The sequence below is a fragment of the Agrobacterium pusense genome (assembly GCF_900102105.1).
GTDB lineage: Bacteria > Pseudomonadota > Alphaproteobacteria > Rhizobiales > Rhizobiaceae > Agrobacterium > Agrobacterium pusense.
Genome location: NZ_FNBB01000015.1, coordinates 55,105 through 110,160, shown reverse-complemented (window position 1 = coordinate 110,160; position 55,056 = coordinate 55,105). Strand labels below are relative to the sequence as shown.

Genomic DNA, 55,056 nt, shown 5'->3' with positions numbered 1-55,056 from the left:
CGCCTGATCCAGGCCGATGGCCGGATTTTCTTCGGAAAACAGGAAATCACCGGGCTTGATCGAAAGGCCATGCGGCCGCTACGGCGGCATCTCCAACTGGTGTTCCAGGACCCCTATGGTTCGCTTTCGCCGCGACAGACGGTAGGCGAGATCATCACCGAGGGGCTCTTCGTTCACGACCAGAACCTCAACCGTGCGGAACGGGACAGGCGCGCAATCGAGGCGCTGAAGGAAGTGGGCCTCGATCCCGCCGCCCGCAACCGCTACCCCCACGAATTTTCCGGGGGGCAACGCCAACGTATCGCCATTGCCCGCGCCATTATTCTCAAACCAGAGGTCATCATTCTTGACGAACCCACGTCGGCGCTGGACCGGTCCGTTCAGGGCCAGGTTATCGACCTCCTGCGTGATCTACAGAAGGCCCACGGCCTTTCCTACATCTTCATCAGCCACGACCTGTCCGTCATCAAGGCCATTTCAGATTATGTCATCGTCATGAGAAACGGAAAGATTGTCGAGGAGGGAGAGACAAACGCCATCTTCAACCGGCCTTCGGCTGAGTACACCAGAACACTTATCAAATCAGCTTTTTCGGCGGCGGTGGTGGGATGACTAAAAATTCGGCCACTAGTAACTCGCAGTGCGGTTAACTCGACTATGCAAAGCCAGGAGACAATAAACAGGCCCCTCCTCAGTCGGTGTCGCATCCGTTCCGAACTTCGGGCAGTCGAACTGCGACGAGGTCGCCATGTCAACCGCGCAGCAGTCCACCCTGACTGACAGCAGAATGGAAAAACCTCGGCGGAACCGATTTATTTCCTGGTGAAAGTTTCGTGTGGTCGATTTCGCTTTCGCAGAAACCTTTGCCGCGAAGATTTGAGGCTGGACGACTGACGCGCATATTGAAGGAGTGGATGCCGCTCCTGACGCCTTGGCAATATATTATTCCGGGAGGACCAGCCCACCGGCCGCCGTCACTGCGTTCATCCAGACGACCCGCGAATTTGCGGAAGGGTACTCGCGCTGATATTTGGCTGGTCAGGCTCCGCATCGTTACTCACGGAGCACCAGAAAGGGGGCGCCCTCTGGGCGCCCCCTTCCATCAAAAGTCCATTCCCGCTCCGACGGGTGCAGGCGCGGCATCCTTCTTCGGCTTTTCGGCTATCATCGCTTCGGTCGTCACCAGAAGGCCTGCTACAGAGGCGGCATCCTGAAGCGCAGTACGAACGACCTTGGCCGGGTCAATAACGCCCTGCGCGTAGAGATCACCGTATTCGCCCGTCTGTGCGTTCCAGCCAAAGGAGAAGTCCGTCTTCTCGCGCAGCTTGCCGACGATAACGGAGCCTTCCGCGCCGGCGTTTTCGGCGATCTGACGGACGGGTGCCTCGATTGCACGGCGGACGATATCAACGCCGACCCTCTGATCCTGGTTGGCCGTACTTAGATTGTCGAGCGCCTTGACAGCGCGCAGCAGCGCGACGCCACCGCCAGGCAGGATGCCTTCCTCTACCGCCGCACGAGTGGCGTGCAGCGCATCGTCGACGCGGTCCTTCTTTTCCTTTACTTCGACTTCCGTCGAGCCGCCAACCCGGATGACGGCAACGCCGCCGACGAGCTTGGCGAGACGCTCCTGCAGCTTTTCGCGGTCATAGTCGGAAGTGGTATCCTCGATTTGAGCGCGGATCTGCGCAACACGGCCGTCGATCTCGGACTTGGAACCTACGCCGTCGATGATGGTGGTGTTCTCCTTCTCGATAGCCACCTTTTTGGCGCGTCCGAGCATGTTGAGCGTGACGTTTTCAAGCTTGATGCCAAGGTCTTCGGAGATGACGGTACCACCGGTCAGGATGGCGATGTCTTCCAGCATGGCCTTGCGGCGGTCGCCGAAGCCAGGCGCCTTGACGGCAGCGATCTTGAGGCCGCCACGCAGCTTGTTGACGACGAGCGTTGCAAGGGCTTCGCCTTCGACGTCTTCAGCGATGATGAGGAGAGGCTTGCCCGACTGGACCACCGCTTCGAGGACCGGCAGCATGGCCTGCAGGTTCGAGAGCTTCTTTTCGTGGATAAGGATATAGGGATCCTCAAGTTCGACCCTCATCTTGTCCTGATTGGTGACAAAGTAGGGCGACAGGTAGCCGCGATCGAACTGCATGCCTTCGACGACTTCAAGTTCGGTTTCAGCGGTCTTTGCTTCCTCGACGGTGATGACGCCTTCGTTGCCGACCTTCTCCATCGCCTCGGCAAGATAGCGGCCGATCTCCGTATCCCCGTTCGCAGAGATTGTTCCAACCTGGGCGATTTCGGAATTGCTGGTTATCTTACGAGCGTTGGTCTTCAGCTCCTTGACGACAGCATCGACCGCAAGATCGATGCCGCGCTTCAGGTCCATCGGGTTCATTCCGGAGGCTACCGCCTTGGCACCTTCCTTGACAATTGCCTGGGCGAGGACAGTTGCGGTCGTGGTGCCGTCGCCGGCCAGATCGTTTGTCTTCGAAGCGACTTCGCGCAGCATCTGCGCGCCCATATTCTCGAACTTGTCTTCAAGCTCGACTTCCTTCGCGACCGACACGCCGTCCTTGGTGATGCGCGGTGCGCCGAAGGACTTGTCGATAACAACGTTACGACCCTTGGGGCCAAGCGTGACCTTCACGGCATTAGCGAGCACATCGACCCCTCGCAGCATGCGTTCACGGGCATCGGTGTGGAACTTGACTTCTTTGGCAGCCATTTTTTTAACTCCTCAATAGGCAGCTATCTGACTGATGGGTGTAGGGTAGGACGCTCAGGCGGCTTTCTTCTGCTCAGCCTGGGCGCCGATGATGCCCATGACATCGCTTTCCTTCATGATCAGCAGGTCTTCGCCATTGATCTTGATCTCGGTGCCTGACCATTTGCCGAACAGGATGCGGTCGCCCACCTTGACGTCGAGCACCTGGATCTGTCCGGCATCGTTGCGCGCACCGGGCCCAACGGCGATGACCTCGCCCTCCTGCGGTTTTTCCTTGGCAGTGTCGGGGATGATAATACCGCCTTTGGTCTTTTCTTCGGATTCGACCCGGCGGACGAGAATGCGGTCATGAAGCGGTCGGAACGACATATTTTCCTCCGTGAGACAAAAAAGATGACGTCTGTTCTTACCGGGCCGGCGGTGGCCGGCCCGGAAGTGCGAACCTCGTCCGAGCGTTCGCGCGCAAAAATCTGGTTTGGCGATTTTTTGATTTCAAGAGGTCGACGCAAAAAAATCAGCACTCATGATCGTCTGCTGCTAATGCGCTGAAAAGGAACGAAATTCTGACGGTCCGCGTTGAGGAAAACGTTGATGCCTGGAAAATTTTGCGCCACACTTTGTCGTGTCACGAAAGGAGATGAAGCATGCAGTTTTCATCCGATCTTGAACGCCAGCTCAATGGCTATGGCCTCACAACTGCCCACATCTTATATCGGATTCCGGATTTCGAGGCCGTGCTCCAGACCTTTGTCTGGCAGGATTATGACCTGGCCCCCGACTTCCCCGAAATGCACAAGTTCCTTGACTTTTGGCAAACGAGGCTCGACGGCCCCCTTCACTCCGTCCGCTTTACCCACCAGCGTTTGATTGGGCCGAATGAATGGCGTCGCATTGACGGCGAGTTCCGTCTGCAGTGACAGGTAACCGACACAACACTCGGGCGGCGGGGGATATAGACGCAAAAGCAACGGGCATGCGCCGGGGAGCATCCACCCGTCGAGGGGCTGCTTTTATCCGGTCGCACCGGCGGGGCTAAACCTCTTCCGTTTTGGGGCTGGATCACGGCCTCCGGCGTGTGTGGTCCTCGCCAGTATTCTCCAGCGCAGCCATGATCGCGTTCTTGATCTCGTCCTCCATCGCCTTCCGCTCGTCGGGCGACATTGCGGCAAGATCGCTTTCCGTTAATCCGCGCGCCTCCAGATACTGCGCCCTGATTTTTTCGCCGAGGCTCATATGCGCCCATTTGCTCAGTTCTTCCTCCGGGCTCGGCCCGCCGTTTTGGAGAGGCGCCTCATCAATGTGTCCGGCCGGTTCTCCCTGGAGCGACCAGAGTACATTTGCAAGATTGGAGGAGAGGGGCGCGGGGGCGCCCCCGAAAGAAGTTGCAACTGGCCGCTCAGCAGCCTGGCCGAGGCCTGTGTGAGTGACCTCCTGCGGCCGTAAACGTGTGTAAATCGCGGCGGTCCCGCCAATCCGGTCGATTGCAGACATTCGATTCTCCTTTACTCGCAACCTGGAGCAGCTCGCTTGCGTCTGGCTTGTCATTAGACGCGGCCGAATCATTGATCCGGGTAGGCCCCACCTCGGCCGTCAGTCACCTGAAGCGGCTTCACGGGAAAGCGAACGTCGCAAAGCACCCTCGCCCAATCTGTCGCTTGCTGCGTGGTTCCTGGAACGGCTTGACCTTTTGTTGTGGAAGCCCCCGATCATTCGCGCCGTTACACATACGTGTTGTGCAAAGCACCTCCGCGACCCAAGTCAGCCGCTAGCCGCTCCCAGTTTTGATCCTCGCGATTGCCTCTTGATACATAAGCAGCCGCAGCTCCAAAGCCCCGTGCGACCGGCTCATGCAACGACGGACACTGCGGAACATTGGGCCGTTCCTGAGGTTGGAATGGCAATGGAGTGGAGGGAAATCAATGACAAACGCAGGAGCTGAGACGAGCCTCCGGCGCTTTTCCGGAGAGTTTCGATGGGCCGGTTATATGCTGGGCTTTGGTCTCGGCGGGTTCTTCGATGGCATTGTGTTGCACCAGTTGTTGCAATGGCACCATCTTTTAAGTGGTCTTGAGCAGGCACGCCTCGATATTCGCCTTCTCATTCTCTGGGATGGTATTTTTCATGCGCTGATGTACCTCATCGCCATCATTGGACTTTGCTTGCTCTGGAGAGCCCGTAACGAATTCCCTGCACCGGGAGCGGATCGTCTTATGTTTGCCAATGCCGTTGTCGGCTTCGGTGGATGGCATGTCCTTGACAGTATTGTGTCACACTGGCTGCTGGGAATTCACCGGGTCCGTATGGACGTGGATAACCCGCTTTTTTGGGATTTGCTCTGGTTTGCCATGTTTGGACTTATCCCTTTGACTATTGGCTGGATAATGCGCCGAAGCGGGTCAAAAAGGGGGAGCGGTGTGCCCAGATCGCCGTTTTTGCTCGTCGTGGCGGCACTGACTGCGGGCCCGCTTGCTTTGCTGCCGCCGTCCGATCAATCACAGGTGGCGGTGCTTTTTTCACCCGGCACAAGCGAGCTGGATGCCTTTGCTGCCATTGCCGCGGTAAACGGCAGGATAATTGCCTCTGACGCGTCGGGCCAATTGTGGGCAGTGGATATGCCGGCGGATGGAAATCCCTTGGAACTCTATCGCCACGGTGCACTGTTGGTAAGCAACGCCGCTCTGCCCCTCGGCTGTTTCAACTGGACCAGAGCCTAGCAAAGAGGGTGATCCGGCCGGAACAAAACCAACGACAGTACCCCGGATTTTGCTGTGCGACAGTCTCACTCGCAACCCCGTATAGACCTCGCAAAGGCAATGATTGCGTCCAACATCGCGGCCTTTTTCCGCGGCGCCCAATGTCCACAGTCTGGTATTACGTAGCTCCTCGTCAGGTTGGGAACGAGTTTCGTCATTTTGTCGATGATTTGCCGCGGGCCGGGCATACTCAGGCGAGGGTCCGCTCTCCCACGATATGAACAGCCGCAAGGCCCACGTATAAACCGTGGAGCGAGTGTCACAGGTACCGGGTCACATCGAGGTTGCCATAGTAGTTCAAGCCGCCACTGAAGCTGGTTCGTTCGAAGACATCAACGTGACGTGCGAACTCCATACTCACTGAACCATTGGATGGCGGCACAACAAGCCGGTCTCACATCGAACGCTTTTCAATGCTATTGCTATCGCCACAGAGGGGAGTGAGACAATCATGGATTCGATAATTCCCGGCGCGGCCAATCTCAGCCTGTTCGTCAGCGCCACTCTTGTTCTGCTTCTCGTGCCTGGGCCGGCGGTTCTTTACATCTTCGCCCGATCGGTCGAGCAGGGCCGTTCTGCTGGCCTCGTCTCAATTCTTGGCATTCACGCGGCCACACTCGTGCATGTCGCTGCGGCTGCTGCAGGGCTGTCGGCGCTCCTGGCGTCTTCCGCGATCGCCTTCAGCGTGGTGAAGTATGCCGGCGCGGCCTACCTGATTTGGTTGGGCTTCAAGAAGCTTTTCGGTCCCGCGAACATTCCCGATTTTAACGGCGCAGACCAGCCGCGCAGTCGCGGACGCATTTTCCGCGAGGGTTTCCTGGTCAACCTCCTCAATCCGAAAACCGCGTTGTTCTTCCTCGCCTTTCTGCCGCAGTTTGTTGAGCCCCAGCGTGGCCATGTGGCAATGCAGGTTGCGTTCCTCGGGGTTCTTTACACAGTGATCGGAGTGCTCACGGACGGCGCCTATGCACTCGCTGCCGGGACGGCGGGTAACTGGCTGAAGCGCAGCCCGGTCTACCTTAAAGCTGAACGCTGGGTCAGCGGGTCCATTTACATCGGCCTCGGATTGACGGCCGCATTTTCGGGAAACCACAAAAAGTAGGTTATGATAATACATGCAGGCGACGAGGGCCGGAAGCTAACGTCGCGCCGGAGTGATGGTAGAGGCTTGCGGTCGCAAACGCGGCCGGTCAATGGGGTCCCTCACTTCGCAAACACAAAGAGACCCAAGGGAATTGCATTGCTTCATATACGCTCTGCGTCGGTCCGATGCCTGATGGATCCTCAAAACAGCCGAGAGCAATCGCGACGAGGTTTGGCCGGAATTCCGGGAGCCAATATACCGTAGATCCGCAGCAAGGACAAAAGCGGAACTCCAAATTCTTTCCGCTTTCGCCCCGTCGTAGAAATGCCTTATGGTTGCCGGCTGCGGTCACCTGGCCGGCCCCGTAAAACACGGCTACGCCGAACGCGGAGCCGGTACGGCGCTGGCATTCCCGGCAGTGGCAAACTGATACCTTCACCGGCTCGCCATTCGCCGTTAGTGTCAGCTGTCGACATGAGCAATAAGCCAGACGCATTATGTGGTTGTCCCGGGTTGCGCTTCTTTCCACGCTGAATCACGTTCCAAAGAGTAAGCAGCACGCGTAAAAGTGACCAGCCATTTGTTTTCTGAACAGCGCTGCAATCGTTGACCGCTGCGAGGTGTACGCGTGATCTGTTGCGGCCTCGCTAGAGTCAGTTTTCATCTCGATCATCTTGCCGCAATGTCACCTTTAAACCTTCTTGCCTGACCGTGCTACCGCCATTCCTCGAGCGGCAACAAGACCAGTCTCCCTTCCGTCAATCTCGGGCCGTCAGGGCGGTATGATCGGTGCAGGTCGTTGCGCCAGCCATCAGGCCCGGGTGCAACTGTAAAAGCGAAGCGCGCCGCAACGGCGCCCATCGACACCTTCAGGTCCGCCGTAATTCGGTTCGATCCATGACGCTCGCCCACAACATCAAGGCGCACGGATGCAGGCGGTCAGTGTAGTGCGGCGGTTGCCGCGCGCCGCTCATCCTTGTCGTGCAGCGCGAAGCGATCAACCATATCAGCACTCGCTTCGTTGAATCCGAGAACCTCGACCTCGTTGCCCGCCTGACGGAGCTTCAATACGACCTTGTCCAACGCGCCAATTGCGGTGATGTCCCAGAGATGGGCCCTTGTGAGATCGATGATGATCCGTTTGCCCTTATCGGTGAAGTCGAAAGCTTGGATAAAGGCTTCTGCCGACGCAAAGAAGACCTGTCCAACTACTGCATAGGTGACACTGTTCTGTTCGGGATTCTCCAGCCGCGTGACCTTGAACAGACGGGCTACCTTGCCAGCGAAAAAGATGCCGGACAGCAGGACGCCAACGATCACGCCTTTCGCCAGATCATGTGTTGCAACGACGGTGACGACGGTCGCCAGCATGACGAAGGACGACGGAAGCGGGTGACGTCTCAGATCGACGATCGACCTCCAGGAGAAAGTGCCGATTGAAACCATAATCATAACCGCAACAAGCGCGGCCATGGGGATGATCCGGACGAGATCGTTGAGGACGACGATCAGAAACAGCAGGAAAGAACCAGCCACGAAGGTTGAAAGACGTCCTCGACCACCAGATGTTACGTTGATGACCGATTGTCCGATCATGGCGCATCCGCCCATGCCGCCGATCAGTGCCGAGGCGATATTCCCCGCGCCCTGTCCAACGCATTCTTGGCTCTTGTTGCTGGGCGTGTCCGTCATATCATCGACGATCTGCGCGGTAAGCAGCGATTCCAGCAGGCCGACAGCAGCAAGTGTCACCGAGTATGGGAAGATGATCTGCAGCGTCTCCCAGGTCAACGGAACCTGAGGAAGCATCAGGAATGGGATCGAAGAGGGAAGTTCGCCAAGGTCGCCGACCGTGCGCAGGTCCATGCCGAACCACCAGGCCATGGCCGTGAGAACCACGATGGCCACAAGCGGCGATGGGATCGCCTTGGTCACGTATGGAAAGAGGTAGATGATGGCAAGACCGCCTGCAATCATCATGTAGGTGAGCGTCGGAACCCCAACGAGTTCGGGTAACTGGGCCATGAAGATCAGGATCGCAAGCGCATTGACAAAGCCTGTGATGACGGAACGTGAAACGAAGCGCATCACGCGGCCCAGCCTCAGCCATCCCGCAGCGATCTGGATGATGCCCATCAGGATGGTGGCGGCGAAGAGATACTGAAGACCGTGGTCCTTGACCAGCGAGATCATGACGACAGCGGTCGCCGCCGTGGCGGCAGAGATCATGCCCGGCCGGCCGCCCACAAAGGCCGTCACGCAGGCGATTGCGAAGGAAGCGTAGAGGCCGACCTTGGGATCGACACCCGCAATCACCGAGAAGCCTATCGCTTCCGGGATAAGCGCGAGAGCGACGACAATACCCGAAAGTACGTCGCCACGGATGTTGGAGAACCACTCCTGACGGTAGTTTGAAAGAGTTTGCATAGGAATATTTTTCACAGTTGAGGCAACGGGCCGAGCGAAACTCGGTCCTCGAATATGGCATAGGTTGCGTTGCTGTGTTGTCTGGCGGATCGGCGGCCAGAAGAGCCACCCGGAGTTTCACCGGGTCCTTGTGGATGACGTTAACTAGCTCACGCAGGATCGGTTTGCAATGATCGACCCGGTCCAAACCTGCCAGAAAGTCCGACGTGGTGGTCAAGATTGCGGATGCGAGGCCGTTTACCTGGAATGATCCTCATAAAGGGCCAACGGCAGACAGGCTGCCTACAGTTGGTCGATCATAGAAGCGGCCGGTTGGGACGCCGCACCTTGAAGAAGATAATCTGTCCGCTGACGCGCCCCTCTTGTGAACCTAAAGAGGGGCCATGAACCGACATCTTTTCTCGGACGTGGGTCGGCTTCAAAAGGTGTTCTCAACGCAGGACTGACAGGGACTGGAAAGTGATATTCGAAACACGCGTGACGCTCGCCGGGCGCGGTTGACTGAGGGAACGTTCCTGCCGTTCGGGCGCACCGCCTGGAGCAGTTGCTCTAGCGAACCGACGGAATCGATGAAGATAACGCGTCATCGTTTCGGATTGCCGAGAAAATGGGATATGCGATGCGACGACTTGCGAGTGTCAGAGAGCGTAACGCTTCTGAAAAGACAGCCCGGCCACATTTGACCGCTTCGACCAGAGGCTGATCTCCGGCTATCGGCCCTAACTGGCAGAAACCACGCACGAGATCTCCATTGTCGCCGATCATTATCGTTGGCTTGCGCATGTTAGCGGCAGCCAACTTCACGGCAAACGGGTCGCCTATATGACATCGCCGGATCAAGCTCGCGGCGGGCAACTTGATCCGGCGATAGTGCCGGTCATTACTCCGGCAATTAAATGCGGTCGACCGACACCAAACTCTCAAGGCGCAGGACAGAAAACTTGCAGCCACGTAGGTGAGTTCCTGATCGCACACGAAGGCAGGTCCAGGCGTGCCACCCCTTTACGGGTGTCTCTCAGTTTCCGTCTTCTTGTTCGAGAGCGTCGCGAACCTCCGCGATTTTCCCTGTTTCTGTTCCAGCGCCTAAAATGCTCTTCGCTTCGGCAAGCTCCCCGTCGGTGACCGGCCTGTTTGCCAACTGTTCCAGCGCCGAGACAAGGGCAGCTTCGCTAAGCGCGGGGTCTGTGGGCACGGCCCCCACCCCGTACTGAATTTCGAATTCCGCATATGCCTTCACGTAGGCTGCAAGCGCCGCCATCTTGGGGTCCTGGGAATTCAGATAGGCATGGTAGTTTCTCTTCATCGAGTTGAGGCTACCGGTGCCGGGCTTTGCGCTGTGCGTTTTGGATTTCTCGGCATGAGATTTTGAAGTTTTGTCGGGATGATGCGATTTCGATGGTGCCGAAGAGCCCTTGTGCGCGGATGAATTCGAGGACGCCCGGCTTTCGCCGGCGCCGGATTTCCCTCCGCCATGGCCTCCCCCGTTGCCACCGCCGTTTCCTCCTCCATTACCACCGCCATTGCCGCCGCCATTACCGCCGCCGCTCCCGTCCTTCGCAAATGCTGCGTGCGTGAAGCCGGGAGTATCTCCCGCCATGGGGGCAAGGGCCAGGACGAGCCCAAGGCTTGCGGTACCGATCAGCGAGGAGATTTTCATGTGCAGGTCCTTTTCATAGTCGGTCACCGCTTGCGCAGAGCCGCGGTGCCAGCAAATCGTTACGCACTACAATATTGCCGAAATTCCGGGTTTCTACTCCACTCCGACCTATGCTCTGGGCATTCGGACCATAGTCCGATTGATCGCGACCGATGGTCGCTGATTGTATGGACCGGACGACGGGCTCACATGGGGGAAACCGGTGCCTCCCGCGGGCATGGTGGACACCTTGCGTTGACGGGTAGCTATGAAGGATTGGGAGATGAGTGCTGATAATGCGCATTCTGCGGACAGGCCCTAACCACGAGGCGCCGATAACGAGCCCGGTGGCACGCTGGAATTCCCAGTCACTCGCAAGGCAGTTCCTGATTGCGGGCGGTTTTGTCGCGATCTGCGCAATGGTGGTCGTGGGCTATTTCGTTGCCAGTCTGATCGAAAACGCCGTGACACGTAACTCCGCGGCAACGACCGCGCTTTACGTCGACAGCGTGATTGCTCCTCTATTACCTGACATGCAAACCACCCAGAGCCTGGACGATTCGATAACACGGGCCCTGGATGAGACCCTTGGGCAGGGCGCACTTGGAAAACGACTGTTTTCGTTTCGGCTCTGGCGCAGCGACGGTACTATCCTCTATTCCAGCGAAAAAAGCCTTTCCGGCAAGCAGCTCCCACTGTCCGGCGACCTTAAAACGGCCTTTACCGGCCAGATGACAGCGAGGTTCAATCGGATCGACGGCGTCGAGAGCGATGCCGAACGCGACAGCGAAAAGCCACTTCTGCAGATCTACAATCCGGTCTTACAGCCATGGTCGGGCAAGGTCGTCGCCGTCTCTGAATTTTTTGAGGTCGCCGACGAATTCGAATGGAGCCTTAAACAGGCCCGCCTCCTGAGCTGGCTCGCGGTCGCGGCGTTCACGACCATATTTTTTGCCCTCTTGTCGATTATAGTCCTTCGTGGAAGCCGAACCATCGACAGCCAGCGCAGGGCCCTCAATGACCGCATCGATGAACTCTCCGCCCTGCTGCGGCAGAACGAGGCCTTACGCGCGCGTGTTCAGCGAGCGACACAAAGGGCCACGTCCCTCAACGAGAGTTACTTGCGCCGCATCGGTGCCGACCTGCACGACGGTCCCGCGCAATTGGTCGCCTATGCATCCTTGCGCCTTGACAGTCCGAAGCTTGCCGATCCTCGTACTCCTGCCGAGGAGCGGGAAGCATCCTTGACGAACATCAAGACAAGCCTCGATGACGCCATGGCAGAAATCAGGGCCATTTGCAGCGGGCTGATGTTACCGCACATAGAAACGGACAACCTTGCCGCGCTGCTGAAGCGCGCGATTGTTGCCCACGAGCAGCGCACGGGCGTCACTGTCGACCTCTTACTCAACGGAACACCTGCGTATCTTTCCAGGGCTTCAAAGATCTGTATCTATCGCTTTGTTCAGGAGGCCCTGAACAATGGCTATCGCCATGCGGGCGGCATTGGACAAAAGGTTACGCAATCATCCGAAGGCGGCCAGGTTACCGTCGAAGTAGCGGACGATGGGCACGGTTTCAGTATGAGCGACGTTTCACCCGAGAAACTCGGCCTCGCGGGTCTTAGGGACCGCGTTGAAAGCCTGGGCGGAGTCTTCCATCTCTTTTCATCCGATCGTGGGACCATCGTGCGGATGTCGCTTAACATCGAGGAAATGGAACAGGCATGACCGCGGAGCAGATCAGTCTGGCAGTTGTGGACGATCACCCTCTCTTCAGGGAAGGTGTTATCCGAAGCCTGACCGAAATGGACGAATTCAAGATCGTTGGCGAGGGTAGCAACCGGGACGATGCGCTGCGCATAGCCGCGGAGCACCGACCGGACATCCTGCTGCTCGATATCTCCATGCCTGGAGGCGGGCTGGAAGCTGTTCCGCTCATACTTGAACAGGTCCCGGCCCAAAAGATCGTGATGTTGACGGTGTCCGAGGCAGGCGATGACGTCATGACAGCTCTAAGGACCGGGGCCAAGGGTTACGTCCTGAAAGGAGTCGGGTCCCGTGCACTGGCTGATATCATTCGAACCGTCGCGGCAGGTGACAGTTACGTCGCTCCGACACTGTCGGCACGTCTGATTTCCCAAACCGGGTCAGGCGCCCGAGCCAATCCCTTTGTCGCACTCACGGAGCGGGAACGGGAAGTGCTCGAGCTGGCATCTGCAGGGTTAAGCAACAAGCATATTGGGCTGAAACTGGCTTTGCACGAAAAGACGATAAAACATCACATGACACAGATCTTTACCAAGCTCGGCGTGAGCAACCGGACGGAAGCCGCGATGGCATTTCGTGACGAGATTGACCGGCGCCGTTAGCGGAGGAAGGCCCTGAGCCGCTGCTCGTCTGAGACTGTTGCATCGCGATTGATGATTGTTCTGCCCTTTGCATCCTTCATCACGTATCGGCCGCGCTGGACGCTTTCGCTGATGCCATCCTTGTGGCGGACAGTCAAAGTACCGCGACCTGCATTCGCCGCGTCGTCGACATCGGCCTCGGTTTTCGCAGCGTTTCCGGTGCCTGACGACTGGCTGTTATTGTTTCCCTTGCCGCCCGAATTACCATTGCCATTGCCGCCACTGTTACCGTTGCTGCCTCCGTTTCCGCTACCCCCTCCATTGCCGCCGCCACCTCCCCCGCTGCCTCCACCGCCGCCATTTCCGTTGCCACCACCATTACCGTTTCCGGCCTCAGCCATCTGCTCGTGAAATGCAGTGGAGAAACCGTGAATTTTGATCGTATATGGAAGAGCCGTGTTAAAGAGGGTCAAGAGCAGACACGGGAAAACGGCGATCAGTTTGCGGCGTGGTAACACCTCCAGCCTCCTTCGGGTTCGATCTGTATGCCAAGGATGCGAAAATCTGACCGCACCGATGGCCAAAACTTTAAGCCCGTACAAGTCGTCACTACACCTTGGACGGTCAAGTCCAAATATGCGACAAAAGGTTTGACGGGACTTCAGCAGACACACGAAAAAACTATCGTCTCCCTTCGATCAGACCAAGGTCTGACGTGAAGCTGTCCAAGGTCGGATAGCATACTAGGCGCGCAGAACTGGTTATGGCGTTGACACCATATCAATGCCGAACCACTTCATGCTGAAAGACTTTAATGTCCCATCTTGCTTCATCGCCTGGATTCCTCGGTTAAAGAGCCTTATTAGATTGCTGTTGTTTTTCCGAAGGCCGATACCGACACCTGGGCCAAAGACGCCACCCGAAATCCGGGGACCATAGAGCGATGCGACCTTCCCTCCGTCAGCGTCCAGAAATGCTTTCCACACTGAATAATCCGCCAGTCCGCCATCAATCCGCCCGGCAAGCAGATCCAGGTTCAGATTATCCTGCTTGTCATAGGTCCTGATCTCCACGTCCTCCCCCAGCACCTCCCTCACAAATGCCTCAGCATTCGTTGCCCCCTGCACACCCAGTATTCGGCCCTTCAAGTTCGACCTCAGAGCCTCGAGAAGCAGTCTGGTTGCGGAATTTTCCGAGGAAAGATCGACTGCGGCGGCCGGGTCCATCGCGTGGAGGCCAGTCGAGTTCGCGACGACGAAATAGTTGGAGGTCAGAGCGTATGGTTCGGAGAAAGCTATGACTTTCTTTCTTTTTTCAGTGATCGACATTCCGGCCATGACCGCATCATATTTGCCGACCGTCAATCCCGGAATGATCCCGTCCCAGGCCTGAGCGACAAACCGGCAAGAGATCTTCGCCCGCTCGCACAACGCCTTTCCCACGTCCACGTCAAAGCCTTCAACCTCTCCAGAGGAGTTGACGGAATTCCAGGGAGGGAAAGCCCCCTCTGTAGCAATAGTAATCGTCTTCGATTCCTGGGCATTTGCGTGACCAACGAGTGCTATAACAATCGGCAAGAGGCACAGCAGTTGCGAGACTTTCATATTTATTCCCCTTCTTTGCTTTTCGGATTGATGTAGAGGCGTGGGATGTGGTCACGAAGGTCGCCATAAATCCCGATCGCGTCGGTGCCTCTGGTGCTCGCGAACTCCTCAATGCTGATCTGTTCGGCGCCCTGGCGTCCTAGCAGGACTACCTGATCCCCAAAGCGTGCCTCCGGGATATGACTAAGGTCGATGCGGATATGCTCAAGATGGGACGGCGGAAGAAGTCTTGCGCGTTTGCCGCGTACCAGCCCCACTGCCCTCTCCGGCAGAGCTCTGGGAAGGCCATCACCCCATCCCATTCCAATCACTCCGAGAACCATGTCGGGGCGTATCCACGAAATGCTGTCGGGTGGATCGAGAGATTGATCGAGACGTTTAACGGAAATGAGTGTTGTCGAGATCGCCGTCAACGCCGGTCGCAGGCGCACGTCACGCACGGGTTTCTCGACGTCAGAAATACCGACAAACAGTGCTCCGGGATCGACTGCATCGAAGTCCATGTCCGGGTAGTTCAAAACACCTTCGGTGCTTGACATCATGACAACCGGAACGCTGATGCCCAACGAACGAATTTGTCTTAGAATGCCGTTCATCTTCGCTCGTTGACTGTGAGCGAGTTCCGGACCGGACCCGGGCAGTTCACTCAAGTGAGCGTAGATGCCTTCAACCCGAACTGTTCGGTCCGTAGCGGCCTCAGCGAGCAAATCGACCAACTGCGCCGGCGTTGCCCCAGCGCGAAAGAAACCCAGATCAACTTTGAGGAATATCCGCAGATTTGACACGCTCGTGCGCCATTGCCTTAACTCGGCGATGCTTGATACGGTAACGATCAGGTCGAGCGCTTCTATCGTGGCAGCTGCGACAGGCAGAGCGCCCGGGTAAAGGAGTACTGGATTCGAGATCCCTTCGCGACGGATGGCAATCGCGTCAAGTAAAGACGCGACGGCGAAGCCGTATACATTTTCGGCAACCAAGGCCTTTGCAACAGGACCTGCTCCGCAGCCATAGGCATTGCGTTTCAGGCATGCGTAGACCGCCACATGTTCGTGAAGATGCGCTCGAATTTGCCGGTAATTGTGACGAATGGCCTGTAGATCGATCTCATACCAATTCCCGCGTAGTTCTGCCGACGAGACGCTGACAGGCCGAGGTGGGAAAGCAGTGATACTCATTGTGCCAACTCCCTTGACAGCCGCGCCGGCTCGGCGGCCTTCCTCTCATTGTCGGTACGGCGATGATGTTTCGACAAGCGAAGCTCGATGAGGCTAAATGCACTTGTGAAGAGAAAGGTCACGGTGAGATAGAGAAGAGCGGCGGCTACGAAGACTTCGTAGGGCGCGAACGTCTGAGCAACGATCTTTCTGGCGGTCCCTGTCAACTCCATAATGGTGATGGTGCTTGCCAGCGAGCTGGCTTTCAGCATGAGAATGACCTCGTTCCCATAGGCCGGCAGCGAAAGCCGGAAAGCGATCGGCAGTATGATTCGTCGGATACGAAGGAGAAGCGGCATTCCCAACGCCTTGGCTGCTTCAATTTCGCCTGGTGGTACGGCGCGAAGGCCGCCGCGCAGAATCTCTGTCGTGTAGGCGGAATTGTTCAGCGAGAATGCAACGAGCGCGCACCAAAACGGATCCCGGAGTATGGGCCAAGCCACGCTTGCCCGCACCCATTCCAACTGGCCAAGGCCGTAGTAGACCAGAAATAGTTGCACCAGTAGTGGCGTGCCGCGAAACACGAATGTGTACGCCCGAACAGGCAGGGAAATTACTCTGCTTCCTGATGCCCCGGCGAGAGCCAAGGGGATCGCAATGAAAGACCCTGCGACAACGGACGCTGTGGTCAGGAGAACAGTGAGAGCTAGGCCATTCAAAAGCTGCGGAATTGTCTGCACAATCAACGCCACGTCCATCAGAAACCTCCTTTGGGGGAGATGCGCAGCCCGCGGTCAGTTCGACGCTCCAAGGCAGCAAGTGCCGCGAGCGAAATCGAGGTGAACATGAGATAAAGGCACGCAGCCACAGAATAGAACTTCAGCGGATCGTGTGTGGCGCCAGCGGCGATGCTCGCCTTCCGCATCAGGTCTTCGAGCCCGACAACCGAAATCAGCGCAGAATCTTTTAATAACGTCAGCCATAGATTTCCAAGACCGGGCAGAGCATGCCGCCACATCTGCGGCATGATCACAAGACGCCACACGGACAGATTTGAAAACCCCAGTGCGCGAGCTGCCTCAATTTGACCCGCGGGCACTGCCTGAATAGCCGCCCGGAATACCTCGGTTGCATAAGCACCGAACACGACCGTCAATGCGAGAACACCGGCCGAGAACGCATCAATTTCAACGTATCGACCAAACAACGCCGTGAGCGCGACAGTGCCTCCATAATACAACATGAGAATGAGAAGCAGCTCCGGAACACCCCTGATAACAGTGGTGTAACCATTCGCCACCCACCGGACGCTTCTGCTTTGACTGCGCTTCGCCAAGGCGCCGCACCATCCAACGACGATGCCGAAAGCAAGACTTGCGAATGCCACTTGAAGGGTTGTGATGGCGCCGGCCAGAATCTGTTCACCGAATCCGGGGATGGAAAGCATCTCATCGCCCTCCAATGTGGGAGGATAAAAACCGCCTCAGCGAAGATGAAGAAGGGCTGCCAAAGACAACGGCCGGTGGGCCTTCTTCCTCGATCAAACCCTGCTGCAAGAAAATCGTACGGGTCGACACTTGCCGCGCGAAGGCAAGTTCGTGCGTCACGATCAACATCGTCCGACCCTCGCCAGCAAGAGACTGAATGACCTTCAGCACCTCGCCCACAAGCTCCGGATCCAATGCGGATGTCGGCTCGTCAAAGAGAAGGATCTCGGGCTCCATAGCCAAGGCGCGGGCAATCGCCACGCGTTGCTGCTGCCCGCCGGACAGATGGGCGGGATAGGAATTCCGCTTGTCTGCAAGCCCAACCTTTGCAAGCAGTTCCTCCGCCCTTTGACGGGCATCTGCCTTGGTCAAGCCCCTGACATGGATCGGAGCCTCCGTGATGTTTTCCAAAACCGTTTTGTGGGACCAGAGATTGAAGTTCTGAAAGACCATTCCAAGCCTGGCGCGCAGCGCGTTGATCGCTTTTCGACCAGCCATGCCTGGGCGCATCTCGACGCGATGCCCCGACAGCCAAATCTGCCCGTCTGTCGGCTCTTCCAAAAAGTTGAGGCATCTCAAGAAGGTGCTTTTTCCCGAGCCGCTTGCCCCAAGAATTGAAATAACGTCGCCGGCGTTGGCAGTCAGGGAGATCCCTTTGAGAATTTCGAAGTGCCCGTAGCTTTTCTTGAGGTCCACAACCTTCAGAGCGGCTGATTTCTCATTACTGATAGACGTATGTTGCGCTGGAAGCTGATATGGATGCAATGGCTTGTCCTCGGCTGCTTACCAAACCGAGAATGCCGAGGTGTACCGAGCAAAACTTGCAGAATGTTGATGGTGGTGCGCGATTTTATCGCAATATCAACCAAAAGCCCTGTCCGACCAGGCCGCCCTGTACATTTGCGGAGTCGTGCCGACCTGCCGGCGAAAACTGTTTGCGAAATGGCTCGATGTCGAAAAGCCGCATGCCAGGGCAATATCGGTGATGGTCATTTCGGAATGACGAAGATGTTCCTTGGCACGCTCGATCCGCCGTCTGATGATAAATTCATAGGGCGGGCAGCCGAAGCTTCGTTTGAACGCACGACAAAAGTGCGGAACACTTAAGCCTGCGACTGCAGCAAGCTGGCTCAGGGTTACAGTTTCAGCCAGCCCCTCCTCGATTTTTTGAACCACGCGGCTCAGATCCGCCGCAGCCAGTCCGCCTTTGAAGAAATTTTGAAAGCGCTCCTGCCGGCGCATCATTTGTACGAAAATCGTTGCCACGTAAGCTTCGACCAACATCCCGCTCAAGGAGTTCCGTTCGCAGATTTCAGCGCCTATCCCGCGAGCAGCATTCATGATGATCTGATCTTCGAAGCCAAGATCCGGCGACAACGTCGGCAAGGTGATCGGCGAGGTCGTCAGACTGGTCAGTTGGGTCGGTTGAACCATGATGGACAGGTAAGCCGCCGTGGACGCGCCAATTTCCCAGCCATGCCAACTGCAACCTGCTGGAATGAACAGGATCGCGCCAGGCCTTCGCGCAACGAAACCGGCCCTTCTGTTGTCGAGAAAATAGTCGCCGCGCTCTGAATTGCCACGTAGATTAAGAAGCAACAAATGGTGGTCAGAAACCAATGCGGTCTCTTCCTTGTCAAGACCTGTTCGCCGGACCAAGTCGACCCGGGCAGCGCGCCAGGTTCTCTGCTGGTGAGAAGTTACCCGGCATTGACCCTGTTTAAAAACATGGGATTGAAGTTGCAACGGCCAGTCTCCGAGATGAGTTACCGCGGTACGTCCCCGCGAAAGACTCACTAAACCTCCGAAAGATCGGGGAGTTGGAAACTGTCTGTGACAGCCCTGCGGCCTTTAGTTCCGGGGAACCTGGACATACGCCACAGGCTCCCCGACCCGAAAGGTCAGAGAGTATGATGTTGAATCGACCAACATCAGTCGCACAGAGGGGTTTCCACGCCCCAAGGCAGTACGTGCTGCCTCAGCGTTTAGGATAGAGGAAATGCCGCGCGTTCGCTAGTTTTTTGTGGCGCGTCGCGGATAAACACGCCTGTCCAGATGCTCGAAATCGGCGTGATATGGGCCACCCCCGGAACACCAATGAACCGATAGCCAAAAGCGTATCGCCACTGCCAAGACGTTCATTTTTGTTTTCAGAGAACGGACTGCCTGCGTGAGGCACCCAACGTAAAATGTCGGGCGTGCACGCCCGGGTTCATTCAACTTTGACAGACGAACACGTCAGATAGCTTGCCGTACGTCCTCGCGGGAGATTAAGGTCTTCTCTGCTCCTGTAAGATTGATTACTGGCAGGTGCGATTTCTCAAAGCGAGGAAACCGCTACCAGTTCCGCCACTACGCTCTTCATCTCGTGCGAGCGCATGAATGAGCGCCGTTACCCGTTCACGAAGGCGCGGCGACAGCCGCATCAGGTGGCCCAGCAGGAATCGCACTTCGCTCGGCGGATCTGCTATTTCTTCTTTAGCGAAAAGCGATCCGAGATCTCTTGTCGGAGGAAGACCATCGAACAGTTGGCCAACCGTTACGTTCAAGGCGCCGGCAATCGCGTAAAGTGTCGAGGCTCGCACACAGTTTCGACCCGTCTCATAGTTTTGAATTTGCTGGCGACTGACACCGACGGCCGCAGCCAGTTCGGTTCGCGACTTTCTGGCCAATATTCTCCAAACGCGGATTTGTCTGCCCACATGCGCGTCAACCTGAGCGTAAGCTGGCGGAACATTCGGTTCTGTCACCTTTAGTGGGATAGAAGTCGCCATGTGAACTCCCCAGATAAGAGTTCAAGCGGTGCGCCCCCGCTTGAAGAACTCACTTAACCCGTGGCGGGGAGTTCGTAACCGTGCGTGACGGTCCTGTGGCCTTTAGTTCGGGAGAACCTGGACATACGCCACAGGCTCCCCGACCAAAGGTCAAGGAGTGTGATGCTGTCTCGGCCAGCATCAACCGCACGCAGGGGTTACGACACCCCGAGGCAGCGCGTACTGCCTCAAAATCTAACTAGTACCGCTGCCACAATTTATCAAGATCGAGAACGCACAAGATGTACCACCTGTCCGCTGGCGAGCGGCTCTCACAGATAAACTTATGTGGGCAAGGCTCACGTCTTTACGACCTACGGCGCCCTTACCTAATAGCCAGCAGATCGCGCCGAAAGCACGCCCAGAATAGAGCTCCGGTAAACAGCACCACTAATCCAAACCAACCGAAAATGACGGATGGCGCCAAAGCATTTCCGATAAGCGCTACGACGCCGTACACAGAGAGCGACAGTGCCATGCACACCGTATGAACCTGACTCCTGGCCCGACCAAGCTGACTTATGGGGAACGAACGCTGAATTTCAACATCGATAAGAATCCGGGCAATGTTGTAGGTTAGTCCAAGTCCCATCATCTGAAGCAGCACTGCAAAAAGATTCTGGAACACCAGGAAAATCGTGAGGATCACGCCTGTCGCAAGAAGGTGCCATAAAAGGGCATCTGATTTCTCTGACCGAAACAGCAGCCACAGACATCCGAGGACGGACCCAGCAGCCCACCCGGCCTCCACAAAGCCAAACGCCAAGGCGCTTCTCCCAAGTTCTTCCATCACAAGAGCCGAACCAAGAACGCTTACCATCATTCCGGCCGCATAGATGAAGGCGTAAACGACGGAGGGAAGCACAAGACTTCGCTGCGGCAACCCGGGAAACAATTCGCGCCGCAGAAATATGACCGGCTCGGCATTCCCACTCCGATCACAATATCCCTCTGTTCTGGCAATGGATGAGCCGAACGACAACAAAAAGCATGACAGCGGTGCCACGAGGCTCAGGTAATCCGGTGTGAAGGCCAGCAGCAAGCCTCCGGCGACGGCGGCGCAGAAATTACCGATCTGCATCCACACATATGCCGTAGAATTGAAGGATAGGAGGCGCGCCGCATCCACCATTCCGGGTATCATGGCCTGGAGCGCAGTGAGATACGTTCGGTCCAATACAGCATATAATACCCAAGACGCGACGAGCGACTGGACCGGGTAACCCGACATCATTCCGGCAGTCGCCGCTGCCACGGTTAGGATACGGAGACCGTCACAGACTAGACAGGTCAGTTGCGGCCGATAGCGGTCAGTGACTACCCCGCCAAGGTTCGTTGTCAAGAGCTCGGCGCAACTCCCGGCCGCGAGCAACATCGCGATGGCAGACGGATTCGCAGTGTATTTCATCATCAGCCAGGCGACAACGATGAAGTATATGTTGCGTCCGACCGCCGAAGCCGTCACGCATAAAAGATAATGACAATGTGACGCACGCGGTGTCGTCATGCTCATGGACTTACCTCGAGTCTGCCTTAACCGCAGCATCAAGATTCTAAGGCCCCAAAGGCATCCAGGCTTTCATGTTTTTGATATTTTATTCGGCCCAAAGAGCGCGGTACGCGATCGGAGAGATACCAAAAGCCTTGTGAAAGCTCGATGAGAGATGACTGCCGCTCGAGTAACCGCACGAATGTGCGATCTCGGTCACCGATTTACTTGTTGTACGAAGCAACTCGCTCGCCCGGTCGAGGCGCACCTTGTTGAAATGAGCTTGTGGAGAAAGACCGGTCGACTGCTTGAACGCTCGGGACAAGTGCGCCGCACTATACCCGAACTCTTGTGCGATCGCGCCCAAGCTGACTTTCTCCTCCAGCGCCGCGTCAATACGCTGAGTGATGCGTTTAAGCACGGCAGGCGCGAGGCCGCCTTTGCGGTGCTTGTCGAAGAGCCTTGAACGTCGCAACAAGTGCCCGAAGATTGTGGTGAGCTGCCCTTCCACTATGAGTCCACTTGCGGAATCCAGCTGCGCAAGCTCCAAATAAATTTTTCGGGCGGCATGCTCAATCCCTACGTCCTGAAACGACATATTCGGGACAAACCGTGCGGGCACGAAGTCATCGCCAAAAACTTTGTCGGCAAATCGTTCCTCGGCGGAAATCAGGAGATAGGCCGCGTTTTGGTCGCCTTCATCCCATCCATGCCACATGACGCCGGGCGGAATGTAGACCAATGATCCTTGCGGCCGCGCTGCGAATGAATGCCGACGACCGTCGAGAAATGTCTCTCCGGATCTCGCTGCCCCTTCCAGGTTAAGAAAAAGCGAATGCGTATGGCTTTTGAAATCAATCTGCTGACGCCTGACACCTTTTCTTCGCACGAGCCCGATACAGAATTCATCCCATTGCGCTTGCTTTTGTGAGACGACCGCACTTTCGGAATTTTCCGGCAAAATGCGTCGGTGGCTAAGTAATGGCAACCCATTATCTCCCGCACAAACTTTTTACTCAGCTAAAAGATTAAGGCACCCAAAGAGGTCAGGCAAACACATGTACTCGCAATCGGAAAAATGCATCATATTCTTGAAAACATATCAAATTTCTGAATGAAGCTTTGCGCCTAGCCCCGCACGATAGCTGAGCCCAGCAGTCAGGTTTGCGTCTCACGGTTCCGTGGAATCGTCAACTGACCGGATCCTGCAGAACTGGATTGGCAATGCTATCGAGAGGCATTAGATGCAAGACTTCACGCAGTTTCACGAAGAGTGCGAGCGGGGAGCCCGCTTAAACGAATTGGCCGATTTCTTTTCGTCCACTGCAGCAGGGCGGGCGGGAGTTCCTATTCGCCGACCCTCTCTTGATTTCCGGCTTTTGGAACGCAACCCCGAGACTGAGCGGTTTGTCGCGCTACACGCAGTCAGACAGGGACCGTTCGATCAGCATTACTTGAGCAGCATTCCTTACCGATATGAAGAGGAGATAAGACTAGGGACGGCCATACTCCGATACTCGTCCGCACGTCAGTCTCCACTAACCCTCTATAGCTTGGGAACGGCGGAAGGAACGATGGCGCGAACCATCAGCGAGCTTGCCGACGGGCAAATCCTGTCACTGTCGTGCAGCCCGACCATCGAAAACCAGGAAAGCTTCTACGCTTGGGGCGTCCCAAAACATGCGCAATTCTTCCTTGGCCCCTTTAATCACCTGTCACCGGAATCGCTCAGCCAAACACCTGGGCTTCAGGACTTTGCGTCAGGTTTTGATATTATCTTCGAAGATACCACATTTCAAATGTACTCGCCGAACCGCCAGCAGCAGATCGCTTTTGTCCGACGTAATCTCAAGGCAAAAGGATTGATGATTTTTCTTGAGAAGTTCCGCAGCCAAGATGTCGAAGAGTATCGACGGAGAGAACTTCAAAAGGATCACGGGTTTAAGGTCCGATATTTCAGCGAGGCCGAAATAAACCGCAAAAAGACAAATGTTTTGGAAACCATGAACCTCAATGAAGTCACTCTCGACGAAATGCGCTCCGTTTTGAGAGATGTGTTCTCATACGCTTATATCATCTGGAACAGCGGAAACTTCTACTCGATTGCGGCAAGCAACAGCCTGAGAAATCTGTATTTGTTTGTCTCCTGCCTCGGACCTGCGGCTATTCCGTCTGAATACACGTATGGCGAAGTGCCCGCCCGCTTTCTTCCCGATCCCTAAAATGAGCTTCCTCACCAAACACTCGCCCATGTTCTAAACAGCCACATCTGTTCCGCTCGTGTATATTGAAGGGTCGCAATCAACTGGTCAGAAATGTGACTCTTCGGACACCCATATTTTTGATAGCGAGCGTGTCCCAGCTTGGATCGTCTGCCGATGGATACCATTGACTGCACATTCCGAAAAATCGGTTCGAGAGGTCTCATCATTTTCGAGAGAGATGGCATCCTTTTGAGACGAACTATCCCTCCCAGAGACTTCACGCTGGGAGACGTCAACGCCATCTTTGTCCAGATGCTACAGCAACTTCGTCAAAAAGACGTCCGCTTCGGCTTCATCTCCGACGCCAGAGGGATGACGGTCGGCACCCAGAGCACGCCAGAATTTCTCGCTCTAACCCGTATCCTCGACGATCTATTGAAGGTTCGGGAGGTCGTCCCGGACTTCTGGATGACATGGGGCACCTTCCGTCAAGCTCAGGATGATCGGTCGGGAATGGCAGATACGGATACGGTATTTCGAGCGATCGAGTGGTATGGTGTTGAAAAGAAGGAAGCCATGTTGGTCTGCAGCACCGCCGAAGGACGGCGTGCAGCAGTAGAGGCGGGCATCGCCTACATCCACTATCCCCCCATGGAAGGCGGTCACCGCGACCATATAATTCCAGAAGAATTCTCCACTTCCCTTTCTTCCGAAAATTGTGGCGCCGGATCGTTTGACACCGAGATCGAAAGAATGCTGAGACTGAGCGTGCCAGCCCGAATCGTCGGCAAAAAAGAGTTCAACGACTGCGGTCCCTACCATTCCCCCGGGGCGGACCAAGCTTGATCGATTTCGTCATTTCGCGATCGCGCTGCTGGCTTTTGTCACGCTGGCGATTGGGCCGGTCATTGTCCGTCTGATCACGCTCAACATTGGAACGGGCGATGCGCGCAGCATCGACTGAGCGGTCGTTCGACGTCTTCTTGATGATCCCCTGCTCTGCCACATGATCGCGCCCTGCGACCGACTTCGTTTCGAGGCTGTCGTAGCTGCCCTTGTCTTTGCCCTCCTCGGCGCGACTGCGGTTTTTCGTGACACGCGCGTCGAGCTGCAATCCGACGACTTTTCCGATTACCTTGGACGCTTGCTCGAAGATCAGGCGGTCGGAAGGGTTGGCGATCCTCGCTGCAATGGCCGAGGCGGTGTTCGCAAGAGTTTGTTTCGCCGTCTTGGCCTGGGCGGCGCTAATGGGGGTCGATCGCAACGTATGCTCTTCTCCTTTTTCTCTGGAGGGATCGCGGCCATCGTGGACGGCCGTTTTGAGCCGCAGGTACTCACGTTGCAGCCCGGTTAAGAGGTCCTGACTCAACTCGCGCGCCGTGCTCGGCGCATTTCGGTCCTTAGCAATCCCGTCCAGCATCCTGACGACACGTCCGACCGAGCGCCGAGTCTGGTCCAGCCGCCTTCTGGCTTCCGCAAGCTTCGGCGCCGTCGGTGTGTCGCGAACCTTGGCCATCACCTTCTCGATCACCCTTGGCGGCGCCGTCGCTCCCATTCGCTGGAACATTTCCCACTCCCAACGCTTGACGGGTGGCGGAGCGGCGCGTTCGATGCGTTTGTGTCGTTCAACTGGGATTCCACGTTCCCTCGCTATTTCGGCGAAGCGCATCCGCCATTCCATAAAGTCGCGAATGTTGGGATTGAGCATCTGTCCGCTGCCATCGCGCAACGCGACAATCACATGCAGATGTGGATGCTTGGCAAGATCGTTGCGATTGTGAATCGCATAGGAATAGCGATGCCCAGCGAATTGCGCTCTGAGGAAGTCGCGGCCAGCAAGGAGGAGCTCGTCTCGATCGACGTTCGCCGGTCCCGATAGCAACAAATGCATAAAATCTCGTGGCTGTCGGGTCTGCATAAGCGCGCCCACGATTTTTCCCTCCGCCGTCAGCTGCTTTTGATCGGCCGTGGTGATCTCGCGGCGCTCGCCGCCGCGGAAATACCGCCCGCTTCTGCCTGGCCGTTCCTCGATGCACGCTTTTGTCGAAAGCGTCACCTCCACCGCGCCGCGCTGCATGGCGTGCAAGGCCGCAATCAGACCCTTCGGACCAGACGAAAACTCGACCGGATAGCGCGAGATCGGCGTGATGCCCTCTCCCCGCAAGGTTTTGTCCAGGCGCTGCTCGATAGCATGCGCGATGTCTGCCTCGCCCGGAATACGGTTGCTGCTGCTGCGATCCGCCCGATCCTTCTTTTCATGCGCAATGACGAGCACGAAGTGCAGCCTTGTCTGTCCCCTCTCGCCATCACTCACACTGAAGACGTATGTTCGATCTATGTCGCCAGCCCGGCGGAAACCATCCTCTGCGAGCGAGGAAAGTGCACGAGCGATGTCTGCCCGGTCCGCATTTTCGAGCTCGTAGGTCAGACTAACAACGTCCCTGCTACCCTTCCGATGGCCGAACTCTCTCTCCCATGAGCGCACGGCTTCATTGATATCCGATACCTCCCGGTCGTCCTGATCGTGGGCCTTTTCTTCCTTAGCCTGGTAGTGCAAGACGTGGCGCACAGAGCCGGCGCCTGCACCATAAGACAGAACCTTGACGACGACCGCGTTGTTACCCGCCGCGCGGCTAAGCGCCGAGGAGACAGCAGGGTGCTTTGCGGGTGTTCCTTTATCTTTCACGGCCGACGCGCGCTTCCCACCTCCGCCACCCGCGCCACGACGGCGCAGCTCGTCGTCGATCAAATCGAAATAGCTTGGCAGCCGGCGACCTTCGGATCTAGCGTTCAAGCGACTTCTGAACGGCTCCCTCATCATGCCTCCTGATCAAGTCGACGATATAAGACGATGGCCGGACAAAGGCGGCATCGCGAATGGCGTCGAGAGCGCCCAGCACGTCATCCAGCCTCTGCGCAATCACACGGACGCTCTCGGCGCGGGTACCCTCGTCTGTGACGAATTCTTCGTTACGGAAGGCCAGCTCACGTAGGAACCGATGTATGTCGGCCAACTGACGATCATGTTCATCGAGCATGGCTGGAACATTCATGATCTCCCTGACGACGATAAGCTTGGCAACGATGTTGACGGAAATATCAAGCCGTCCGGCAAGAGCCTCCACGTTTCCTAGGACATGATCGGGAAGGCGGAACATAATGGGCGGACCTCTCATTTCGATCTACAGCCCCCTTGCTTTAAGGGCTTCCAGAATCAAGCGATGGGTCGCTGAGGACAGTTGCTCGTGCTGCTCCAAAGACACGTGGAAAATCTTCGTCAATACATCGTCATCAAGATAAAGCGATACCCGTTTCCGTTTTACTGACGCACGAGCCGTTGTCTTGGGCGCCTTGGACTCCGATCCTCGCTTGTTTTCAAGGCTGGCCGGCATTCGGATCTTCGAAGAATCTGGCTCCGAAAAACCGGTTTCCGCCTGTGCCGAACCAGAACCAGCGGGCATGAGAGCTTCGAGGTCTATATTTGTTGGCATGTAGGAAGTTGCTGCCTCCTCGACGTCCTTCGCTTTTTCTTCCCCTGCTTGGGTAACGGCGAGAATGTTGCCGGCCGACGTTCTTTCCTTTGACATCGTTAAACCCCCTCCGCCTGCAGCAGACCGATGAACTCGTTGTTGATCCTTTTCACGAGATCGATTGCATCGAGCACGCTTTCCGACGCCCGCCGTTTGGCTGACGGCGTCAACGCCGGGTTGTTCACAATGCCTGCGAGTTTCGAGTATAGGGAACCGTAACCGGCCCCCACGTCGCTGAAATGATTGCTCTTACGGACGACCGTTTCGACCACGGGTATCCGGCCGCTCGCCAAGATCGCGTGAACCTCGGGAAGCGATCGATTGTGCTTGAGGGCAATCATGTCCACGTAGTTCCAGATCGCCGCGTAAGGGATCGGCCCGCGATCCCGCTTCCGACCTATTTCCGTCAATATGGTAGCCACCTTGATGGCCGACGTGGCTGCCGTTGGCTCTGGAATCACTGGAATAAGGATGGCATCGCACTCGTGGTAGACTTCGATCGCGCGCTGATGCACGTACCCACCGACATCGTAGATCCGGATTGCCGCCTCGGGCGCGTTGTCGAGCCGCTCACGAAACCTGTCTCGAGGCGCCACGCGCAGATGCAACAATGACCCGTCCGTCGGCAATAGGCCCCGCTTCATGGAGACATTGTACCAGCGCGTCGACGATTCCTGTTCGTCGCAATCGATCAGCAGCGTCTTGTGGCCTTGCTGTGCAAACTCCGCAGCGAGATTGACGTTCAGGGTCGACTTCCCGGCCCCGCCCTTGAAGGTCGATATGGCGAGAGAGAGGGGTTTGACTGTCATGACATTTCTCACCCATTTTGCCGACGTCTGGATCGCGATCGCTTGCGCGCCCGTAAGCGGAAGATCTGAACCCAGCCTGGCAGTTGTCTTTGCTCCCATCTCATACGAGGGAACACGATCCTTCACCGGCCACGAAGCTTTGCCCGTGCCTCCTCCTGTTGCCGGGCTGCGATAAGCCCCTCATTAAGCCGCATCGTTTCGAGCGTTCGTGCTGCCTCGGAAACCGGATCCCTCCCCGGCCAGAATCGAAGAATTGGCAAAACGAGCAGCAGGAACGATGTGATTGTCCCGGCCCTAAACCAAGCAGATTCAGCATAGAGGTCGGTGGCCCATTGCCAGACGCTCCCGGCCGTTTCCGGCGGCAAAAAGGCATACGAAAACGTCAACACGATCCAGTAGCCGACAAAGGCCGTAACCAAGATGCATGCCATCGACACCAGGAGGAAGCACGCGATCTGGAGCAGCAACCAGGCGGCGCGGACTGGAAACGTGAAGGCCATGAGAGCTTTTTTATAGATCGACATCTTCCCGTCTCAACACGCAAAATGAGCCTGTGACCAAGCTTGCCTCAAACTTCAAGGCCGCTCAATACTTGCACTGCAGTACAATTTCGTGCATATTCGAAAAAGTCAACAGGCAACGGATGCGAACATGAAGAATGACCCATGGCGGGCTTCTCGCCATCTTATTTTCGGCCATATCGGTTCCCTGGTCGCCCTGCCTGAGAAAAGCTGGGTCGACGCGACCACAAAATTTGTCCGCCACTACCAGCATGCAAGGCTAGCCGAAGTCCAGGGCGGCCTTTCAATCGAGCCGCTCGAATATGCAGACTTTGTGGCAACCCGCTCCATCGTCTCGCTTGCGGCGATGACTGTGACCATCTCAGACGTGCAGCAATTCACCGGAAACGCATTCCCCTGTCACGAGCTCGGGCGGACCCGCGGCCGGTTGATGGTGTCATATGCTGAATGCGTTTTCATGGATAGAGATACCGCACGGTCTCTCTCGGAAGTGCTGATCAGCAAGGGCGTGGCCTTCGTCTTCGGTGACAGTGCCGGCCAGCCCGTCTTCCCGGTTTATTCGCAGGTGGAAGACGCCGCACGGGCGACCAAAGCCGAAATCGGGGCCAGTCTCAGTTTTCTCCAGCCCTACGGTGAGCGTTACCGCGCCAATCCGACAAGGCATTGATGCGGATCGGAGCCTTGATGTTTATGTCCACAATCGCAGCTTCCGGCCTCTACACAGGTATTGTCATCCTCCCGACGCTTGCCAGTAACGAATTGCGGCAAGTGCACGCGCCTTCTCCACCAGTTGTTCGCGTTCAGGCGGCGCAAGATAGCTCTCCTGGGACGAGGGACGCGGCGCAGCCACCATCTTCCGCGTTCGTGCCGTTTCCGAGCCACGCGCAGTTCGAGACCGGCGATAGCTGGATCTCCGGCAGCAAGCGGTATCGCCTTTATGGTTTGCAGGCATGCCTGCGCGGAACCACCGTCACCCCGTCTGCAGGGGCTTCGCGCGACTGCGGGGAACTGAACGTGATCATGATGCAGGCTCTGATTAGAGACACAAAACCTGTTTGCACCAACATTCAAATGATTGACCAGAGCAATGTGGTGGTCGCATGCCAGACGACGGCGGGCGCGCATCGCTATGATCTCGCGACCTATATTATAGCGCAAGGATGGGGATTTGCCGCTGTCGATAGCACCGGCCAACTCATTGTTCCTGGCTACAGGATCGCTGAGGAAAGCGCCCGTGCTGCCCGCGCGGGGCTCTGGGCCTATCCCGACATGCCGCACCCTGTTTCGGTGCTGGTGCAACAAGCCGGGGTGTCACGATGAAGGTTATCACGATCTCGATGATTTTACTCGCTCTCGCTCCAACGGGGTCGCTGGGGCAGGCTCCTCCCTCCGGCGTTCCGCGTCAGATATTTGGCAAGGTACAGGTTATCGACGGCACTACGTTCGAATTCATCAAGAGCCGTCAACTCGTGCGGCTGGCCGGCTTTGAAGCCCCTCGTCTCAAGCAGGTGGCGACGAGCGACGGCATAACATGGCCGGCTGGGGAGGTCACGCGCGCGTGGATGATCCTGCGAACCCTTGGCCAGGACGTCAATTGCGCGCCAATCGGTCGCGATACCAACAACAATCTGATCGCCCATTGCTTTGTAGGCGAGACGAACCTCGCGGAGACGGCGATTGCGGAAGGGATCGGCTACGCGTTCAACTATCCCAACGAGCCTCAGATCCCCGCTTATTTCGACATTGAGAGAAGAGCGAGAGGGCTTGGCCTCGGCATCTGGTCCTCGGCAGATTTATCTCCTCCCTGGCTCAACAATGTATCGCAGGTGCCCGTTGAGCAGTCCGACGGCCAGGCGCAGGCCTCCGAAGCGCACCGTCCCCTACCCTTGTCCGTCATTCCCAACAGCGCCTTGTCCCTCACGCGAGTGAATGGAGGTTAAATGAAAAGCCCTTTCCAGACTTCGGCTATTATTCTGATCTTGCTTTCAGTTCTTCCGTATGCAGCCCGCGCGCAGGACGGCGCCACCAAAGCACAAATCGAACGACGGGATCCGGACTTTTGCGGGGCAGGCGGCGCTGGCTGCGATCCGGCGGACGTGCAGCAATGGAAAGCGGTCGGCAACAAGCTGGCAGACCTGTCTTCGGCCGACCTTAGCCAATACGCCTATGCCTGCGCCAAGCATCGTGAATGGAAATCGGATTGCGAAACAAATCCCATAGCGATCCTGAAACGCCTTGGCATCGAAGGCTATTGAAATTGCCGATGACGAAACTCGACCATGGATGGCTTGCGAGCGCCGGTATCGTGTTCGTTGTTGGATCGGCAGGTGGTTACACGGTCGGCCACCTGCAACGGACTGACAGGACAGCAGAGCTTGAGCAGGAGATCGTGCGGCTCGAAAAGGAGTTCGGACAGAAACAATGGGCGTTTGAATTCCCGAGCGACACGGAGGCAAGCGCCGCGATCGCCAAATCCGGTCGTTCGATCCGGATTTCGGAATGCCGGCCCCGGCAGGCGGTGCCCGGTGTCACCTGTACCGGCGTCATCACCACCACAAGCGGCTCATTTGCGGGGGTGACCCAGCCCGGCACCCTGTCGTTTGCAAAAATCGACGGCGCCTGGGTGCAAATGCAGTAGACCAATCAAAGGAGACCGGCTGTGAAAATGGTCATGTTCTTGGCCACAGGTTTGATGGGCTCACTTTCGGCGATGTCTGCAAAAGCACAGGACGCGGACTGGGGTTGCCAAGTTCTCCTATGTGCCGCATCGAAAAACCCGTCCTGGCACGGTGTCCCCTATTGCGTTCCACCGATGCGAAAGCTCATCGACGCAATGTCCAGACCCGGCTTTTCCTGGCCCATCTGCCAAGAAGCAAAAGCGGGAAAGCCTGGCCATGAGGATTACGAGGATTGCCCTTCTGGAACCACAGTAGGCTATTCGTCACGAGGCGGCGACATCAGTTCGCGGAGTGAACCTGACCAGTGCATCGAGACCGTCAATATTTGCCGGCCGTTGGGCCAGCGTAACGGCAGTACGAGGTCAGGGGGCTTGACGATCAATCGGAATTTGGGTGGGGAGGGCGACAGCTGCATCAAGCAAATTGCAACTCCCCGCCCCCGCCGCGCGGATCCCTACTATTTTGATATTCCAAACGACGAAGGCGTGAAAGAGAGGTTCTGGTTCAACTTGAACCACTAGCAGCTGCCGGAAAGCATCTCGCGACCACGCGATCACGAGTCGGTCCCGGCGGTTTTCTGTTTCTTGCGGCGGGCTTTCCAGACCGCTATCCGAGGGAGGTCATCTTCAGTGATCTTAAGCAAATCCTCGATGAGGACATTCCACTCTCGCTGCATCTTGTCGAGCGTCGAGAGCTTGACGTCTCGCATCGCCCGCGTGACCTGCGAAATGTATGCCTCGTGCACCCCGAGTTGCACAGCCAACTCACGGTTCGTCACCTTGCGTTCCGCCTTCAGCCGTTCGAGGCCAATGGCAAGCCTCTCCTGGAATGACAGAGAATCGAGTGTCGAAACATCGACGGCCTCGACCGGAGGCTGGTGTTTTACACGAGGCATCGACTGCCATTCCCAGTCGGGACCGGGTGCAGTCTAAGACCGACCCATACGCCGACCAAGTGACGACAAGGTGGGCCATGACGGCGCATCAAAAATGTCCCTGGAACCGGTTTGCTCATCCATCACCCGATGTCGACTGCAATTATCTCTGCCTAAGTGTAATCTGCTTGTCGTTCATATTTCAAACAAGGCAGTTCACAAACTCATTACGCTTCCCTACACCTCTCCGATCTACCGATGCAAGTGATACTGGCCGATCATCCGGATCCGAGGAAGGTCTGCATCAATTCGTTGCATAAGCCCTGGCTGCGGAAACGATCCGCTGGATTTTACGCTCATCGGAAATCTGGAGTCTCGAGAGATGTTCGATTTTGGCCGTGGAAGTCGTTCTCGTGATACGCGGGCAAAATACCGCACCTGGTCGGCTCCTCCGAACTGCGGTTCTGCTTGAATTCAGAAACTAATTGCGATCCGACCTGTTTTCGGGCTCCGTCTCATCTTCCCCCAACGGATCGCGTGCCGCGTCCGCGAACTCTCGTAGCCACGCTCTCGAACTTGTCTCGGTCAGCCTGCCTGAAAGGGTGTCAATCAGGAGATCGACATCCGCATTCAACTCTTCTGGCTCAACCCAATTTTCGCCCGCCTGCTGGAAGACGACGTCATTCAAGGCCTGGAGATCGTCGCCAAATGCTTCTCTCACTTCCTGGCGCCGGAGAATGGGGGAAGCAGATAAGCGATCGGGCGCCCCGCCTGCGGATGCGGATAAGCCGTCCTGATGCTTGCGCGCGCTCGTCGAAGGTCCGAAATAGACGCTCTGGCCAAGCTTTTCTTCATCGATATCGAGATCAATGTTATCTGTAAATTTGGCGCGGGCGTCTTTGGTCTCGACACTCACATCTTCGCCCCCAGCCGCATAATGCGCGGGTTTACGCCGCGGCTGCTGATCGCCTGCATCTTCTTCTGCCACTCCAGATTCGCGCTTCTCATCGAGGTCCAGCCGGCGACGCAGTTCATCGAGGGAAGAAATATAAACGTGACGAACGCCTTCTTTGACGATGAAGCTCAAATCTTGTGGCTTTCGGGCGCGCTTGATCGCAGCAAGATTGAGATCAGCTCCAAGTTCGACGGCACTCGTCCTATCACGCGGCGTGACAGCACTCACCGGCGGCGCGCGAGGACCCAGGCGGTCACTGTCAGCGATCGTCCACTCAACGGGCTTCAGGCAAGGCCTGGTCACCGGCTTGAACCGTCGCACTTTAGCAAACATCCGCTCGCCGCCATCCAGTTTCATGACGCGCATCACCGGCATGCCGGTCACTTGGAGGATCGCCTCTTCCGGCTTCATCATCATCAGCGTGTTCACAGGAAGGAGATCGACTGACACCGGTACCTTGGAGATCGACCGCTGCCTGCGGCCATGGCGATAAGAATAGGACGACTGTTCGACCCATTCGGTGGTTTTCCCGGCTGCGAGCGAGACGGCCAGCGCATCGTCCTGATTTTGAAAATTCATGAAGACCTTGATCGTCGATGCTCCCATCAGGATCTTCTGTCCGGACCGCTGGTACAATCTTTCAAGCTGGGCCCCGTCCTGGAGAATGAAGACGAAACGAACGCCATTCTTGCGGATCAGCGGTGCCAGCGTCAGCACCGTGTCAATGCGGCCGCCGTTGCCAAACTCGTCAAGCATCATCATGACTTCGTGTTCGCCATTGGGGAGCGGACCCATCTGGACCAGCTTGTCGGCCATTTGCTGGATGAACATTGAGATCAGCCGTTCATAGATCTGCATCGCGTTCCAGTCCGCCTGGATGTAGATGACCATTTTGCGGCGGCGGATCCGATCGATCGGGATCGTGGTGATCGAGGTCAGCGCCTCTACCAGGGGGTTTTGCAGGAAGTTCAGTTTGGCGACGATTTCTGCGGCAATCCCTTCTCCAAGCTTCTCATGACGACCGGCAAATTTGGTCAGTTGCATGCGGGTCTGGTCAGACAGGATCGTTTCATAATTTTCAAGCAACTGGACGATCGCCTTGCGCTCGTCGGACATCGAGTTGAGAATGCGGTAAAGTTCGCTGAGCGACTTGCGGGTATCCGGGCATTCGAGCACGAAACCAAGCGTGGCCGTCAGCAGGATCCTCGCGCTCTCTTCCCAGAAGTCGGACGAATCCGAGCGCAGCCGCTCCGGCAGCAGCATCTGGGTCAATTTCTGCAGGTCGGTGATCCGCTGGTGGGGATCCTGACTGATCAGGTCGAGCGGATTGTAACCGTCGGTAAATTTCGATCCCGGCGCCAGCAGAAAAGTCTCAAAACCCTTGGCCTTCAGGTAACCGGAGGTCTCGTTGTACAGTTCACCGCTCATGTCGAGCACGATCTGAGAGCCTTCGAAACTCATCATCGAGGGGATAACGAAACCCCGCGACTTCCCCTGGCCGGGCGAACCGATCAGCATCACGTGCTGGTCTCCGTCATTGCGCAGAAGAAGCCCCTGTTTCAGCCCAAGTACGATCCCGCGCTTGTCGCGCAGGCGAAAGTCCGCCGCGTCCCTGAGCGTCGCGAGACGGGCCTTGCCCATGATCATCCGTTGACGCTTCTGGATCGTCACTCCGATCGGAAAACCGACAAGCCCGGCGGCTGCGCCAAGACCGGCAAGCGTCGCAACCACGGTCTGTCGTAAGGGTTTTTGATAGACGCCATCGACGTCGGTCGCCCCGAACGGTGCCTGGTACATTGCAGCGAGATGGCTGCCATAGTAGCTGGCGATTTGCGCATGTTCACCAGCGCGGGTGACGACGAGGTAAAATGCAAGTCCATAAACAGCGACGGCGGCATAAGCAGCGGCGAAGATGAGAAACGTTGAGGCGGTCAGGCTGAACATCGACCGGACATGCAGGAGGTAGAGGATCTTGCGCGACAGCGCCCTTCCGCCCTTTAGCATCCAGAGGCACAGCAGGAAGAACAGGAATGGTGAGGCAAGTGCGAATGCCAGAAGCGACAGTCCGGCAGTGTTGCGGGTATGGATAATCGACCAGGTATAACGAACGGCCTCAGCAAAGCGCACTTGGGCTACATAATCGAAATACGACGGTGATCCGAAAGAAACGACATAGGCGTCGTAGATCAAGGTGAAGAAGACAAGCCAAATCACGACGGCGCCCGAGAGCGCGACGGGCAGTGTCAGGAAGGACAGTTTCTGCAAGCTCGTCCATTTCGGGCGATCAATCTCTCCGTCCGTGTACACGCTGGCCATGTTCGTCAACCTCATCGGCAAAATAGATCTCGCTGACGCCGCGCCCGCCGGCGGCATCGCTCTTTTTTAACTGGACAACGATCGGGATGATCGAGCGGATATAGCGGATGATGTCGTCACGCTCCATGCGGACATTGCTGTTGAGAACCAGCGTCGACAGCCGGTTGAAAGCATGGTGCGGCGAGTTGGCATGGATTGTTGACATAGAGCCCGGGTGACCGGTGTTGATGGCGTTCAGAAAATCGAACGCCTCGTCGCCACGCAGCTCGCCCATGAAGATGCGGTCGGGCCGCAGGCGAAGGGCCGTGGCCAGAAGGTCACTCATCGTCACCCGCGCCTCGCCTTGCCCCCCCTTCGAGACCACCAACGAAACAACGTTTTCCTGGCTTGGCTCGAGCTCGGCCGTATCCTGCATGAGGACGAAGCGCTCGTGGTTCGGGATCGCCGTCAGCATCGTGTTAAGGAAAGTCGTCTTTCCAGTGGACGTGCCACCGGAGATCAGCATGCTTCGATGGTTGGCGGCCGCCAGTTCCAGGAAATCTCGTACCTTTCCTTCCCGCAACAGTCGCGAGAGTTCGACATCGACATCATCGAGATAATCGTCTCCGGTTACCTTCGTGAAGCGGAAGGCGCCCGCCTTCTCATAGTCGTCGAGGTCGAACCGTCGGATGAACTGCTTGCGGATCGAGAATGCGTGGCCGGTCGCAGAGGTCGGACTCAGGACAAACTGGACGCGCTCGCCACCCGTCAGCGTGGCCGACAGAAGCGGGTTTTCGGCATTGACCGTCTGCTTGGTGAAGGAGGCGGCGCGAGACGCCATGTGTCGGATCACGTCCTGTTCGAGGCCCTCGATCTCGTGGCGCACCATTCGAAGCTGGCCGATCTTCTCCAGCCAGATTTCATTGCTACGCTGGCACGAAATTTCCACGACAGCAGGGTCGTCGAGGAAAACCCGTATGGGTTCGAGCGCCTCGGTAAGAAAGTGCTGTTCGGCAGAGATCTGGGGGCGCGCGTTCATTTCCCGTATCTCACCTTGCGAAGGCGCTCGAACTCTTCGCGCACCGGGTCGGGATAGAGACCCGCGAAATCGAGATCCCGCGTCACGAAAACGTTGATATCCGAACCTTGAGGAATGTGGATGGTCGGACGAATGTTGCGGGAATCCTCGAACGCCGTTGCTGCCATTTGCTGGATACCCGAGGCGATGGTCTCCGCGGCAATCGAGCGGACGCGGTCCTGGGATGACTCTCCGTTGTCCTGAGGTATGCGGGTGACACTGCCATTCTCGTTGATGATGGTAATGTCGCGATCCTGCCTCTGACCAAGCTGCGCAATGTACTGAGTCGCGCCGCCGATCAGCGTCATCAGCGCCGGGGGTCCGAACCGCTCCCAGTTCTTCCGATCAACGACGCCGGTCATACCAGAGCGGCCAAGACGGTCCGTGCCATAGGAGCCCAGCTGCACCGAGACCCCGTCGCCGCGGATCATTCGTGTCCAGACAATTAGGATGCGCTCCTGTCCCCTTTGGACACCGGATTTGTAATCGCCGATCAGTGACGAGCCAGCCGGAATCAGAATTCGGCGGCCATCGAAGGAATAGACATCCTCCCGCACAATCCCCTTCACCATGCCGGCGAGATCGGAATTGATAGCTGTCTCGAGCGTCCCTCGGATCATCGTCCCCTGTGGTATCCAGGCATCCGTGCGGCGGTTCTCGGTTGCGGCCGACACCTCCACACCCTGTGCACTCATCGACTTCAGGAAGGCACGATCGCTATCGACTGCATCTCCGCTCGTAGCGCCTGATTGACCCGGGTTGCTGTTCGCACCCAACATATTCGCTGATGCATCGGACGACGTCGTCCTTCTGGTCTGGTCCGACTGATCGAATACCATTGCAGACGAGCGGACGCGTTCAAGCAGCTTGGCCTTTCGCTCCAGCTCAATGCATTTGGGGTCGTCCGGATTTTTGCCTCGGGTGCAATCGACCTCGGCAGGCGGCGCGACAGGCGCGGCAACGGGAACGCGCGGGACCGGTAGCGGTGGCGGCGGTGGTGGCGCTTCCGGAACCTCGACAGTGGGCAACGGCGGCGGTGATGGAATCCTGAAGCCTTCGTTCCTCGGTGTCTGCACCGGCCGGAACTCCTCACGGGGCGTCGCGTCGATTGTCGGTTCTTCTTCCCCACCCGCCAGAAGGAAGTAGAGAACAACACCAACGCCAGCAATAGCGACAATAACTGCGAACGGCCGCATCAAGCCTATGCCACTGCGCCTCACCTGCCCGCCAATGGACGTATCGGTGTCTATCGAACGGTAGTTGGGGTCCGACATGGCGCGCCTCCTATCTTGATTGCGATTGCTGGTGGGATGTTCCGGTGCCAATTCGCTTCGGCGATACCGCTCCTTCAATCGGCGCGGGGATATCGGCAGGAGCTGTGCGGACATTGAAAAGGCAGGTCTCGCTCTCGGTACCGAAACGCAGCGTCCACTGCCTTGAGACCTTGTCGATGACGATGTAATCGGCCTCGCGGCGGTAGTTCACGAGGCTCTCGCGGCGTCTTCCGTCGACAATGAAGATCGCCGGGATGTCGCCGGTGAATTTCATGAAGGTCTTCAGCCCGTCGTCAAAAACCCAGAGCGGTTTGGCTCCATCGCTTCCCTTGAAGCCGTAGTCGTAATTGACCTTGTCACGGCGGATGTTCTTGATGTTAGGATTGCGTTGGGCTGCCTCAGCCTGCTTCCAGAGTTCTGCCGTGCCCTTGAGGCCGGCGTCCTCCGGATAGGTGAACCGCAGCTTGAACGTCTGGTTCTGCATGGCTTTGGTGTCGTTGACACGCAGGTCGAAGGAGTAGGTTCGCCGAGTCGTGACGACGGACAGATTGGTGACCGCATCCTTCTCCATCGGCTTCAGGGTCAGGGAGCGTCGATCAGCCGAGGTGAGGATCTGCCAGGAGATTGTGTCACCGGCTACGACCTGGGTTATTTCCTCATCGGCTCCGAAGAGGATTGTCGTCACAAGTCCATAGGTGCCTGTCACGAGGAACACCTGCTCGGCCGAATAAGGAAGCGATCGTATTCTCGGATCGAGGCGTCCTGGCCTCGCAACGAGTTCGGCATGTAAGGCCGACGGCCACAGCAGCATGAAAAGAGAAACAAAAACCGTCTGCCTCATCATGGCGTAATCCCTGAGGGCATGGTCTCGGGGACTTTCGCATATTCGGTCACGACAAAACCGAGTGGATTGTAGAGGCGGACGCGGTTGCTGGCGGGCAGGTTGATCTGCCGGTAGCGTATGGTCGCCGACCAACGCGTAACGACGTCACCACCGCGACGCCGTTCACGTGTCTCGAAACGAATAGACATGGTCGATGGATTGAGCGGATTGACCGAGAGGATCTCCGGCCGGATTTCGCCGGTCGCACCAAGCAACTTGACGGGGCCTCGGGGATTGGAGGGGTTCATCCAATCCTCGTAGTCCTTGAAGGCCTGCGAGCCCGGTTCCGACCACAGCGCAATCATGTCGAAATTGTCGGAAAGATAACGGGGATCGTAGGTTTCACGTCGGATGACGTAATTGCCGGCGAAGGCGGCGCGGACGGCCTGGTTTTCCGAGACCGTCGCACGGTCTTTATCGAGTGTGGTCACCGTTTCCATATAGCCGGTGTTCCGGTCAACGATCAGAGGTACAACCTCGGTGCGCACCAGCGGAAAGAGCTGCGCCACTGAGAACGACAGAACGCCAGCAACAGTCCAGCCGGCCAAGGCAAACAGCAGAAGGATGAAACCGATCAAGGTGCGGAGAGAGCGGTTCTTCTCACCCCATGAAAGGTGCTGATCGTAGAGATCCTCCGGACCGGCCATCTGGTCGACCGGCTCTGATCGCAATTGTCTTCTGAACAATGTCAAGTTCTGTCCCCAAAATCATGATCGTCGTTAATGTTGCGGCCCGCTTGAAGAACGGATGCGCTGTCCGCATGAAAAACCTGAATGACCAGAGGGTGTCTCACCTCACTCGCCGTTTCGCCGGCGCATTGTCAGCATCCGGCCGAGCGCGCCAGCGCCCGTCATTGCCCCGCGGCCCGAAAGCGAAACCGCCGTCAACGCGCCTTTTGGACCCGCCAGCATGGCAAGGGCCACCGCTCCGGCCTGCCCGCCTCGCGAGGTGCTGGAACCTAATCTTTCGCGGGCAGCGCCGTATAGCGCACTGGCGCCGCCTCCGCCGGGAGTGACTGCAGTCATTGTGCCGTAGGCGAATGTTCGCGCGAATTCCGGAACCTGGAAAATGAAATAGGAGATCAGCGCCAGATAGAGCACCATGGCGAGCACGATCGCTAGCGCGTTTTCCCTCGTCGCCATGTCGCCGTTTATCGTGTCCATCATGCCAACCAGAAACCCGAAGGACAGTCCGGCCATGACATAGGTGAAAAGCAGCATGAACATGCCATAGGCGATGCCCCTCACCCAGGCGTCGAAGACGAACCGCGTGATCCGGAAGAAATAGGAGAGGATGGCGATCGGGCCGATCGCCAGCATGACAGCGGTGATCATTTTGGCAAACAGCGTCACGCCAGTCAGGATCAGCAGCATCGGCAAGAGACCGAAGACCAGAACGATGAAGACGACAACCGCACCGGTGACGTTCGGCAGCCATCCGGATTCGTAGGAATTGAAGAGCTGCATGGCGAAGTCGTAGACCTTGCGCGACATGCTGGCGACCTGCGCGGCAAGATCGGAGCCGGCGGACTGCCCGCCCATCGCGGAGGAAATGGCAGCACCCAGATCCTGAGGCGACGTCAAAACGAACTGACCGATATTGTCGTAGAAGGTGGCCCAGGACATGACTAGCGCATAGGCAAGCGCGAGCTTTGAGGCAGTGATCGCCATGTCCTGAACTGAAACACTCGACAAGCCAAGTGCGCCCCAGAGAAAATAGAGGATGAGGAACAAGGCCAGAATGGAAGAGACGAGATCGCCATTCTCGGCGAACAGACCCCACGCTCTCTCCAGCGAGGCCTCGTTGATCCTGTCGAAATACCGGAGTGCGTCGCCGTAGAAGTTGATCGCGTAACTGACCGGATCCATCATCCCCCCTCTTAGGAATTAACGGGCCGCATCGGACCGCAATCGTTGCTGACGATCCGCGCAAGCGCCTGTTGCGGCGGCGCCGCTTTCTGCTGTTCCGCGTAGCCGAGGGCTGGCACGGGGTTCTCGTCAGCCGAACATTTTGCCAGCTGTTCAGACTTGCCGCCGCATCCGGACAAGGTCGCGGTGGCCAGTATCAGCAACGGGACGAACCTCACTGGGTCTGCTCCTCGAATGCCTTGAGCTGGTCGCGGACAGATGCCCCGTCAGCGCCACTACCGCCATCGCGCATCACGCTGTCCGGAAGCGTCGCGAAGGTCTTAAGGTTTTGAGACGAGGTCGCGAGTGCCGCCTTGTACTGCTGATTCAGCAACATCACCTGGTTGTTGAGGGAGCCGACGGCTTCGTTTGCGGTCTGGTTGCCCTGCAGCACCATCTGGGTATTCTGTTCGAGCGCGCCCTTCAAATCCTGCGCCGTGCCGATCTGTTCCGTCGCCTGCATGAAGGCGTTCTGGCGCTCCTTCGTGGCGCTGTTCATAGCGTCGGTAAGGGCAGTCAATGTCGTTAGCGCGTTGATGCCCTGCGAGTAGGCCTGGTTGGCGCCCGACAGCTCCCCTCCCTTGACGGTATCGACCGCCATCTTCACCAGATTGAGCCCGTTGATCAGCTTGGCGGCAGTGTTCCGAAATTCACCGCTGATGCCGCCGAACAACGCTTCGTTTCCGGACAGGATGCTGCTGAAGTCCGGCGCCTGTCCCATGCTGAAGCCGTTGCCTGTTGCTAGTTTCGCGAATTGGCTGGCATCCTGCGATCGGTCGCCGGTTATCGCCTGAAGCGTCTTCGTCGTGTTATCCTTGACGATCGAGGTGTCATCCTGGATCTGCTTCGAGAGTTTTTCGATTTCCCTGCTGACCGCGATATTGTCTGCGTCCTTGACCGGAACCTGCGCGAGCGCGTCCGATGTTGCGGTGATGGCAAGCGCTGCGGCGATAACGAATTTTTTCATCTGCCTGTCCTCTCTCTTCCTGTTCAATTTGCCACCGGCCGGGCATCGACGACCGTCACCAGCCCAAGCGCCGGATCCTCCACCACCGAGAAGGTGGCGACATCGCCACTGGCGCGAGCCTCCTCCTGGAGGTCTTCAAGCCAGCGCCTGATCTGGTCGGTGGTAGCGGTGGATGGCACGGCAAAGCACCTAACGTTGCCGGTATCGATGGTGGTCGAAGGGCACCGGACCTCGGCCATCACAAGTGAGCCATCGTGTTCCCTGGTGTTGCCACCACCTGCGCCGCGTAAGGCCGCAGAAGAAGACCGAAGCCCCGCCTGCAGGCGCTGTAGATATTGCTGGTTTGCCGTGAGCGATTTCCCCAGAAGCTCGTTCCAGACGGAACCCCTTTCGGCCTGCGCCTCAGTATTGCGATCGATCGCCTTCTTCAGCTGCTCGCCGCATCCACTGACGTCACTGACGGTTTCCGTCTCGACGCCGTCGCCTGGGGGACGTCTGTCGCCGTTCTCCGCCTTGTTCCGGCTATAGTAGGTTGAAACCTTTTTGACGTAATCCTGCGTTTCGGGAATATCGGGAATCCGGCCGTTTTGAAGTGACTGGCGATAGGGCCCGGCATTGTAGCCGGCGGCGATCAGGTCGTAGCGATTGCCGAACATGCCCTGCAGCTGCTTGATGTATTTCACACCGCCACGAATATTGTCGCGGAGGTCGTAAGGATTGACACCAAGGCCGGCCGCGGTCCCCGGCATCAGTTGCATGACGCCGGTCGCACCGACCGGTGAGCGCGCCGATTGGCGAAAACGTGACTCCTGTTCGGCAATCGCCAGCGCAAAGTTCGGGTCGACCCCCTGGCGGATCGCCTCGTCGGCGACCAATCGGGCGACTTCCTGCTGGCTATAGGTGCGCTTCGACGGGCCGGCCGGCGCGGCTTCACCGCCGATACCCTCGGCCGAGCAATCGGTTGGCGCACCAGAGCCCTGCCCGGGCGCAACGCTGTCCGTCGTTCCGCCCGACGCACCCTTCACGCTTCGCGTATCTGACTGATAGGTCTTGTACCAGTTCTCGGTCTCCTGCTGGATATCGCGGCGGGCGCCGTCTTTCACCGGTACCTGCGCTAGCACCGCGACTGGTCCGAACACGCTGGCCAGTACCACGGCACTGACGGTTGCCAGTTCAGGAAGCCTTGCGTTGGTCATCGGACGCATCCCCCTCCCAGTCGCAGAATTTCGAAAGCCAGTTCTTGGGATCGTCGCCGTATTCCTCGCGAAGCATCTCAACCTCGCGGACGGTTTCTTCTCGGCCGGAAAGGACCTTGATGAACTCTGGCATGTGGGACATGTCGACACGCGCGATCACGCTGCTCTTCGCGTGCTTGATCAGCATGAAGCGCGAGGCCGGGTCGCCATTCTTGACCCAGTCGAACTCGGCCCTGGAAAGGCCGAAGTGCTCCATGTAGGAATTTTCGTCCGCCTTGGGATTAGCAAAGAAAATATTGGTCGAGGTCTGTTCGATGATCGTCCGGCTGACGCTCGACTGCACCACGTCATCAGCGGACTGCGTCCCGAAGATCACCAGACCATTCCGCTTTCGGATGGTCTTGAAGTAGTCCTTCATCGTGCGCTTGAACTCGTCGTCGTCGAGCAGCTTCCAGGCTTCGTCCATCAGGTTGATGATCGGCGCCTTGCCGTCGTAGACTTCGTCCAGCCGATGGAACATGTAGAGAAGTGCTGCCGTGCGAACCGGTGGATCGTCGAGGATCGACGTCATGTCGAAGCCGATCATCGGCCGCGAGATATCGAGATTGTCGTCGGGGTTATCGAAGAGCCAGGCATAGGGGCCATGATCGACCCATTTATCGAGCCGTGCGATCAGGCTTCCCTCGGTTCGTTCGGTTCCGGCGAGCAGGGCGCGAAGCGACGACAGGCGGCGATAGGACCGATCCTTGGTCTTAAGGACGGACTTGATCGCCGTGCGGATGATGGTCTCCTCCTGCGGCGTCAGGCTCTCGCCTTCCTTCGACGGCTTCAGCATGAAGCTTAAGAGCTGATAGAGGAAAACGCGGTTTTCCTTGGTATCATCGAGAAGCAAAGGGTTCCAACCTGACGGCTCGCCGGGTTCGAGCGTCAGGTAGGTTCCACCCGCCGCGCGAACCATGATGTCGAGACCGCGGTCCTTGTCGAACACGATCGTCTTCAGACGCGGGCTGACCCGGTAGGCCTGGAGGATTAGAAAAGCCATGATCACGGTTTTGCCGGAACCCGTCGGTCCGAATACCGTCGTATGTCCAACATCCCCCTGATGGAAATTGAAGAAGAACGGCGTGCCCGACGTCGTCTCGAATATGGTGATCGCCGGACCCCAGTGATTGCCGTCCGGCTTGCCGTAGGGATAGGCGTGGAAACTGCTCAGGCCCGCGCAGTTGAGCGTCGAGATCACCGCGCGCCGGGCGATATAGGCCTGATTTCCGGGGAGCTGCGCCCAATAGGCGGGCTCTGCGTTCAGGTCCTCGCGGACATAGGAAGCGCCCAACGCACCAAGTTCGTTGCCGATCAGGGCAACGGCATCGTCAAGCTGGGCCGGCGATGTCGCAATCGGCATGACGGTCAGATGATGCTCCGCGAAGGCCACCCGTTTGCGCGCCAACTCGTCCCGCGCAATATCGAGACTGGCCTGAACGCTGGAGCCGCCCTCGTCGGCTTTTGACAGCTGCCGATCGAGGCGCTCGATCCGGCTTCTTGCTGCGATGTCGTCAATGAAGGACATCGACTGCGTGAGCACCATCTCGAATGGGAGTTTGAGAATGTAGTCGAGCATGCCGGCGCCGGTCTCGGGCGGATATTCCTTCAAGGACACCATTGCGGCGTAGCGGTCATCGCCCGAGGTCTCCCCCTGAAGGTGGATCGTGCGGTTGCCGATCGACGTGCGACGCGCTGGCAGCATCGCATCGACGGGCAGGTTGCCGAGCCGGATAGGCCGCACACGAGCGCCGTTCAGCAGCGTGTAGAAAAATTCGCATTGCTCCGAAAACCAGGCTTTGGGTGTACCCTCATCGAGCTCCATATTTTCAAAAAAGTCGCGATAGATCGTCTTGCCGTTTCCAAGGTCAACCTGGACACGCTGCACGTCACGCAGGACTTTGGGACCGTAGGCCGCGAGTGACTTCTCCAGTGCTTTTGTCGCCTCGACCAGTTTGTCTCGAATCGATCGAAGCAGCTCTTTCCGCACGACATCGCCTCCGATGCCCATGATGCGGGACAGTGCTGAGCCTCGTTTGAATAGCGGCCGCACAACGAGTGAAATGTAGGTGTCGTTGACGAACATCTCGTTCCTCGAGATGCTTGCTTGATAGACATCATCCAGACGCTGAATGAAGGGGTCGGTGAACGTCGCCGGCAAGGACGGTGTGACCTTGCGCCTGACAACATGGGTGTAGAGCGCGAAACTGCCGATCGAGGATATGGCGCGGAATGCGGCGTTGCGCTGCCGCTGCAGGATATTGATCGTTTCGATATCGGCTGTTTCGAACGAGAAGCCGGTGAGACGCAAGGTTGATACGAGGCAATCGTTCTTCAGCCGGATAATGCCGTTTTCAATCGGGACATAGAAAGGAACATGGGTCGAGATGCCGCGATCGGCAAAGATCTGCCAGCCCTTCGACAAGCTTCCCTTCAGCGATCGTGCCGTGGTGCCCATCGGTCAAGCTCCGTAGGTCCGGATGCCCCCGCCCAGCCTGCGGCCGAGGGGATTGACGCCGCACATGCTGCGGCGCCCGAGAATGTCAAAAAACCAGAGGTCGAGTTTGACCGTCAGCACGTAGAGAATGCCGTGCAGGGTGACGAAGGAGACGGGAAACCACAGAATGGAACCCAGCACCATGAACACCATGAGCGAGATGAAGCATTCAGCGAGGAAATAGGTGTAAGGGATCCCCATCACTGTCGGCGGACGCGTGAGGGCAAGGATGACAGGATAAGATTCGATGTAGTCGTCCCCGCCTGCGGCTTTGTTGGCAGAGTTCGTCATGATCACGACCCAGCGAGGAAGTCGACAAGCTCAGCGGCAGCAAACATGCCCGCGAGGCTTCCGCCGACCCGCAGGAGCGCTCCCCATGACCAGAAACCAAAAGCGGCAGCCAGGAACATGCCGATGAACGCGATCGCGCCCACCGAACGGCCGAAGGGGCCGGTAAAGAATTGCACCAGTCTATCGGCAGCATTCTCCAGCGCATCAAGGCTTTGCGCGGCGGCCGGCTCATATTGACTGACGAACAGGATCGAGGCCGCAAGCAATACCATAGCGACATGGCCGGCCCACTTACGGTTAAACGGGGAGCGGCAGGTGACGCTGCCAACAAGGATTGCCGTGATCATTATGCTCATTGAACTACCTCTTCCTTGACGATTTTGACCGGGCCGCCGCGTTGGATCGCTTTCATTGGCTGTTGCGGGCTGTCGTCCGAGACAAGCGGCTTTGTGGCCGAGAAGACAAGCATCGGGGACCTTGCCCGGTCGACCAGCCCTGCGCGGCGGTGCTGACTGGATTCAGGGCTGGCCGTCGGCCTGGGTGTGTAAGGCAGGCTGGTTGCCGGCTTGCCGGTGTAGTAGCCGACGACGCGCGTCACATAGTCCGCGGTTTCGCGGATGAGCGGCAAGGATTGATGCGCATCGACACGTGGTTCTCCGGCATTATACGCGGAGGCGATCAGCACCGGGTTGCGATACTTGACGATGAGCACACGCAGGAAACGCGTTCCTGCACGAATATTCTGTTCGGGGTCAGTAAGGTCATCGGCGCCGAAAGCCTCACCGATCTTTGGCATCACCTGCATCAGGCCGACGGCACCAGCCGAACTGACCAGGTCCGGATCGAAACGCGCGTTTTCAGCGCGCATGATCGACAGTACCCAGTTCGGATCGACCTTCTCCTCCGCCGCAATCTGCACCGCGAGTGTTGCGTATTCTTCAGGCACGCCGGAAAGCAGGTCGGGACGAGCTTGCGTCGATGTTTGATCCGCGGCGTTGCCGGCGTCGACAGCTGGATCGCCGGCCCGTTCCCCTCGACCCGGCTCAAACGAGAAGACGCTGATCGGTGAGAACACGGAGTGGTCCCGCAATGTTCTCGTGTCGCGCGCCAATTGTTCCGATAGTTCAGGACCGGCAAGCCGTGATCGGGTCGTTGCTTTTACGACGAAGGCAAGATTTTCGGTGGCGGCGTTGATTTCGGCCCGCCCCCAATAACGTTCGTTGAAATTGGCGAGATCAATGGCTGGCGGCAATAGATGTTCGGGCGTCACACCAAGAAGCGATACCGCCACAGGTGTTGCCGGCGCGGCGCGCTCTTCCGAATGGTTGAGGGCAAAACCAATGGGCCGATCGCTAAGCTCGCGGCTTTCGCTTCTCCGGCGTGGATCATTCTCGGCGGAAGTCGAGGCAAAACTGGCCGCCAGAAGCAGTGACGTCATAGCGGGCCAGACCGTCCGCCGCGACGCTCTGGCTGTCGGGTTGCTCACAGAAGAAGGCGGGCTGTCATCCATTTCGAACGAGTCCATAACTTATACTGCCGTACAAGTTTTGAACTGCAATCCGAGCGGGAAATCAATCAAAAAATAGCACTGTAGTGCAAGTTCTGTTATGGGATGAGCCGAGAGTTCCTAAAATGCCCAATGAATTCAGTCGCGTACCCTTGACCATTGATCGGGCTTCCAGCGGTAAGAAATCTGCTCCCGATCGCCGAGAATACGAGCCAGTTTAACCGCAGTGCCTCCTTTGACGAGCACGGAGCCAGAATCGGCCCCTGAATACGCACGATAGATTCGGCACGTGAAATTCGGGAGTTCCCGCTGGATCCTGGAAGCAGGCCAGCAAGATGAAACCTGATAGGGAGAACGATCGAGATCCGTCTTCAGATCGCGTGAGACCTGCTGTACCGGGCCGAGTCGGCGGCGCCCAAACTGCGTACCGTACTCCAGCTGACACTCAACGATATTCGCTGGATAGTGTTTGCAGGCAGCAAGACTGAGATAGGCGTAGGGCGCTGGCGGCAGCGGCCGGGGCGGCTGCTCAAGTTGTCGGCACGCTGCCAAGGGGATCGCAATGGCCAACGGCCAAAACAGAGCTTTCAGGATTTCCACGGCTCACCTCCTAAGTTTCCTGCTGGTATCCGGCGTATTCGAGAGCCTTGAGATAGAGATCTCGCGCGAGCCCACAAAAGGATGACGACGGTTGCGCGGTGGCTCGTCAGTGGGAAACCGTCCTGCTGTTTCGCTTCGGAAGACCTTGCAGTTATCTGCGCAGAACCGCTGCCCGGCACCGTGCAACACGTGAGAGATGTCACCGGCAACGGATGGACACCGCTGCAAAACTTGTACTTCAGTATAATTTTGAGCAGTCATATACCAGGTTCTCAAGAATGGAAAGTGCGATGAACTGGGGCAACCTCGAAGCAATCCAGTGGCATCCTCTCTTCCGAACGCCGACCTCTTCAGGCTGACAATCAGCCATGCTTCGCACGGAGATCAGCGAAATCATCGCCTCATCGAGAATACGAGGCTTCAAGCTGGTGCAGGGAGCCCACAGGCCGGACCGTACCGAACGACGGACCGCCCATCACATATTCACACTCGATGTGACGCTGCTTCCCGGCTCCTCGCAGCTCCGACAATTGATCAGCACTGTTCGCGCGGACGCGGGTTCACCTGATTACTCACCCGCTGCTTCTTCGAAACATTCAATCGCAGCTACGCGCGTCCACCTGTTTAAGCAAACACTCGTCCACCCAGACGCTCAGCCATTGGTTCGCTCACAGGCCGATTTACCCAGAAGCCAAACCGTCATTTGGTGGATCGGCGCTCCACCTATTCACTCACTTGCACAGACGCCTGCTACCTGATTCAGGGATACGCTGGTTCACCGAGCGGCCTGGTCCCTCAAAGGCCGACGCGCTGAGACCCCTGTTCGCCGTATTGGCCATCCACCCAACCAACCGGTTGTTCAACCGGCGGATCGGCATTTTGCCCATTCGCGGTTTCGCCCGTTCACCTATTCGCTGAAGAGCTGCTTTCCCGATCGCGTCTGGGGTCAATAATCCAAGAGGTCGCCCGCTCGCCTTAGAGACAATCGCCCCTCGGGCGAACGGCTATTGGTATACCAATAGCCTATCCTGCCATCTCCCACCAAAGCGGTCCGGGCGCCGTGCCCGACGCGCCCATGCTGTTGCGGGTCGGCAGACGAAGCAACAGCGAACACAGGCTTGGCATGTCATGCGCGCCGGAGCAGCAGCGAGGCGCGGGACCGGTTTGGTGGGAGATATGAAACCGGGTGCGGTCGTGGGCTGCCCGGATGTCGGTGACGGTTGAGATCCGGCATCGATGGCAAGCGAACGAGGAGACGGCGAGCGCGCCGCCGGGGGGAGGATTGCGTGAAGCAGGGGCCGGAGCATGACGGCACAGCAAAGACAGTCCTTCTCTCGGTCTTGTGTGGAGAAGTCGCGGCAGCGTCCGCTTAACCGGCCCAACCTTCTCCGTTTGTGCCGCAACCGCGGGAAGGACGCGACGCGAATGGGCGGAGACCGTTCTCGGGCTCAGTGAGCGTTGCCCGCTTGCACCTATCGCCGCGGGCGGCTCGCTCAGATTATCCGCCGGAAACCCATCATCAGCATGAATCAATCAAGGCCGACCGATTCAAATATGTCGTTGGACGCCGAGTCCGCCTTGTCCGATTCTCCGTTTCATGATTGCACAATCCTACCAGATCTATGTCGAACGCATCGACGACAGGAAAAACATGGCCCGCTTTTATGCCATGTCGATCGAGCCCAACCTGTTCGGCGAGGCCTGTCTCATTCGTCGATGGGGTCGGATCGGTGCTGCAGGTCAAAGGCGGGAGCATCACTTCGCGCGGGAGGAAGAAGCGGTCAGGCTCTTTCTTCAGCTTCTGCGAAAGAGACGGTCGCGCGGATACAGGCCGAAACCGCCTGTCCGGCGAGCTGAAATCGCTGACAGATAGCGAAGGGTGCGCCAAGGGGCGACGCTGTTCCCACGGGATGGCCCGGCGTCGAAGACGAATGCGGATCCCACCGCTTCCCTCAATCAGGAAACGGGGCCCGTTCCGGCGACCGCGGATGCAAAGCGAAGCTTCGGGTTTGAACCGCCGGTCGATCCGGCGCGTCAGACCAGACGACAGGGCAAAAGCCGCCTCAGAAGGGCGGCTCGATGTCGATGGCACCCTCCTGCTCGGCCATGATCACCGCCAACTCGGCGCATGCGAGTTCCAGCTCGACCTCGATTTCGCGGCGTTCGTCGCGGTACACGGCGTTTCGCAATTCGGCCCGCAGTTCTTCAATGTGTTGTTCCAGAAGCATCGTCGTCGTCTCCTTGAGTTTGTGAAAGACGACGCGCGCGGTCATGGGGGCGTGGCGGGGTCAAGGATCGAGCCAGCGACCGGCGGAGCCGGCGAGTGGGGGAGCCGATTTTGTTGGAGCGCAGGGTACCGGAGCGGAGGCAAAATTGGGGGCACCGCTCGTCCTTGAGGCCGGCATGCCGCCATGGCATCCTCAGACGGACTGAGCAGACAATTTCTCTCCGTATCGCACCCGAACCCGAAGATGGGCTCGATGCCCGTCTTCGGGTCACTGATACGTTGAATAACTGTGGAGATCCGGGGCTTTCCGAACGAATTGCCGCAGCGTGTCGATGACAGGTCGGGTCGGCAATGGCAGTGATTCTGCATCTAACACGATGCGGAGACAGAATATGACCACGACCAACGAAATCGCCGACAAGATCGCGGCCGAACACAGCCTTACAAAGGCGCAGGGGAAAGCCATCGTCGAGGCGGTGATTGCTTCCATCACCGAGGCCGCGGTTGCCGGCAAAGAGACGTCGCTGCCCGGCTTCGGCAAATTCAAGGTGAAGGACACTCCGGAGCGCGAGGCGCGCAATCCGGCGACTGGCGCGACAATCAAAGTTGCCGCCGCGAAAAAACTGGCTTTCACGCCGGCCAAGGCTCTCAAGGATGCGCTGAACAAGTAATCTTACAAGGCAAGGCAAAAAAAACAGCCCGGCAAGCGTGCCGGGCTGTTTCGTTCTAGGCTTGCATCAGCAGGCAGACGTCACGTTTATAAGATCCTGGATAATCGTATCGCTGATAACGTGATGCGCTTGACGGACATGGTCGTCGAGCAGCTCGTGAAGAATGCTCGATGCCAACGGTATGAAGTCGAAACCGCGTGCCATTGCTGCGGACAGCAGTTGCGACAGTGTTTCAAATTCCTTCAGCTCAGCGCCCAGCCAGAGTTCAAAATTCCCGCCTTCGGCATCCGGAAATGCCTGGAGAAAGAACGTCTGAAGCGGGCGGTCGTAGCCGATGATCGCATCTGGGTCTGAGTGGAGGGATGCGGTTGGGTGACAGTAATCGTGTAGCGGCTCAAGGCGGCCTCCTTTGAATTCGGGGAGCGCCGGCCCCGATTTCGGGGCCGGCGGTCCGGTTCAGGCCGGGCTGTTCCAGAGGATGACTTTCTTGCCGGGCTCGCCGCCGGGCGCCGGGGCCACGTTGCCGAAGATCACGCCGATCTCAGGGGCTTCGATCTTCGTGGAGATGTATTCCTCGCCAGTCTGGCGGGAGATGCGGTTCCAGCCTGCGCCGATCTCGAAGCCGGTCTTGCGATGGATGATGCGGTAATCAGGGGCCTCGTCGCTCGCCTTGCTGGCGTTCGGGACGAGGGCGATCGGGGCGTTGACCCGGATGGTGGCAAAGACGCCTTCGAGAGTGCCGTCGGTCTTTTCGGTGAGGGTTGCGATCGTGGTAGCCATGGGATTGTCTCCTTCGTTGCATCGGGACCATTCCCGATGGCGCCCGAAGAAGGGGCTGTGCCGCAGGCGTCACCGAAGCAAAGCGAAGGGGAACCCCCTTGCGGGGTTGACGCTGATCGCGGCCGGTCCCTTAGAAAGGCGACATAAAGAACGGGAATGGTCCTTGATTGCGACGGCGGCGGGGAGACCTCGCCCTGGCTGCCCTTGCGGATCCCGCCAAGTACCGCGCTCGTGGCATGCGTGAGTGGCATTCGGATCAACGAACCTCTGCCACCGGCCAAGCCGAGGGGACGGGAGCGACAGGGAACGTCATGATCCCGGTCTGGCTGGGCCGGATGCGCCCCGCCTTGAAATACACCACGACAGATGACATATTATACGCGACACTTGACGCGGAGGACGATGATGGCCCTCGCAGCTAAAACCCCTTCCACAACGGTCGCTGGTGGGGAGTTGCAGAAGATCGAAGCCCTGCTTGGCGGTTCGCGCGTGCTTGCGCGCCGGCTGACCAGTGCGCTTGATGCGCATGAGCTGCTGTTGCACGGCCTGCCTGCCTTAGCGCTCGATCACCTTGTCGGCAATCTTGTTGTCCTAGGCAAGAACGAATCGCTGGAAAAAGCGGTCGGCATGAGCCTGCGCACCTGGCAGCGCCGGAAGGACGCGCTGTCCAAGCCGCTCAGCCAGGAACAGAGCGGCCGGGTCTGGAAGTTCGCCGAGATCCTTGCCAAGGCGACGGATGTCTTTGGCTCGCAGGCGGAGGCCGAGCAATGGCTGGAACGCCCAGCGATCGGGCTTGATCAGCGCCGGCCGATCGATCTTCTCGGCACGCCCGCCGGCGTCGAATTGGTCGAGGATCATCTCGACCGCCTTGAATACGGCGTCTATGCATGACCCTTCTACCGATTGCGCTCGGCGGAACCAGGCTTGTGGCATGGCGGCTCGATCAAGCCATCCAGGCGGCGACATGGGATAGTGGCGAAGGCGCCTATCGGGTTGGCGGACGCTGGAACAGCAAGGGCGTGCGGGCGGTCTACTGCTCGCTCGATCCAGCGACGGCGATCCTTGAGGTGGCGGTGCACAAGGGATTCCGGGCACTCGATACGGTCGCCCACATGATAACGGCGGCCGTCGTTGCCGACCCCACCGATGTCCACGTCGTTGATCCGGCGACCGTACCCAATCCCAACTGGCTGCGGCCGGGCATTCCCGGCGCGGGACAACAGGCCTTCGGAGACGCGCTGCTGCGCCGACACCGGTTCGTCGCGGTCCCCAGTGCGGTCTCGACGCACAGCTGGAACCTGATCTTTCTAGCGGGTGGCGGGGCAGGTGCCTATGCTCTCGAATTCCAGGAGGCGTTCGCGCTCGACACGCGGCTGCACCCACCCGGATCCTAGACCGTCGGGACGTGGATGAAGCCTGCTCTGAAGGCAGCGCCGCGACGGACATCAGTCCAGGCGGTTGAAGTGCCACGCCTGAAGTAAGGCAGCCACATCATGAAGGCCTTGCTGAAGCGGCCGAGGATCGGACTGCCTTGCTTTTTCACCGCGCACATCCTGCCATTCCCGAAGACAGGGATAACCGGTCACCTGGCTGAGGCGAAGTTCATGGCTCATCGTCGTAGCCTTCGCCGCGCGCCAGCCGATCGAGCGCATCTTCATGCCGATGCCAGCTAACACGTCGGCGTCCTGAATGCGTGATCCCGGCTTCAGGTCACACAGGGCGATCCTGAGAGACATAATGATGGCGGCTACGATTCAGAGGCCCTCTTCAACGATGATCTTGAAATATGATGGCAAAATCTCCATACTGCCATCATTCCTATCAGTTATGCAGGAGGTGCTATCATGCCCGCCGTAACAATCCGAAACATACCCGAGGAAACGCATCGCGCCATCAAGATCCGTGCGGCACAGCATGGCCGCAGCGCCGAGGCCGAAATGCGCGACATTCTGGAAATGGCCGTTCGGCCCGCAACCCGTCTCCGTCTCGGCACGGCACTCGCCGAGGCCAGTCGTCGCATCGGCCTCACCAACGAGGACGTCGATGCCCTTGAGCAGACCTTTGATCGCACGCCAGCCCATCCCATGAGCTTCGAATGATTCTGCTAGACACCAATGTCGTCTCGGAGACGATGAAGCCTTTTCCGAGCCAAATGGTACAGCGCTGGCTCGACGAGCAAGCTGCCGAGACCCTCCATCTTTCGAGTATCACGATCGCGGAGGCCATGTTCGGCATCCGCACCATGCCCGATGGTCAGCGCAAGCAGAGGCTCGCGGAGGCTCTCGATGTCTGGATCGGCCTGTTCGAGGGACGAATTTTGCCCTTCGATCTCGATGCCGCCAAACACTATGCCAATCTCGGATCTTCGGCCCGTGCATCGGGGAAGGGATTCCCGACAACCGACGGCTACATTGCGGCCATCGCTGCATCCAAGGGCTTCGCAGTCGCGACCCGTGACGCCAGCGCGTTTCATGCCGCCGGTCTTGAAGTCATTGATCCCTGGACGGCCGAGTGAGGGCGACCCGTCACCGGCAAGTGCGATGATCCGAGCATAGTCGATGTTGCCGGCGGTATACGTCTGAAGCGTCGCCTCGTCTTACTTTGTGCGTTCGATTGAAAAGAGGTTTCGGCGTTGCCGTGTGGGCCGCGCTTTCGGCTTCAACCGCTAATGATGGCGACAACCGATCGACGTGCCGCGATCCTGCCTTCGCCCGTCCTCAAAGCGAGCCGATCAACATCATCGCAATCGCCCTGCGGGGGGCCGAGCCAACCAAGGCGCGGTAACAATCACGACAAGCGCCCCGCAGTTCCTTCCGATAGGAGGCGGATCGCCCCGACTTTGGTCCCGCTGAGGATGATGGCTGGCGAAGCGAGACCCCGGACGGAGGCGTGGGTCGGGCGCGCCTGCACGCCTGCGACCCACCTTGGAGATGCTTGCGTTTTGACACAGGCTATCAGGCGCCGTCTCCTGAAGCCTGCCAGACCGGGATGCCGAGCTGGCGTGCCTTGTCGGCGAGATTGCCGGTGATGCCGTTTCCGGGAAAGGCGATCAATCCGGCGGGCATGACTGAAAGCATCTCGTCATTGCGCCGGAAGGGCGCAGCCTTGGCATGTTTGGTCCAGTTGGGCTTGAAGGTAATCTGCGTCACTTGGCGCGCCTCCGCCCAGCAGGCGGCGATGCGTTCAGCGCCTTTCGGCGAGCCGCCGTGCAAGAGCACCATGTCGGGATGCTTAGCATGCGCCTGATCGAGCTTGGCCCAGATGCGCTCATGATCGTTGTAGTCCATACCGCCGGCGAATGCGATCTTGGTTCCGGCAGGGATCAGCACCTCGGTTTCGGCGCGGCGTCGGGCGGAGAGGAAGTCCCGGCTGTCGATCATCGCCGCCGTCATGTTGGCGTGGTTGACCTTGGAGCCGCTGCGCGGCCGCCAGGACGATCCGGTCTGCGCCTCGTACAGGTCGGCACTGAAGTCGCGCATGAACTCGAAGCTGTTGCGGCGTTCCAGGAGCGTGATGCCTTCGGCGATGAGGCGTTCGAGTTCGACGCTCTTCACCTCCGAGCCGTCCTGCTCGCGCTGGCCGGTGCGTTGCGCCTCTTCGTTACGATCGAGTTCGCGCTGGATCCGTTCGCCGGCGCGATGGAAGAGATTGGGGATCGACCAGAACAGGTCTTCGAGATCGGGCTCCAGGCGGGTGTCGCCGAGCATTTCTGCGAGGGCGTCGAAGAGCGTGGTGATCGATGAGCGGA

At 57.9% G+C, this 55,056-nt stretch carries 61 protein-coding genes and 1 other annotated feature (1 of these 62 only partly in view); of the genes, 21 read left to right on the top strand and 40 right to left on the bottom strand.

What is annotated here, in order from left to right; genetic code table 11:
* A partial coding sequence (locus tag BLU28_RS23865; protein WP_139190422.1) for an ATP-binding cassette domain-containing protein occupies positions 1–612 on the top strand: 612 nt, incomplete at its 5' end.
* A 490-nt stretch (positions 613–1,102) separates the two neighbouring features.
* Here BLU28_RS23865 and groL read toward each other — a convergent pair.
* Both groL and groES read right to left on the bottom strand, forming a co-directional pair.
* Complete coding sequence (gene groL, locus BLU28_RS23860; protein ID WP_077985965.1) at positions 1,103–2,728, bottom strand: chaperonin GroEL; 1,626 nt, start codon at positions 2,726–2,728, stop codon at positions 1,103–1,105.
* A gap of 54 nt (positions 2,729–2,782) precedes the next feature.
* Positions 2,783–3,097: a co-chaperone GroES gene (groES, locus tag BLU28_RS23855; protein ID WP_006699024.1), complete on the bottom strand. Its 315-nt coding sequence runs from the start codon at positions 3,095–3,097 to the stop codon at positions 2,783–2,785.
* Positions 3,098–3,372: 275 nt separating this feature from the next.
* Here groES and BLU28_RS23845 point away from each other — a divergent pair, with 275 nt between their 5' ends.
* Positions 3,373–3,645: an usg protein gene (locus BLU28_RS23845; protein ID WP_006699025.1), complete on the top strand. Its 273-nt coding sequence runs from the start codon at positions 3,373–3,375 to the stop codon at positions 3,643–3,645.
* A 142-nt stretch (positions 3,646–3,787) separates the two neighbouring features.
* On the opposite strand, the gene BLU28_RS23840 is transcribed toward BLU28_RS23845, so the two are convergent.
* Positions 3,788–4,219, bottom strand: coding sequence for a hypothetical protein (locus tag BLU28_RS23840; protein ID WP_077985967.1), 432 nt, complete (start codon positions 4,217–4,219; stop codon positions 3,788–3,790).
* Between the two features lie 428 nt (positions 4,220–4,647).
* On the opposite strand from BLU28_RS23840, the gene BLU28_RS23835 reads away from it, so the two are divergent.
* Together BLU28_RS23835 and BLU28_RS23830 are read left to right on the top strand one after the other, a co-directional pair.
* Positions 4,648–5,442 carry a DUF2243 domain-containing protein gene (locus tag BLU28_RS23835; RefSeq protein ID WP_077985968.1) on the top strand — a complete coding sequence of 265 codons (795 nt, stop codon included), beginning with the start codon at positions 4,648–4,650 and terminating at the stop codon, positions 5,440–5,442.
* Between the two features lie 490 nt (positions 5,443–5,932).
* Complete coding sequence (locus BLU28_RS23830) at positions 5,933–6,583, top strand: LysE family translocator (RefSeq protein WP_077985969.1); 651 nt, start codon at positions 5,933–5,935, stop codon at positions 6,581–6,583.
* Between the two features lie 88 nt (positions 6,584–6,671).
* Here the strand turns inward: BLU28_RS23830 and BLU28_RS23825 are convergent, their stop codons facing one another.
* From BLU28_RS23825 to BLU28_RS26440, 3 genes are all read right to left on the bottom strand, one after another.
* A complete protein-coding gene (locus tag BLU28_RS23825) occupies positions 6,672–7,061 on the bottom strand; it encodes a GFA family protein (RefSeq protein ID WP_411463052.1) in 390 nt (129 codons plus the stop codon).
* Positions 7,062–7,504: 443 nt separating this feature from the next.
* Complete coding sequence (locus BLU28_RS23820) at positions 7,505–8,992, bottom strand: SulP family inorganic anion transporter (protein ID WP_077985970.1); 1,488 nt, start codon at positions 8,990–8,992, stop codon at positions 7,505–7,507.
* A 75-nt stretch (positions 8,993–9,067) separates the two neighbouring features.
* Positions 9,068–9,123: a sequence feature (sul1 is cis-regulatory element that is thought to sense ions involved in sulfur or methionine metabolism; They are found in Alphaproteobacteria), on the bottom strand.
* 884 nt (positions 9,124–10,007) lie between these two features.
* Positions 10,008–10,649, bottom strand: a complete 642-nt coding sequence (locus BLU28_RS26440; RefSeq protein WP_034499729.1) for a hypothetical protein — start codon at positions 10,647–10,649, stop codon at positions 10,008–10,010.
* A 275-nt stretch (positions 10,650–10,924) separates the two neighbouring features.
* Here BLU28_RS26440 and BLU28_RS23810 point away from each other — a divergent pair, with 275 nt between their 5' ends.
* Complete coding sequence (locus BLU28_RS23810) at positions 10,925–12,358, top strand: sensor histidine kinase (RefSeq protein WP_077985973.1); 1,434 nt, start codon at positions 10,925–10,927, stop codon at positions 12,356–12,358.
* Positions 12,355–12,999: a response regulator gene (locus BLU28_RS23805; protein WP_077985974.1), complete on the top strand. Its 645-nt coding sequence runs from the start codon at positions 12,355–12,357 to the stop codon at positions 12,997–12,999. The genes BLU28_RS23810 and BLU28_RS23805 overlap by 4 nt, the downstream gene beginning before the upstream one ends.
* On the opposite strand, the gene BLU28_RS26435 is transcribed toward BLU28_RS23805, so the two are convergent.
* The 10 genes from BLU28_RS26435 to BLU28_RS23755 form a co-directional block, all read right to left on the bottom strand.
* Entirely contained in the window at positions 12,996–13,580 is a 585-nt protein-coding gene (locus BLU28_RS26435; RefSeq protein WP_234794440.1) for a hypothetical protein, read from the bottom strand. The two genes, BLU28_RS23805 and BLU28_RS26435, sit on opposite strands and share 4 nt — an antisense overlap.
* Before the next feature lie 159 nt (positions 13,581–13,739).
* Positions 13,740–14,582, bottom strand: a complete 843-nt coding sequence (locus BLU28_RS23795; RefSeq protein WP_077985976.1) for a transporter substrate-binding domain-containing protein — start codon at positions 14,580–14,582, stop codon at positions 13,740–13,742.
* Between the two features lie 2 nt (positions 14,583–14,584).
* Positions 14,585–15,757 (bottom strand): alanine racemase, encoded by a 1,173-nt coding sequence (gene alr / locus BLU28_RS23790; protein WP_077985977.1) that lies wholly within the window; start codon positions 15,755–15,757, stop codon positions 14,585–14,587.
* Entirely contained in the window at positions 15,754–16,494 is a 741-nt protein-coding gene (locus BLU28_RS23785) for an ABC transporter permease (RefSeq protein WP_077985978.1), read from the bottom strand. Before BLU28_RS23785 ends, alr begins: the two co-directional genes overlap by 4 nt.
* The gene (locus BLU28_RS23780) at positions 16,494–17,183 is read right to left on the bottom strand and encodes an ABC transporter permease (protein ID WP_092651415.1); all 690 of its coding nucleotides are present in this window, start codon (positions 17,181–17,183) and stop codon (positions 16,494–16,496) included. Before BLU28_RS23780 ends, BLU28_RS23785 begins: the two co-directional genes overlap by 1 nt.
* Position 17,184: 1 nt before the next feature.
* Entirely contained in the window at positions 17,185–17,988 is an 804-nt protein-coding gene (locus tag BLU28_RS23775; protein ID WP_301342239.1) for an ABC transporter ATP-binding protein, read from the bottom strand.
* A 96-nt stretch (positions 17,989–18,084) separates the two neighbouring features.
* Complete coding sequence (locus BLU28_RS23770) at positions 18,085–18,969, bottom strand: helix-turn-helix domain-containing protein (RefSeq protein WP_139190421.1); 885 nt, start codon at positions 18,967–18,969, stop codon at positions 18,085–18,087.
* Between the two features lie 554 nt (positions 18,970–19,523).
* Positions 19,524–19,997, bottom strand: a complete 474-nt coding sequence (locus BLU28_RS23765; protein ID WP_077985980.1) for a helix-turn-helix domain-containing protein — start codon at positions 19,995–19,997, stop codon at positions 19,524–19,526.
* 364 nt (positions 19,998–20,361) lie between these two features.
* Positions 20,362–21,549 carry an MFS transporter gene (locus tag BLU28_RS23760; protein ID WP_139190420.1) on the bottom strand — a complete coding sequence of 396 codons (1,188 nt, stop codon included), beginning with the start codon at positions 21,547–21,549 and terminating at the stop codon, positions 20,362–20,364.
* An 82-nt stretch (positions 21,550–21,631) separates the two neighbouring features.
* On the bottom strand, positions 21,632–22,513 hold the full coding sequence (locus BLU28_RS23755; protein WP_139190419.1) for a helix-turn-helix transcriptional regulator: 882 nt from the start codon (positions 22,511–22,513) through the stop codon (positions 21,632–21,634).
* A gap of 256 nt (positions 22,514–22,769) precedes the next feature.
* Here BLU28_RS23755 and BLU28_RS23750 point away from each other — a divergent pair, with 256 nt between their 5' ends.
* The gene (locus tag BLU28_RS23750; protein ID WP_077985983.1) at positions 22,770–23,747 is read left to right on the top strand and encodes a class I SAM-dependent methyltransferase; all 978 of its coding nucleotides are present in this window, start codon (positions 22,770–22,772) and stop codon (positions 23,745–23,747) included.
* A 156-nt stretch (positions 23,748–23,903) separates the two neighbouring features.
* Positions 23,904–24,575: a hypothetical protein gene (locus tag BLU28_RS23745; protein WP_077985984.1), complete on the top strand. Its 672-nt coding sequence runs from the start codon at positions 23,904–23,906 to the stop codon at positions 24,573–24,575.
* Here BLU28_RS23745 and BLU28_RS23740 read toward each other — a convergent pair.
* The 5 genes from BLU28_RS23740 to BLU28_RS23720 form a co-directional block, all read right to left on the bottom strand.
* The gene (locus BLU28_RS23740) at positions 24,529–26,523 is read right to left on the bottom strand and encodes a relaxase/mobilization nuclease domain-containing protein (protein ID WP_234794439.1); all 1,995 of its coding nucleotides are present in this window, start codon (positions 26,521–26,523) and stop codon (positions 24,529–24,531) included. The two genes, BLU28_RS23745 and BLU28_RS23740, sit on opposite strands and share 47 nt — an antisense overlap.
* Positions 26,513–26,887, bottom strand: a complete 375-nt coding sequence (locus BLU28_RS23735) for a hypothetical protein (protein ID WP_234794438.1) — start codon at positions 26,885–26,887, stop codon at positions 26,513–26,515. The genes BLU28_RS23740 and BLU28_RS23735 overlap by 11 nt, the downstream gene beginning before the upstream one ends.
* 24 nt (positions 26,888–26,911) lie before the next feature.
* Entirely contained in the window at positions 26,912–27,316 is a 405-nt protein-coding gene (locus BLU28_RS23730) for a hypothetical protein (protein WP_077985987.1), read from the bottom strand.
* 2 nt (positions 27,317–27,318) lie between these two features.
* On the bottom strand, positions 27,319–28,068 hold the full coding sequence (locus BLU28_RS23725; RefSeq protein WP_077986052.1) for a ParA family protein: 750 nt from the start codon (positions 28,066–28,068) through the stop codon (positions 27,319–27,321).
* A gap of 122 nt (positions 28,069–28,190) precedes the next feature.
* Entirely contained in the window at positions 28,191–28,592 is a 402-nt protein-coding gene (locus tag BLU28_RS23720) for a hypothetical protein (protein ID WP_077985988.1), read from the bottom strand.
* Positions 28,593–28,719: 127 nt separating this feature from the next.
* Between BLU28_RS23720 and BLU28_RS23715 the strand changes: the two genes are divergently transcribed.
* Genes BLU28_RS23715 through BLU28_RS26905 form a run of 6 tightly spaced genes read left to right on the top strand, consistent with a single transcriptional unit; the run spans position 28,720 to position 31,788 of the window.
* A complete protein-coding gene (locus BLU28_RS23715; protein WP_077985989.1) occupies positions 28,720–29,256 on the top strand; it encodes a hypothetical protein in 537 nt (178 codons plus the stop codon).
* 17 nt (positions 29,257–29,273) lie between these two features.
* Entirely contained in the window at positions 29,274–29,909 is a 636-nt protein-coding gene (locus BLU28_RS23710; RefSeq protein WP_077986053.1) for a nuclease, read from the top strand.
* A complete protein-coding gene (locus BLU28_RS23705) occupies positions 29,906–30,529 on the top strand; it encodes a thermonuclease family protein (protein WP_077985990.1) in 624 nt (207 codons plus the stop codon). The genes BLU28_RS23710 and BLU28_RS23705 overlap by 4 nt, the downstream gene beginning before the upstream one ends.
* Positions 30,530–30,844 (top strand): hypothetical protein, encoded by a 315-nt coding sequence (locus BLU28_RS23700; protein ID WP_077985991.1) that lies wholly within the window; start codon positions 30,530–30,532, stop codon positions 30,842–30,844. It abuts the gene before it with no gap.
* Positions 30,845–30,852: 8 nt separating this feature from the next.
* Positions 30,853–31,227 (top strand): hypothetical protein, encoded by a 375-nt coding sequence (locus tag BLU28_RS23695; protein WP_077985992.1) that lies wholly within the window; start codon positions 30,853–30,855, stop codon positions 31,225–31,227.
* Positions 31,228–31,254: 27 nt separating this feature from the next.
* Positions 31,255–31,788 (top strand): hypothetical protein, encoded by a 534-nt coding sequence (locus tag BLU28_RS26905; RefSeq protein ID WP_077985993.1) that lies wholly within the window; start codon positions 31,255–31,257, stop codon positions 31,786–31,788.
* A 32-nt stretch (positions 31,789–31,820) separates the two neighbouring features.
* Here BLU28_RS26905 and BLU28_RS23685 read toward each other — a convergent pair whose 3' ends face one another.
* The 15 genes from BLU28_RS23685 to BLU28_RS26120 form a co-directional block, all read right to left on the bottom strand.
* Positions 31,821–32,162, bottom strand: a complete 342-nt coding sequence (locus tag BLU28_RS23685) for a helix-turn-helix domain-containing protein (RefSeq protein WP_077985994.1) — start codon at positions 32,160–32,162, stop codon at positions 31,821–31,823.
* 460 nt (positions 32,163–32,622) lie between these two features.
* A complete protein-coding gene (locus BLU28_RS23680) occupies positions 32,623–35,412 on the bottom strand; it encodes a type IV secretory system conjugative DNA transfer family protein (RefSeq protein ID WP_077985995.1) in 2,790 nt (929 codons plus the stop codon).
* Complete coding sequence (gene virB11 / locus BLU28_RS23675; RefSeq protein ID WP_077985996.1) at positions 35,381–36,430, bottom strand: P-type DNA transfer ATPase VirB11; 1,050 nt, start codon at positions 36,428–36,430, stop codon at positions 35,381–35,383. The genes BLU28_RS23680 and virB11 overlap by 32 nt, the downstream gene beginning before the upstream one ends.
* A complete protein-coding gene (virB10, locus tag BLU28_RS23670) occupies positions 36,427–37,743 on the bottom strand; it encodes a type IV secretion system protein VirB10 (protein ID WP_077985998.1) in 1,317 nt (438 codons plus the stop codon). Before virB10 ends, virB11 begins: the two co-directional genes overlap by 4 nt.
* A gap of 10 nt (positions 37,744–37,753) precedes the next feature.
* On the bottom strand, positions 37,754–38,587 hold the full coding sequence (locus BLU28_RS23665) for a TrbG/VirB9 family P-type conjugative transfer protein (RefSeq protein WP_077985999.1): 834 nt from the start codon (positions 38,585–38,587) through the stop codon (positions 37,754–37,756).
* A complete protein-coding gene (locus BLU28_RS23660; RefSeq protein WP_077986000.1) occupies positions 38,584–39,318 on the bottom strand; it encodes a VirB8 family type IV secretion system protein in 735 nt (244 codons plus the stop codon). The genes BLU28_RS23665 and BLU28_RS23660 overlap by 4 nt, the downstream gene beginning before the upstream one ends.
* A gap of 102 nt (positions 39,319–39,420) precedes the next feature.
* Positions 39,421–40,497, bottom strand: coding sequence for a TrbL/VirB6 family protein (locus BLU28_RS23655; protein ID WP_234794436.1), 1,077 nt, complete (start codon positions 40,495–40,497; stop codon positions 39,421–39,423).
* Between the two features lie 8 nt (positions 40,498–40,505).
* The gene (locus BLU28_RS23650; RefSeq protein WP_077986001.1) at positions 40,506–40,712 is read right to left on the bottom strand and encodes a hypothetical protein; all 207 of its coding nucleotides are present in this window, start codon (positions 40,710–40,712) and stop codon (positions 40,506–40,508) included.
* A complete protein-coding gene (locus tag BLU28_RS23645; RefSeq protein ID WP_077986002.1) occupies positions 40,709–41,500 on the bottom strand; it encodes a conjugal transfer protein in 792 nt (263 codons plus the stop codon). The genes BLU28_RS23650 and BLU28_RS23645 overlap by 4 nt, the downstream gene beginning before the upstream one ends.
* Before the next feature lie 23 nt (positions 41,501–41,523).
* A complete protein-coding gene (locus tag BLU28_RS23640) occupies positions 41,524–42,696 on the bottom strand; it encodes a lytic transglycosylase domain-containing protein (protein WP_077986055.1) in 1,173 nt (390 codons plus the stop codon).
* Entirely contained in the window at positions 42,674–45,193 is a 2,520-nt protein-coding gene (locus tag BLU28_RS23635) for a VirB4 family type IV secretion/conjugal transfer ATPase (protein WP_077986003.1), read from the bottom strand. The genes BLU28_RS23640 and BLU28_RS23635 overlap by 23 nt, the downstream gene beginning before the upstream one ends.
* A gap of 3 nt (positions 45,194–45,196) precedes the next feature.
* On the bottom strand, positions 45,197–45,523 hold the full coding sequence (locus tag BLU28_RS23630) for a VirB3 family type IV secretion system protein (RefSeq protein WP_077986004.1): 327 nt from the start codon (positions 45,521–45,523) through the stop codon (positions 45,197–45,199).
* A gap of 2 nt (positions 45,524–45,525) precedes the next feature.
* Positions 45,526–45,879, bottom strand: coding sequence for a TrbC/VirB2 family protein (locus tag BLU28_RS23625; RefSeq protein WP_077986005.1), 354 nt, complete (start codon positions 45,877–45,879; stop codon positions 45,526–45,528).
* Complete coding sequence (locus BLU28_RS23620; protein ID WP_077986006.1) at positions 45,876–46,961, bottom strand: lytic transglycosylase domain-containing protein; 1,086 nt, start codon at positions 46,959–46,961, stop codon at positions 45,876–45,878. The genes BLU28_RS23625 and BLU28_RS23620 overlap by 4 nt, the downstream gene beginning before the upstream one ends.
* Before the next feature lie 207 nt (positions 46,962–47,168).
* The gene (locus BLU28_RS26120) at positions 47,169–47,630 is read right to left on the bottom strand and encodes a hypothetical protein (RefSeq protein WP_139190418.1); all 462 of its coding nucleotides are present in this window, start codon (positions 47,628–47,630) and stop codon (positions 47,169–47,171) included.
* Positions 47,631–49,227: 1,597 nt separating this feature from the next.
* On the opposite strand from BLU28_RS26120, the gene BLU28_RS23615 reads away from it, so the two are divergent.
* A complete protein-coding gene (locus BLU28_RS23615; RefSeq protein WP_077986007.1) occupies positions 49,228–49,503 on the top strand; it encodes a WGR domain-containing protein in 276 nt (91 codons plus the stop codon).
* A 190-nt stretch (positions 49,504–49,693) separates the two neighbouring features.
* On the opposite strand, the gene BLU28_RS26430 is transcribed toward BLU28_RS23615, so the two are convergent.
* Positions 49,694–49,903 carry a hypothetical protein gene (locus BLU28_RS26430; RefSeq protein WP_077986009.1) on the bottom strand — a complete coding sequence of 70 codons (210 nt, stop codon included), beginning with the start codon at positions 49,901–49,903 and terminating at the stop codon, positions 49,694–49,696.
* 331 nt (positions 49,904–50,234) lie between these two features.
* Here BLU28_RS26430 and BLU28_RS23605 point away from each other — a divergent pair, with 331 nt between their 5' ends.
* Positions 50,235–50,528, top strand: a complete 294-nt coding sequence (locus BLU28_RS23605) for an HU family DNA-binding protein (RefSeq protein ID WP_175477733.1) — start codon at positions 50,235–50,237, stop codon at positions 50,526–50,528.
* 123 nt (positions 50,529–50,651) lie between these two features.
* Entirely contained in the window at positions 50,652–50,882 is a 231-nt protein-coding gene (locus BLU28_RS26520; RefSeq protein WP_045535230.1) for a hypothetical protein, read from the top strand.
* Positions 50,883–50,984: 102 nt separating this feature from the next.
* Here BLU28_RS26520 and BLU28_RS23595 read toward each other — a convergent pair whose 3' ends face one another.
* On the bottom strand, positions 50,985–51,308 hold the full coding sequence (locus BLU28_RS23595; protein ID WP_006699035.1) for a DUF736 domain-containing protein: 324 nt from the start codon (positions 51,306–51,308) through the stop codon (positions 50,985–50,987).
* A 405-nt stretch (positions 51,309–51,713) separates the two neighbouring features.
* Between BLU28_RS23595 and parS the strand changes: the two genes are divergently transcribed.
* Together parS and BLU28_RS23580 are read left to right on the top strand one after the other, a co-directional pair.
* Positions 51,714–52,199: a type II RES/Xre toxin-antitoxin system antitoxin gene (gene parS, locus BLU28_RS23585; RefSeq protein ID WP_077986010.1), complete on the top strand. Its 486-nt coding sequence runs from the start codon at positions 51,714–51,716 to the stop codon at positions 52,197–52,199.
* Positions 52,196–52,702: an RES family NAD+ phosphorylase gene (locus tag BLU28_RS23580; RefSeq protein WP_077986011.1), complete on the top strand. Its 507-nt coding sequence runs from the start codon at positions 52,196–52,198 to the stop codon at positions 52,700–52,702. Before parS ends, BLU28_RS23580 begins: the two co-directional genes overlap by 4 nt.
* Before the next feature lie 51 nt (positions 52,703–52,753).
* On the opposite strand, the gene BLU28_RS23575 is transcribed toward BLU28_RS23580, so the two are convergent.
* Positions 52,754–52,984 (bottom strand): hypothetical protein, encoded by a 231-nt coding sequence (locus BLU28_RS23575; RefSeq protein WP_139190417.1) that lies wholly within the window; start codon positions 52,982–52,984, stop codon positions 52,754–52,756.
* A 168-nt stretch (positions 52,985–53,152) separates the two neighbouring features.
* Here BLU28_RS23575 and BLU28_RS23570 point away from each other — a divergent pair, with 168 nt between their 5' ends.
* Both BLU28_RS23570 and BLU28_RS23565 read left to right on the top strand, forming a co-directional pair.
* Positions 53,153–53,407 (top strand): FitA-like ribbon-helix-helix domain-containing protein, encoded by a 255-nt coding sequence (locus BLU28_RS23570; RefSeq protein ID WP_006699039.1) that lies wholly within the window; start codon positions 53,153–53,155, stop codon positions 53,405–53,407.
* Positions 53,404–53,823, top strand: a complete 420-nt coding sequence (locus BLU28_RS23565) for a type II toxin-antitoxin system VapC family toxin (RefSeq protein ID WP_022557187.1) — start codon at positions 53,404–53,406, stop codon at positions 53,821–53,823. Before BLU28_RS23570 ends, BLU28_RS23565 begins: the two co-directional genes overlap by 4 nt.
* Before the next feature lie 439 nt (positions 53,824–54,262).
* On the opposite strand, the gene BLU28_RS23560 is transcribed toward BLU28_RS23565, so the two are convergent.
* Positions 54,263–55,056, bottom strand: partial view of a DUF2493 domain-containing protein gene (locus BLU28_RS23560; protein WP_077986013.1) — the 3' portion only. 148 nt of this gene lie beyond the right edge of the window; 794 of the gene's 942 nt are visible here — the last part of the coding sequence; the start codon falls outside the window, past its right edge; its stop codon occupies positions 54,263–54,265.

Bases quoted from the DNA above. Each gene is read 5' to 3' on its own strand.
- BLU28_RS26905 (WP_077985993.1), top strand. From the start codon at position 31,255: ATGGTCATGTTCTTGGCCACAGGTTTGATGGGCTCACTTTCGGCGATG.
- alr (WP_077985977.1), bottom strand. From the start codon at position 15,757: ATGAGTATCACTGCTTTCCCACCTCGGCCTGTCAGCGTCTCGTCGGCA.
- BLU28_RS23680 (WP_077985995.1), bottom strand. From the start codon at position 35,412: ATGGCCAGCGTGTACACGGACGGAGAGATTGATCGCCCGAAATGGACG.
- BLU28_RS23565 (WP_022557187.1), top strand. From the start codon at position 53,404: ATGATTCTGCTAGACACCAATGTCGTCTCGGAGACGATGAAGCCTTTT.
- BLU28_RS23710 (WP_077986053.1), top strand. From the start codon at position 29,274: ATGTTTATGTCCACAATCGCAGCTTCCGGCCTCTACACAGGTATTGTC.
- BLU28_RS23810 (WP_077985973.1), top strand. From the start codon at position 10,925: ATGCGCATTCTGCGGACAGGCCCTAACCACGAGGCGCCGATAACGAGC.
- BLU28_RS23730 (WP_077985987.1), bottom strand. From the start codon at position 27,316: ATGTCAAAGGAAAGAACGTCGGCCGGCAACATTCTCGCCGTTACCCAA.
- BLU28_RS23765 (WP_077985980.1), bottom strand. From the start codon at position 19,997: ATGGCGACTTCTATCCCACTAAAGGTGACAGAACCGAATGTTCCGCCA.
- BLU28_RS23620 (WP_077986006.1), bottom strand. From the start codon at position 46,961: ATGACGTCACTGCTTCTGGCGGCCAGTTTTGCCTCGACTTCCGCCGAG.
- BLU28_RS23795 (WP_077985976.1), bottom strand. From the start codon at position 14,582: ATGAAAGTCTCGCAACTGCTGTGCCTCTTGCCGATTGTTATAGCACTC.
- BLU28_RS23625 (WP_077986005.1), bottom strand. From the start codon at position 45,879: ATGAGCATAATGATCACGGCAATCCTTGTTGGCAGCGTCACCTGCCGC.
- BLU28_RS23750 (WP_077985983.1), top strand. From the start codon at position 22,770: ATGCAAGACTTCACGCAGTTTCACGAAGAGTGCGAGCGGGGAGCCCGC.
- BLU28_RS23630 (WP_077986004.1), bottom strand. From the start codon at position 45,523: ATGACGAACTCTGCCAACAAAGCCGCAGGCGGGGACGACTACATCGAA.
- BLU28_RS23640 (WP_077986055.1), bottom strand. From the start codon at position 42,696: ATGACCAACGCAAGGCTTCCTGAACTGGCAACCGTCAGTGCCGTGGTA.
- BLU28_RS23605 (WP_175477733.1), top strand. From the start codon at position 50,235: ATGCGGAGACAGAATATGACCACGACCAACGAAATCGCCGACAAGATC.
- BLU28_RS23745 (WP_077985984.1), top strand. From the start codon at position 23,904: ATGGATACCATTGACTGCACATTCCGAAAAATCGGTTCGAGAGGTCTC.
- virB11 (WP_077985996.1), bottom strand. From the start codon at position 36,430: ATGAACGCGCGCCCCCAGATCTCTGCCGAACAGCACTTTCTTACCGAG.
- BLU28_RS23805 (WP_077985974.1), top strand. From the start codon at position 12,355: ATGACCGCGGAGCAGATCAGTCTGGCAGTTGTGGACGATCACCCTCTC.
- BLU28_RS23700 (WP_077985991.1), top strand. From the start codon at position 30,530: ATGAAAAGCCCTTTCCAGACTTCGGCTATTATTCTGATCTTGCTTTCA.
- BLU28_RS23570 (WP_006699039.1), top strand. From the start codon at position 53,153: ATGCCCGCCGTAACAATCCGAAACATACCCGAGGAAACGCATCGCGCC.
- BLU28_RS26520 (WP_045535230.1), top strand. From the start codon at position 50,652: ATGCGCTTGACGGACATGGTCGTCGAGCAGCTCGTGAAGAATGCTCGA.
- BLU28_RS23720 (WP_077985988.1), bottom strand. From the start codon at position 28,592: ATGTCGATCTATAAAAAAGCTCTCATGGCCTTCACGTTTCCAGTCCGC.
- BLU28_RS23635 (WP_077986003.1), bottom strand. From the start codon at position 45,193: ATGGGCACCACGGCACGATCGCTGAAGGGAAGCTTGTCGAAGGGCTGG.
- BLU28_RS23825 (WP_411463052.1), bottom strand. From the start codon at position 7,061: ATGCGTCTGGCTTATTGCTCATGTCGACAGCTGACACTAACGGCGAAT.
- BLU28_RS23780 (WP_092651415.1), bottom strand. From the start codon at position 17,183: ATGCTTTCCATCCCCGGATTCGGTGAACAGATTCTGGCCGGCGCCATC.
- BLU28_RS23705 (WP_077985990.1), top strand. From the start codon at position 29,906: ATGAAGGTTATCACGATCTCGATGATTTTACTCGCTCTCGCTCCAACG.
- groL (WP_077985965.1), bottom strand. From the start codon at position 2,728: ATGGCTGCCAAAGAAGTCAAGTTCCACACCGATGCCCGTGAACGCATG.
- BLU28_RS23830 (WP_077985969.1), top strand. From the start codon at position 5,933: ATGGATTCGATAATTCCCGGCGCGGCCAATCTCAGCCTGTTCGTCAGC.
- BLU28_RS23820 (WP_077985970.1), bottom strand. From the start codon at position 8,992: ATGCAAACTCTTTCAAACTACCGTCAGGAGTGGTTCTCCAACATCCGT.
- BLU28_RS23735 (WP_234794438.1), bottom strand. From the start codon at position 26,887: ATGTTCCGCCTTCCCGATCATGTCCTAGGAAACGTGGAGGCTCTTGCC.
- BLU28_RS23835 (WP_077985968.1), top strand. From the start codon at position 4,648: ATGACAAACGCAGGAGCTGAGACGAGCCTCCGGCGCTTTTCCGGAGAG.
- parS (WP_077986010.1), top strand. From the start codon at position 51,714: ATGGCCCTCGCAGCTAAAACCCCTTCCACAACGGTCGCTGGTGGGGAG.
- BLU28_RS23685 (WP_077985994.1), bottom strand. From the start codon at position 32,162: ATGCCTCGTGTAAAACACCAGCCTCCGGTCGAGGCCGTCGATGTTTCG.
- BLU28_RS23645 (WP_077986002.1), bottom strand. From the start codon at position 41,500: ATGAAAAAATTCGTTATCGCCGCAGCGCTTGCCATCACCGCAACATCG.
- BLU28_RS23725 (WP_077986052.1), bottom strand. From the start codon at position 28,068: ATGACAGTCAAACCCCTCTCTCTCGCCATATCGACCTTCAAGGGCGGG.
- BLU28_RS26440 (WP_034499729.1), bottom strand. From the start codon at position 10,649: ATGAAAATCTCCTCGCTGATCGGTACCGCAAGCCTTGGGCTCGTCCTG.
- BLU28_RS23840 (WP_077985967.1), bottom strand. From the start codon at position 4,219: ATGTCTGCAATCGACCGGATTGGCGGGACCGCCGCGATTTACACACGT.
- BLU28_RS23615 (WP_077986007.1), top strand. From the start codon at position 49,228: ATGATTGCACAATCCTACCAGATCTATGTCGAACGCATCGACGACAGG.
- BLU28_RS23655 (WP_234794436.1), bottom strand. From the start codon at position 40,497: ATGATGGATCCGGTCAGTTACGCGATCAACTTCTACGGCGACGCACTC.
- BLU28_RS23760 (WP_139190420.1), bottom strand. From the start codon at position 21,549: ATGAGCATGACGACACCGCGTGCGTCACATTGTCATTATCTTTTATGC.
- BLU28_RS23665 (WP_077985999.1), bottom strand. From the start codon at position 38,587: ATGATGAGGCAGACGGTTTTTGTTTCTCTTTTCATGCTGCTGTGGCCG.
- BLU28_RS23845 (WP_006699025.1), top strand. From the start codon at position 3,373: ATGCAGTTTTCATCCGATCTTGAACGCCAGCTCAATGGCTATGGCCTC.
- BLU28_RS23580 (WP_077986011.1), top strand. From the start codon at position 52,196: ATGACCCTTCTACCGATTGCGCTCGGCGGAACCAGGCTTGTGGCATGG.
- virB10 (WP_077985998.1), bottom strand. From the start codon at position 37,743: ATGTCGGACCCCAACTACCGTTCGATAGACACCGATACGTCCATTGGC.
- BLU28_RS23785 (WP_077985978.1), bottom strand. From the start codon at position 16,494: ATGGACGTGGCGTTGATTGTGCAGACAATTCCGCAGCTTTTGAATGGC.
- BLU28_RS23715 (WP_077985989.1), top strand. From the start codon at position 28,720: ATGAAGAATGACCCATGGCGGGCTTCTCGCCATCTTATTTTCGGCCAT.
- BLU28_RS23595 (WP_006699035.1), bottom strand. From the start codon at position 51,308: ATGGCTACCACGATCGCAACCCTCACCGAAAAGACCGACGGCACTCTC.
- BLU28_RS26430 (WP_077986009.1), bottom strand. From the start codon at position 49,903: ATGACCGCGCGCGTCGTCTTTCACAAACTCAAGGAGACGACGACGATG.
- BLU28_RS23695 (WP_077985992.1), top strand. From the start codon at position 30,853: ATGACGAAACTCGACCATGGATGGCTTGCGAGCGCCGGTATCGTGTTC.
- groES (WP_006699024.1), bottom strand. From the start codon at position 3,097: ATGTCGTTCCGACCGCTTCATGACCGCATTCTCGTCCGCCGGGTCGAA.